The organism is Solibacillus silvestris (genome assembly GCF_051967575.1).
Classification (GTDB): domain Bacteria; phylum Bacillota; class Bacilli; order Bacillales_A; family Planococcaceae; genus Solibacillus; species Solibacillus silvestris_B.
In genome coordinates, this window is sequence record NZ_JBQCJW010000007.1 from 115344 (window position 1) to 172802 (window position 57459).

At 40.1% G+C, this 57459-nt stretch carries 59 protein-coding genes, 1 pseudogene and 1 riboswitch (2 of these 61 running past the window's edge); of the genes and pseudogenes, 45 read left to right on the forward strand and 15 right to left on the reverse strand.

Annotated elements, in window-relative coordinates; genetic code table 11:
* Positions 1-477 carry the 5' portion of a C39 family peptidase gene (locus tag ACTHOQ_RS06680; protein WP_440494997.1) on the reverse strand. It extends 51 nt beyond the left edge of the window, so the window shows 477 of its 528 coding nt (coding positions 1-477); it begins with the start codon at positions 475-477; the stop codon falls past the left edge of the window.
* Positions 478-606: 129 nt separating this feature from the next.
* Between ACTHOQ_RS06680 and ACTHOQ_RS06685 the strand changes: the two genes are divergently transcribed.
* A complete protein-coding gene (locus ACTHOQ_RS06685; protein ID WP_440494998.1) occupies positions 607-1131 on the forward strand; it encodes a sigma-70 family RNA polymerase sigma factor in 525 nt (174 codons plus the stop codon).
* On the forward strand, positions 1100-2884 hold the full coding sequence (locus tag ACTHOQ_RS06690) for a hypothetical protein (RefSeq protein WP_440494999.1): 1785 nt from the start codon (positions 1100-1102) through the stop codon (positions 2882-2884). The genes ACTHOQ_RS06685 and ACTHOQ_RS06690 overlap by 32 nt, the downstream gene beginning before the upstream one ends.
* Positions 2885-3133: 249 nt before the next feature.
* Here the strand turns inward: ACTHOQ_RS06690 and ACTHOQ_RS06695 are convergent, their stop codons facing one another.
* Entirely contained in the window at positions 3134-4327 is a 1194-nt protein-coding gene (locus ACTHOQ_RS06695; protein ID WP_440495001.1) for an MFS transporter, read from the reverse strand.
* 178 nt (positions 4328-4505) lie between these two features.
* On the opposite strand from ACTHOQ_RS06695, the gene ACTHOQ_RS06700 reads away from it, so the two are divergent.
* Entirely contained in the window at positions 4506-5786 is a 1281-nt protein-coding gene (locus ACTHOQ_RS06700) for a hypothetical protein (protein WP_440495002.1), read from the forward strand.
* A 133-nt stretch (positions 5787-5919) separates the two neighbouring features.
* Here the strand turns inward: ACTHOQ_RS06700 and ACTHOQ_RS06705 are convergent, their stop codons facing one another.
* Entirely contained in the window at positions 5920-6237 is a 318-nt protein-coding gene (locus tag ACTHOQ_RS06705) for a thioredoxin family protein (protein WP_440495003.1), read from the reverse strand.
* Between the two features lie 242 nt (positions 6238-6479).
* On the opposite strand from ACTHOQ_RS06705, the gene ACTHOQ_RS06710 reads away from it, so the two are divergent.
* The 10 genes from ACTHOQ_RS06710 (at position 6480) to ACTHOQ_RS06755 (ending at position 16939) form a co-directional block, all read left to right on the forward strand.
* The gene (locus ACTHOQ_RS06710; RefSeq protein ID WP_440495004.1) at positions 6480-8864 is read left to right on the forward strand and encodes a 3-hydroxyacyl-CoA dehydrogenase/enoyl-CoA hydratase family protein; all 2385 of its coding nucleotides are present in this window, start codon (positions 6480-6482) and stop codon (positions 8862-8864) included.
* A gap of 87 nt (positions 8865-8951) precedes the next feature.
* On the forward strand, positions 8952-10124 hold the full coding sequence (locus ACTHOQ_RS06715; protein WP_440495005.1) for an acetyl-CoA C-acetyltransferase: 1173 nt from the start codon (positions 8952-8954) through the stop codon (positions 10122-10124).
* Between the two features lie 49 nt (positions 10125-10173).
* The gene (locus tag ACTHOQ_RS06720; protein WP_440495007.1) at positions 10174-11958 is read left to right on the forward strand and encodes an acyl-CoA dehydrogenase FadE; all 1785 of its coding nucleotides are present in this window, start codon (positions 10174-10176) and stop codon (positions 11956-11958) included.
* A 328-nt stretch (positions 11959-12286) separates the two neighbouring features.
* Positions 12287-12643 (forward strand): arsenate reductase family protein, encoded by a 357-nt coding sequence (locus ACTHOQ_RS06725; protein WP_440495009.1) that lies wholly within the window; start codon positions 12287-12289, stop codon positions 12641-12643.
* An 80-nt stretch (positions 12644-12723) separates the two neighbouring features.
* Positions 12724-13104: a glycine cleavage system protein GcvH gene (gene gcvH, locus ACTHOQ_RS06730; RefSeq protein WP_440495011.1), complete on the forward strand. Its 381-nt coding sequence runs from the start codon at positions 12724-12726 to the stop codon at positions 13102-13104.
* Between the two features lie 241 nt (positions 13105-13345).
* The gene (locus tag ACTHOQ_RS06735; RefSeq protein WP_440495012.1) at positions 13346-13672 is read left to right on the forward strand and encodes a toprim domain-containing protein; all 327 of its coding nucleotides are present in this window, start codon (positions 13346-13348) and stop codon (positions 13670-13672) included.
* Between the two features lie 7 nt (positions 13673-13679).
* Positions 13680-13982, forward strand: coding sequence for a thioredoxin family protein (locus ACTHOQ_RS06740; RefSeq protein ID WP_440495014.1), 303 nt, complete (start codon positions 13680-13682; stop codon positions 13980-13982).
* A gap of 60 nt (positions 13983-14042) precedes the next feature.
* Positions 14043-14145, forward strand: a riboswitch (SAM riboswitch).
* Positions 14146-14282: 137 nt separating this feature from the next.
* Positions 14283-15311: a methionine ABC transporter ATP-binding protein gene (locus tag ACTHOQ_RS06745; RefSeq protein WP_440495015.1), complete on the forward strand. Its 1029-nt coding sequence runs from the start codon at positions 14283-14285 to the stop codon at positions 15309-15311.
* Positions 15304-15972, forward strand: a complete 669-nt coding sequence (locus ACTHOQ_RS06750) for a methionine ABC transporter permease (protein WP_440495016.1) — start codon at positions 15304-15306, stop codon at positions 15970-15972. Before ACTHOQ_RS06745 ends, ACTHOQ_RS06750 begins: the two co-directional genes overlap by 8 nt.
* Positions 15973-16132: 160 nt before the next feature.
* Entirely contained in the window at positions 16133-16939 is an 807-nt protein-coding gene (locus ACTHOQ_RS06755; protein ID WP_440495017.1) for a MetQ/NlpA family ABC transporter substrate-binding protein, read from the forward strand.
* A gap of 50 nt (positions 16940-16989) precedes the next feature.
* Here ACTHOQ_RS06755 and gltC read toward each other — a convergent pair whose 3' ends face one another.
* On the reverse strand, positions 16990-17892 hold the full coding sequence (gene gltC, locus ACTHOQ_RS06760) for a glutamate biosynthesis transcriptional regulator GltC (RefSeq protein WP_440495018.1): 903 nt from the start codon (positions 17890-17892) through the stop codon (positions 16990-16992).
* Between the two features lie 426 nt (positions 17893-18318).
* Between gltC and sufC the strand changes: the two genes are divergently transcribed.
* The 9 genes from sufC to ACTHOQ_RS06805 all read left to right on the forward strand — a co-directional run bounded on the left by sufC (position 18319) and on the right by ACTHOQ_RS06805 (position 28792).
* Complete coding sequence (gene sufC / locus ACTHOQ_RS06765) at positions 18319-19098, forward strand: Fe-S cluster assembly ATPase SufC (RefSeq protein ID WP_350479496.1); 780 nt, start codon at positions 18319-18321, stop codon at positions 19096-19098.
* Between the two features lie 18 nt (positions 19099-19116).
* Positions 19117-20424, forward strand: a complete 1308-nt coding sequence (gene sufD, locus ACTHOQ_RS06770) for a Fe-S cluster assembly protein SufD (protein WP_440495019.1) — start codon at positions 19117-19119, stop codon at positions 20422-20424.
* Complete coding sequence (locus ACTHOQ_RS06775; RefSeq protein WP_440495020.1) at positions 20424-21653, forward strand: cysteine desulfurase; 1230 nt, start codon at positions 20424-20426, stop codon at positions 21651-21653. The genes sufD and ACTHOQ_RS06775 overlap by 1 nt, the downstream gene beginning before the upstream one ends.
* Positions 21643-22083: a Fe-S cluster assembly sulfur transfer protein SufU gene (sufU, locus tag ACTHOQ_RS06780; RefSeq protein ID WP_340716086.1), complete on the forward strand. Its 441-nt coding sequence runs from the start codon at positions 21643-21645 to the stop codon at positions 22081-22083. Before ACTHOQ_RS06775 ends, sufU begins: the two co-directional genes overlap by 11 nt.
* A 248-nt stretch (positions 22084-22331) precedes the next feature.
* Positions 22332-23729 (forward strand): Fe-S cluster assembly protein SufB, encoded by a 1398-nt coding sequence (gene sufB / locus ACTHOQ_RS06785; RefSeq protein WP_079524187.1) that lies wholly within the window; start codon positions 22332-22334, stop codon positions 23727-23729.
* Between the two features lie 130 nt (positions 23730-23859).
* A complete protein-coding gene (locus ACTHOQ_RS06790) occupies positions 23860-25122 on the forward strand; it encodes a helix-turn-helix domain-containing protein (protein WP_440495023.1) in 1263 nt (420 codons plus the stop codon).
* 228 nt (positions 25123-25350) lie between these two features.
* The gene (locus tag ACTHOQ_RS06795) at positions 25351-26025 is read left to right on the forward strand and encodes an ABC transporter ATP-binding protein (protein ID WP_440495024.1); all 675 of its coding nucleotides are present in this window, start codon (positions 25351-25353) and stop codon (positions 26023-26025) included.
* Between the two features lie 113 nt (positions 26026-26138).
* On the forward strand, positions 26139-28505 hold the full coding sequence (locus ACTHOQ_RS06800) for an FtsX-like permease family protein (RefSeq protein WP_440495026.1): 2367 nt from the start codon (positions 26139-26141) through the stop codon (positions 28503-28505).
* Positions 28506-28648: 143 nt separating this feature from the next.
* Positions 28649-28792 carry a hypothetical protein gene (locus tag ACTHOQ_RS06805; RefSeq protein WP_440495027.1) on the forward strand — a complete coding sequence of 48 codons (144 nt, stop codon included), beginning with the start codon at positions 28649-28651 and terminating at the stop codon, positions 28790-28792.
* A gap of 45 nt (positions 28793-28837) precedes the next feature.
* Here the strand turns inward: ACTHOQ_RS06805 and ACTHOQ_RS06810 are convergent, their stop codons facing one another.
* On the reverse strand, positions 28838-29152 hold the full coding sequence (locus ACTHOQ_RS06810) for a thioredoxin family protein (protein ID WP_440495028.1): 315 nt from the start codon (positions 29150-29152) through the stop codon (positions 28838-28840).
* A gap of 109 nt (positions 29153-29261) precedes the next feature.
* Here ACTHOQ_RS06810 and ACTHOQ_RS06815 point away from each other — a divergent pair, with 109 nt between their 5' ends.
* The 6 genes from ACTHOQ_RS06815 (at position 29262) to ACTHOQ_RS06840 (ending at position 35023) form a co-directional block, all read left to right on the forward strand.
* Positions 29262-30113, forward strand: a complete 852-nt coding sequence (locus ACTHOQ_RS06815; RefSeq protein WP_440495029.1) for a DUF72 domain-containing protein — start codon at positions 29262-29264, stop codon at positions 30111-30113.
* Between the two features lie 20 nt (positions 30114-30133).
* The gene (locus tag ACTHOQ_RS06820; RefSeq protein WP_440495031.1) at positions 30134-31498 is read left to right on the forward strand and encodes a bifunctional metallophosphatase/5'-nucleotidase; all 1365 of its coding nucleotides are present in this window, start codon (positions 30134-30136) and stop codon (positions 31496-31498) included.
* A 76-nt stretch (positions 31499-31574) separates the two neighbouring features.
* Positions 31575-32678 (forward strand): HD-GYP domain-containing protein, encoded by a 1104-nt coding sequence (locus ACTHOQ_RS06825; RefSeq protein WP_440495033.1) that lies wholly within the window; start codon positions 31575-31577, stop codon positions 32676-32678.
* Positions 32679-32719: 41 nt separating this feature from the next.
* Positions 32720-33493: a sporulation protein YunB gene (yunB, locus tag ACTHOQ_RS06830; RefSeq protein ID WP_440495034.1), complete on the forward strand. Its 774-nt coding sequence runs from the start codon at positions 32720-32722 to the stop codon at positions 33491-33493.
* A 116-nt stretch (positions 33494-33609) separates the two neighbouring features.
* Complete coding sequence (gene lipA, locus ACTHOQ_RS06835) at positions 33610-34521, forward strand: lipoyl synthase (RefSeq protein WP_440495035.1); 912 nt, start codon at positions 33610-33612, stop codon at positions 34519-34521.
* A 154-nt stretch (positions 34522-34675) separates the two neighbouring features.
* Positions 34676-35023 carry a YutD family protein gene (locus ACTHOQ_RS06840; protein ID WP_440495036.1) on the forward strand — a complete coding sequence of 116 codons (348 nt, stop codon included), beginning with the start codon at positions 34676-34678 and terminating at the stop codon, positions 35021-35023.
* Between the two features lie 42 nt (positions 35024-35065).
* Here the strand turns inward: ACTHOQ_RS06840 and ACTHOQ_RS06845 are convergent, their stop codons facing one another.
* On the reverse strand, positions 35066-35332 hold the full coding sequence (locus ACTHOQ_RS06845; RefSeq protein WP_440495038.1) for a DUF3055 domain-containing protein: 267 nt from the start codon (positions 35330-35332) through the stop codon (positions 35066-35068).
* Between the two features lie 91 nt (positions 35333-35423).
* Between ACTHOQ_RS06845 and ACTHOQ_RS06850 the strand changes: the two genes are divergently transcribed.
* The gene (locus ACTHOQ_RS06850) at positions 35424-35876 is read left to right on the forward strand and encodes a DUF86 domain-containing protein (RefSeq protein WP_440495039.1); all 453 of its coding nucleotides are present in this window, start codon (positions 35424-35426) and stop codon (positions 35874-35876) included.
* The gene (locus ACTHOQ_RS06855; RefSeq protein ID WP_440495040.1) at positions 35876-36640 is read left to right on the forward strand and encodes a TIGR01457 family HAD-type hydrolase; all 765 of its coding nucleotides are present in this window, start codon (positions 35876-35878) and stop codon (positions 36638-36640) included. The genes ACTHOQ_RS06850 and ACTHOQ_RS06855 overlap by 1 nt, the downstream gene beginning before the upstream one ends.
* A 24-nt stretch (positions 36641-36664) precedes the next feature.
* Here the strand turns inward: ACTHOQ_RS06855 and ACTHOQ_RS06860 are convergent, their stop codons facing one another.
* Entirely contained in the window at positions 36665-36904 is a 240-nt protein-coding gene (locus tag ACTHOQ_RS06860) for a YuzB family protein (protein ID WP_440495042.1), read from the reverse strand.
* Between the two features lie 550 nt (positions 36905-37454).
* Here ACTHOQ_RS06860 and ACTHOQ_RS06865 point away from each other — a divergent pair.
* Entirely contained in the window at positions 37455-38522 is a 1068-nt protein-coding gene (locus tag ACTHOQ_RS06865; protein ID WP_440495044.1) for an NAD(P)/FAD-dependent oxidoreductase, read from the forward strand.
* 54 nt (positions 38523-38576) lie between these two features.
* On the opposite strand, the gene ACTHOQ_RS06870 is transcribed toward ACTHOQ_RS06865, so the two are convergent.
* Positions 38577-38909: a YuzD family protein gene (locus ACTHOQ_RS06870; protein ID WP_440495045.1), complete on the reverse strand. Its 333-nt coding sequence runs from the start codon at positions 38907-38909 to the stop codon at positions 38577-38579.
* Here ACTHOQ_RS06870 and ACTHOQ_RS06875 point away from each other — a divergent pair.
* A pseudogene (locus ACTHOQ_RS06875) lies at positions 38908-39230 on the forward strand (NifU family protein). The gene ACTHOQ_RS06870 and the pseudogene ACTHOQ_RS06875 overlap by 2 nt on opposite strands.
* 120 nt (positions 39231-39350) lie before the next feature.
* On the opposite strand, the gene ACTHOQ_RS06880 reads toward ACTHOQ_RS06875, so the two are convergent.
* Positions 39351-40043 (reverse strand): DUF2225 domain-containing protein, encoded by a 693-nt coding sequence (locus ACTHOQ_RS06880; RefSeq protein WP_440495047.1) that lies wholly within the window; start codon positions 40041-40043, stop codon positions 39351-39353.
* 210 nt (positions 40044-40253) lie between these two features.
* On the opposite strand from ACTHOQ_RS06880, the gene ACTHOQ_RS06885 reads away from it, so the two are divergent.
* From ACTHOQ_RS06885 to ACTHOQ_RS06905, 5 genes are all read left to right on the forward strand, one after another.
* Positions 40254-40628 (forward strand): HesB/IscA family protein, encoded by a 375-nt coding sequence (locus tag ACTHOQ_RS06885; RefSeq protein ID WP_440495048.1) that lies wholly within the window; start codon positions 40254-40256, stop codon positions 40626-40628.
* Between the two features lie 242 nt (positions 40629-40870).
* Positions 40871-42076 (forward strand): EAL-associated domain-containing protein, encoded by a 1206-nt coding sequence (locus tag ACTHOQ_RS06890; RefSeq protein WP_440495049.1) that lies wholly within the window; start codon positions 40871-40873, stop codon positions 42074-42076.
* 154 nt (positions 42077-42230) lie between these two features.
* Positions 42231-43442, forward strand: a complete 1212-nt coding sequence (locus tag ACTHOQ_RS06895) for an NAD(P)/FAD-dependent oxidoreductase (protein ID WP_440495050.1) — start codon at positions 42231-42233, stop codon at positions 43440-43442.
* An 83-nt stretch (positions 43443-43525) separates the two neighbouring features.
* Entirely contained in the window at positions 43526-44023 is a 498-nt protein-coding gene (locus ACTHOQ_RS06900) for an NUDIX domain-containing protein (protein WP_440495051.1), read from the forward strand.
* Between the two features lie 140 nt (positions 44024-44163).
* Positions 44164-44490: a YuiB family protein gene (locus tag ACTHOQ_RS06905; RefSeq protein ID WP_440495052.1), complete on the forward strand. Its 327-nt coding sequence runs from the start codon at positions 44164-44166 to the stop codon at positions 44488-44490.
* Between the two features lie 301 nt (positions 44491-44791).
* Here ACTHOQ_RS06905 and ACTHOQ_RS06910 read toward each other — a convergent pair whose 3' ends face one another.
* Positions 44792-45283: a divergent PAP2 family protein gene (locus tag ACTHOQ_RS06910; protein ID WP_440495053.1), complete on the reverse strand. Its 492-nt coding sequence runs from the start codon at positions 45281-45283 to the stop codon at positions 44792-44794.
* A 144-nt stretch (positions 45284-45427) separates the two neighbouring features.
* Here ACTHOQ_RS06910 and ACTHOQ_RS06915 point away from each other — a divergent pair, with 144 nt between their 5' ends.
* The 3 genes from ACTHOQ_RS06915 to ACTHOQ_RS06925 all read left to right on the forward strand — a co-directional run bounded on the left by ACTHOQ_RS06915 (position 45428) and on the right by ACTHOQ_RS06925 (position 47880).
* On the forward strand, positions 45428-46927 hold the full coding sequence (locus tag ACTHOQ_RS06915) for a leucyl aminopeptidase (RefSeq protein ID WP_440495055.1): 1500 nt from the start codon (positions 45428-45430) through the stop codon (positions 46925-46927).
* 123 nt (positions 46928-47050) lie between these two features.
* Complete coding sequence (ymaG, locus tag ACTHOQ_RS06920) at positions 47051-47221, forward strand: inner spore coat protein YmaG (protein WP_440495056.1); 171 nt, start codon at positions 47051-47053, stop codon at positions 47219-47221.
* A gap of 98 nt (positions 47222-47319) precedes the next feature.
* Positions 47320-47880 (forward strand): YufK family protein, encoded by a 561-nt coding sequence (locus ACTHOQ_RS06925; protein ID WP_440495057.1) that lies wholly within the window; start codon positions 47320-47322, stop codon positions 47878-47880.
* 70 nt (positions 47881-47950) lie between these two features.
* Here ACTHOQ_RS06925 and ACTHOQ_RS06930 read toward each other — a convergent pair whose 3' ends face one another.
* A complete protein-coding gene (locus tag ACTHOQ_RS06930; RefSeq protein WP_440495058.1) occupies positions 47951-49801 on the reverse strand; it encodes a transglycosylase domain-containing protein in 1851 nt (616 codons plus the stop codon).
* 126 nt (positions 49802-49927) lie between these two features.
* A complete protein-coding gene (locus ACTHOQ_RS06935; RefSeq protein WP_440495059.1) occupies positions 49928-51145 on the reverse strand; it encodes an MFS transporter in 1218 nt (405 codons plus the stop codon).
* A 195-nt stretch (positions 51146-51340) separates the two neighbouring features.
* Between ACTHOQ_RS06935 and ACTHOQ_RS06940 the strand changes: the two genes are divergently transcribed.
* Together ACTHOQ_RS06940 and ACTHOQ_RS06945 are read left to right on the forward strand one after the other, a co-directional pair.
* Positions 51341-51928 (forward strand): peptidylprolyl isomerase, encoded by a 588-nt coding sequence (locus tag ACTHOQ_RS06940; RefSeq protein ID WP_440495060.1) that lies wholly within the window; start codon positions 51341-51343, stop codon positions 51926-51928.
* A gap of 22 nt (positions 51929-51950) precedes the next feature.
* Entirely contained in the window at positions 51951-52196 is a 246-nt protein-coding gene (locus ACTHOQ_RS06945; RefSeq protein ID WP_440495062.1) for a hypothetical protein, read from the forward strand.
* Positions 52197-52260: 64 nt separating this feature from the next.
* On the opposite strand, the gene ACTHOQ_RS06950 is transcribed toward ACTHOQ_RS06945, so the two are convergent.
* Positions 52261-53436 (reverse strand): MalY/PatB family protein, encoded by a 1176-nt coding sequence (locus ACTHOQ_RS06950; RefSeq protein ID WP_440495063.1) that lies wholly within the window; start codon positions 53434-53436, stop codon positions 52261-52263.
* 80 nt (positions 53437-53516) lie between these two features.
* Between ACTHOQ_RS06950 and ACTHOQ_RS06955 the strand changes: the two genes are divergently transcribed.
* On the forward strand, positions 53517-53777 hold the full coding sequence (locus tag ACTHOQ_RS06955; RefSeq protein WP_440495081.1) for a DUF1871 family protein: 261 nt from the start codon (positions 53517-53519) through the stop codon (positions 53775-53777).
* A gap of 38 nt (positions 53778-53815) precedes the next feature.
* Here ACTHOQ_RS06955 and ACTHOQ_RS06960 read toward each other — a convergent pair whose 3' ends face one another.
* Both ACTHOQ_RS06960 and ACTHOQ_RS06965 read right to left on the reverse strand, forming a co-directional pair.
* Complete coding sequence (locus tag ACTHOQ_RS06960; RefSeq protein WP_440495064.1) at positions 53816-54022, reverse strand: helix-turn-helix domain-containing protein; 207 nt, start codon at positions 54020-54022, stop codon at positions 53816-53818.
* Positions 54023-54164: 142 nt separating this feature from the next.
* Positions 54165-55493, reverse strand: a complete 1329-nt coding sequence (locus ACTHOQ_RS06965; protein ID WP_440495066.1) for a sodium-dependent transporter — start codon at positions 55491-55493, stop codon at positions 54165-54167.
* 245 nt (positions 55494-55738) lie between these two features.
* Here ACTHOQ_RS06965 and yugI point away from each other — a divergent pair, with 245 nt between their 5' ends.
* Entirely contained in the window at positions 55739-56113 is a 375-nt protein-coding gene (gene yugI, locus ACTHOQ_RS06970) for a S1 domain-containing post-transcriptional regulator GSP13 (protein ID WP_440495068.1), read from the forward strand.
* A 230-nt stretch (positions 56114-56343) separates the two neighbouring features.
* Positions 56344-57459: the 5' portion of a Glu/Leu/Phe/Val family dehydrogenase gene (locus ACTHOQ_RS06975; protein WP_440495069.1), read on the forward strand. 129 nt of this gene lie beyond the right edge of the window; 1116 of the gene's 1245 nt are visible here — the first part of the coding sequence; its start codon is at positions 56344-56346; the stop codon falls past the right edge of the window.

Genomic DNA, 57459 nt, shown 5'->3' on the forward strand with positions numbered 1-57459 from the left:
ATCGTATTTAAATGTTCGTACTTGACTGTCACGGTTACGGCCGCCATTATCATGTATAGTTAAATAAAGTTCATTGTTTTTAATCTCGTACCCGATCAACGGTACCCAATGATACTTATAAAGAGGTGTATAATTTTTTAGGAACTGCCCGGTGAAATACACATCAAACTTCATCGCAACCGGATTTCCCGCCCGCAGTTGCTCGATTGCCTGTGTTAGTGTGCATTCCTCGATACACCAGTTTTCCCCAAGCAATCGGCGCAAGTTTTTTATCATTCTCCATTTGAACAGCCCGATTTTCGTGCCGCCCAAAAATTTATACAGATCATTTACATCCTTTGTGCGTATCGTTTCATCCTCGCATAAATAATTCAAAATTACATGTGCAGTCGTCGGGCCGCATGCTGAGTTTTGATATTCAGGCCGGATGTCCGAACCATACTGTGACCTGCCATTTACATTTAATAATACTCGCATACTCATTACCTCCAGTGTGTTATAAAGTTATCATATACCCAATTGAAGCAAAAATAATCCTTTCCTGTTTGAAACTAAAATTAAAACAGCTCCGTCTAACGGTTAACGAATTGAAAAGGAGGTTCGAAAATGCAGCTTGAGCAATTTATTCGGACACATGGTGAAGAATTGCTGCGGCTTTCCTATACATATGTGAAAAATAAAGAAGCGGCAGAGGATGTCGTGCAGGACGTGCTGTTGAAGGCGTTTGAACAGCGTGGGCAATATCGCGGCGAAGCGAGTTACCGCACGTATTTATATCGTATGACAATCAACCGCAGCTATGATTATTTACGCAGCTGGAGCTATAAAAATACGGTATTAACGAATAAAATACAGCAAATTTTCCAAGGCGGCAAGTCAACGGAGCAGCAAGTACTTACTATATCGGAAAATCGTGCTCTAGGAAAAGCTGTTCTCGATTTACCTGTGAAATACCGGGAAGCCATCATTTTATATTATTACAAAGAGCTGAAAATTGCTGAAATTGCCGAACTGCTGTCTTGCTCGGACAATACGGTGAAAACGAGGCTAAGACGGGGTCGTGAAAAGCTGAAATCGACGTTAGAGGGAGGTGCGTGGGATGACGAATTCTCAAGTAAAGAAAGCTATTGATGAAACGATAGGGGAAGATGCGATGATGAATGAGGCTTATGTGCAAAAAATTTTACACGGAAAAAAACGCAGGAAAAAGCCGATTCCTTTTTTGCAGCCGGTCATTGTCGTGCTGCTAATGTTTACGATTGGTGGAATACTGTATTTCATACCGGAGCAAAGTGAACAAGCTGTTGAAATCGAATCGGAGTATTTAGCCGCGAATCATGAACAGCTAATTGCTGATTTTTATGGTGCAATCAACCAGCATGACAAAAAAGCTTTAGCGAAAGTATCTTTAGTCAATAGTGAGCAGGCATTCATACGCTATTCCATATTTGATTTCAAAAAGCCAATCGAAGTGATAAAAACAATAGAGACAGAAGAAGCAATCACATTATTTATAAGGTTGCAGACAAATGACTCCAACTTCTTAGAGGAGCTCATCATTAACAAAGAGACTGTAAAAATTGAGCTCGATATGACACAACCTATGGGATTCTATGAGGTAGAGGCTGAGCTGCCAAAGGAATTTACATTAGAATATAAAGTAGCACCATACGCTCCAGTATTGGAAAACATAGAGCTAGATCTAGAGGAAGCAACCGTTCAAACAGTAAATGGCCATACACTGTATCAAATCCCAACGGATGAGGGAATTTGGCGAGTGTTTGAAACGCCCGGCGGGGAACGTTTTGACTTGAATATTGCAAGTGATGGACCGACACAATTTATTACCGGCAATAATCAGCAATTTTTCTTTGTCGATAGTGAAACGATTGAAACGACATATATTTACCGGAATGATAAAAGGAACTATCAAATCGTGACAGGGGAACTTGAAAGCCCGCATGTAATGACGTTTGCTTCTGATTTTCATGACGAACCTGTATTATTTTCAAGTGGCAGTGAGCCGAAAGTGATTACAACTAAGCAAGGTCAGCTTATATATGCAAATATTTTTGAACATGCAAACCTGATAAATCCATCTGATTTTTATCATGCAGAAAGTATAGGTAAACACCTGCTTGTAGAGTATACGGAAGATTTGAAACAAATTTCGACTTATTATCAATTTACGGCACATGGTGTGTTAATGGATTATAGTAAAATCGGTATGCTTGAGGCAAAACCAGAGCATTTCACCGACATGTCATTAGCGCATCGATATAATGATCAACTGATTTATACTTTTAATAAAGATAAAATTTATTACGGAGGCAGATCGCTCGCAGGTGAGTTAGTTGAAGAGCAATATACGAATATTCAAATCAAAACAAAGGATAATCAATATTTCATAACAGGAGATGACGGCTTTAGCTGGACATTAACCCGAATCGCCCCGCGTATCCTTGTAGATGAAAAAGGTATTGAATACATAATACCGTTCGCTTTTGAAGATATGCCTCAAATCAGTGATGTTTTACTGGACGATGAGATCCAATCAATGGGAATTTATAAAATTGGCGGTATTGGGACATATGCATATATATTAGAGGAAGATTTAGACAAGATAAATGAATTATTCAGCCAAGCAACAGTGAATGATGAGTACATTAGTTTAGGGACATCGGATTTTATGATCGATATCGAATATAAAAATGGAAAGAGGGAAAGGCTGGAGCTATGGTTAAAAGAAAGAGACCAAGAAAGCTTCGTGATGAAAAATGATGTGGTCAGTAATACAATTACACTATTCAAAATCCCCGCAGCATTGGCGGACCGTTTGCGGAAATTAGCCGATAAAATTGAGGAAATAGACAATTCCAAATAAAAAAAGAAAACTGCCTCAAACATTTGGGGCAGTTTTCGTCTGTGAAAAATTAGCTGCTTAAACGAATAAAAGCAATTACATATTTTGCATCACTAAAGCTTTCCGCCTGAATACACAGCACTCGCACATGGAATCCAGCTAGAATCCTTTGGAGCGGTGTTGATCGCTTCGTGACCGGGGCGGCGTATCCCATTCGCCAGCTGGCAGCCATTAAGGAACACCAAGCACCATATCCGATAAGGGTTACAGTTAGTTACCTTCCTGTAATGCGGTCTTTTGATGCTTAGCGCCTTTCCACATAAATGTAAAAATAATCGTCAACAATAAAATAATAAGACCTGCGATAAATGGATACAAAATATCTATATCATAAAGCGCGCCTGCCAGAAGAGGCCCTAAAATATTGCCGATGCTCATATACGCATTGTTCATGCCCATTGCAAAGCCTTGTTCATTGCCTGCCATTTTAGAAATCAATGTCGTTAATACCGGACGTAAAATTGAAGTTGCAAGGAAAATCAATAAGGAAATCGCAAAGAACATCGCATAGCTCCCCGCGATGATCGAGAGCAGGAAACCTGAAGCTGTAACGATTAAAAATAATTTTAAAACATTCAATTCCCCAATTGTTTTTACGATCCAATCGACAACAAATAATTGCATAATGACACCGACTAAACCAGTTGCCGTCACCATAAAGGCGATTTCCTGCGGTGTTGCGCCAAATTTATCGTCGACATAAAGCCCAAGAACGGTCTCGTATGCCATTAAACCGAAGCTCATAATAAGCGTAATAATCAACGGGATGAAAAATGGTTTTTTCACGGATAAAACAATATCTTTTATCATAGACTGATTTTCACTTTGCGGTATTTCAATTTTCTCTGTAAGGCTTTCTTTTAGTGTGAAATACGAAACGATAAATGCAAGTAAACCGACAATCGCCGAGACAAGAAGCGGTGTTTTCAATCCGTAATCTGCCAAAAAGCCGCCGATGCCAGGTCCGATAACAATACCTAACGACATAGCGGCAGAAATGAAGCTATTTCCTTTTGCCCGTTGATCCATTGTCGTAATATCCGCAACATATGCATAAATGGCCGGAATTAAAAATGCACAGCCTATCCCGCCGATTGCACGCGATAAATAAAGCAGCCAAATCGAATTAGCGAAGTAAAAAATAAACATCGAAATCGCCAATGTAAGCAGCCCAATATTAATAAGCGGACGGCGACCATATTTATCCGTCCATTTCCCTCCGATTGGAGAGACTAAAAATTGTGCGAATGCAAAAATCGCAATAATTAAACCTGCTGCCGTCCCGCCTTGCCCGAGCTCTTTTAAATAGGCGGGTATAATCGGAATAATAATCCCGAAGCTCCCTACAGCAATAAACATATTGAGCATTAGTAATGCCAATTTTTTTCGTTGATCTGAAGTCATATCCGTTTCCTTCCTGCTGAAAAATTTACATGTAATCCATTGTAATATGTATTGTTTATTTATACAAACTAGAGTAATAGGAAAAAAATAAATCGTAATAATTACTATTTGTATTGACAAAATGTTTTTGTGTAAGTTACATTATAAAACGTAATAATTACTATTTAGGAGTGAGCATATGAAAATATCAAATTTGAAAGTACTTTCAATTTCGGCAGCAATAATTTTAAGTTTAGCAGCATGTAATACGGAAGAAGTGAAGCAAGTCGAGCAAAAGGAGAAGTCAGTACAGGCGCATGGAGAACTTCATGAGCAAGAGCAACAGCAAGAGCAACAGCATACAGATGAACCAAGTCATCATGAGGAAAGTGAAACGAGATATTTAGTCAGCTCAACGGATAAAGTGTTCATATTAGATGGGAATTTTGAGCAACTAAAGCAATTTAATATTGGACAAAGCGCTTTTACTATGGCAAGTGAAGGGCGATATGTATTTGCGCGAGATGCAGTAAATAATGATTCCTATACATTAATTGATTCCGGAATTTACGCAGAGGATCATGGTGACCATTTACATACGTACTCAAAAGATCCAGTTATAGCCAACACAGAAATTGAGGCAAATAAGCCGGCACATATGATTAGCCATGCAGGGCGTACTGCAATATTCAATGATGGCAGTGGAAAAGTCGATGTGTTTTTAAATGAGGACCTTTCAGTGGATCAACTCGAATTGGATTTTTATTATGAAGGACTGCCTCATCATGGAGCAGCAGTACCTTTATCAACAGGGGAACTAGCCGTAACGTTTATCGAAAAAGCAGGGAACGCATTACCAAATGGCGTAAAAGTAGTCGATCAGGCAGGACAAGATAAAAGAATCATTACAAATAGCTGCGAAGGATTACATGGAACGGCATATAGCGGAAAGGGCGCAAATGAAAAATTGGCATTTGGTTGTGTCGGAAAAGTAGTATTATATAATGTTGCGAATAATGAATCGACTGATATCATAATGCCAAATTCAAAAGCCCGTGTTTCAACGGTAAAGCATGCTAATGGCAGCGATTATTTCTTTACAAATTATTCAGTTGAAAACGAAGCGCAAAATCAAGTAGGCATTATTAACGGTAAAACTGCCGAACTAAAACTAGTTCAATTACCGAGCGCATATAAATCTGCAACACTCGTAACGCATGATGATATAGCGTATATATTAGCGGAAGATGGCAATATTTATGCGGTTGATATGACAACTGCTTCAATTAGGCTGACAATTTCCGCATTTAATCCATTCAATCTTGATGAAGAAGCGCCAATATTATTCAAAGCGAATAATAGTCTTTTTGTTTCAATGCCGAGTTTCCAAAAAATATACGAAGTGCATGGCAATCACACACATGAAGTTATAAAACTTGATTTTGAACCGACAGCTATTTTAACGATTGAGACGAACTAATTGAAAAGGGGGCTTGTATTAACTGTCTTTTTAACTTTTAATACAAGCCCCCTATATTTGATATTTGCTGAAAAGCCTCGCCTCTGTGTTAAGAGGGAAATCCAAAAATCAATTTCCAGATATACTTTCCATATTAGGCTTGCGCGTTTAAAAATTCTTCAACTTGTGCAGGCGATTTAGCATTGGCACTATGCAAGTGTGCTAATTTCTCTCCATTTTTAAAGATTAATAATGAGGGGATACCCATCACTTGATATTTCTCGGCTAAATCCGGGAAGTTATCGCGGTTAATAGAATACCAGTCATATTGGTTGTACGCCTCGATGATCGGATCGATAAACATATCCATACGTGTGCAGTCAGGACACCAGCCAGCAAAGAATTTAATGATTACCGGCTTATTCGTAGTTGTCAGTTCTGTAAATTGTTCAATTGTTGTAATTTCTTGCATTTTATTCACGCTCCTTATTGCCCATTGTACACGAAATAGGCAGATTACGAAAAGTAATTAAGCTTAGGAAAAGGTTTAGCATACTTTAAAAATATAAGAATAATAATTTTATTCAAATTTATGAGAAAATTATTGCGTAAATTGTCAAAATAATCTACACTAAGAACAGAAAAGCTGTTTGAAGTTTTTTTTTAAACTTAAAATGAATGACTGTTCATTCAAGGGAGAAGGGGGAAGTGCTCGTGACTTACAAAATTCAAAAAGTAGCGGTTTTAGGTTCAGGGGTAATGGGATCAGGGATTGCAGCACATTTAGCAAATATCGGGATTCCTACGTTATTATTAGACATTGCACCAAGCGAGCTTACAAAAGATGAAGAGGCAAAAGGTTTGACGCTTGATTCAAAATTTGTAAAAAATCGCTTTGCCAATACGGCAATGCAAAAATTATTAAAACAAAAGCCGGCACCACTTTCGGCGAAAAAAAATCTAGCATTAATTACACCGGGCAACTTTGACGATGATTTGGAAAAACTGAAAGATGTTGACTGGATTATCGAAGTTATTGTAGAAAAATTGGATATTAAAAAAGGTTTATTTGAAAAGATTGATGCTGTTCGCAAGCCGGGGACAATCGTTTCTTCAAATACATCAGGGGTAAGCATCAACGCAATGGCGGAAGGACGCTCTGAAGATTTCCAAGAACACTTCCTTGGCACGCATTTCTTTAATCCGCCGCGATATTTAAAATTACTGGAAGTCATCCCGGCAAACACTACGAAGCCGGAAGTTGTTAGCTTTATGCAATCGTTCGGTGAGGATGTGCTCGGTAAAGGGGTGGTCGTTGCTAAAGACACACCAAACTTCATCGCCAACCGCATCGGAACTTATGGTTTACTCGTAACGATGCAGGAAATGGTGGCACGCAACTATTCTGTAGGTGAAGTCGACTCTGTGACAGGCCCACTAATCGGGCGTCCGAAATCCGCGACATTCCGTACATTGGATGTTGTCGGTCTCGATACGTTCGCGCATGTGGCGAAAAACGTATACGATAAAACGTCTGGCGCGGAGCAAGCTGTATTTGAAGAATCGCCAATTTTAAACAAAATGATTACTAATGGTTGGTTAGGCGCTAAATCAGGCCAAGGCTTCTTCAAAAAAGAAGGAAAAGAAATCCTTCAATTAAACTTATCGACATTTGAATATGAGCCATCTACAAAGCTAGCAGCACCATCACTGGAAATGGCAAAACAAGCAAAAGGCCCAGGCGGCAAACTAAAAGTATTAATTTATGCAAATGACCGGGCAGGCGAAATTTTATGGAACTCATTTGCTCCTACATTAATTTACTCTGCCCAGCTTACCGGCGAAATTGCGGATGATATTTTGGCAATCGACAATGCGATGAAATGGGGATTCGGATGGGCACAAGGTCCATTTGAAATGTGGGATTCAATCGGGGTTGAAAAATCAGTCGGAAAAATGAAAGCGGAAGGCCGTGAAATTCCGGCATTCGTATCAGGTTTGCTAGATAAAGGCTTCACAACATTCTACAAAGAAATCGACGGCGATCTGGCCTATTACAATGGGGCTGAATATGTAAAAGTGCCTGTAAATGACAAAGCGATTGATTTAAAGCGCTACAAGAAAAAGCATGGCGTTATTAAGGCAAATTCAGGAGCGAGTTTAATCGATTTGGGGGATGGAATTGCCTTGCTTGAATTCCACTCGAAATCAAATGCAATTGGTTTGGATATTATACAAATGATTAACTATGCGATTGATGAAGTCGAAAAAAACTTTAAAGGTCTCGTTATCGGAAACCAAGGCAAAAACTTCTGTGTAGGCGCCAACCTTGCTATGATTTTAATGGAAGCGCAAGACGATAATATTTTCGAGCTTGATTTCGTTATTAAATCATTCCAGCAAGCGATGCGCCGTATTAAATACTCCACAAAGCCAGTTGTTGCGGCACCGTTCCAAATGGCACTGGGAGGCGGGGCGGAAGTATGCTTGCCGGCAGCGCATATCCAAGCCTCGGCAGAAACATATATGGGTCTTGTTGAAGTAGGGGTTGGTTTAATCCCAGGCGGTGGTGGTAACCTAGCACTTTATGAAAAATTCATTAAAGGCTTGCCGCATGGCGTGGAAGTAGATTACCAGCAAATCGCAAATAAAGTTTTCGAAACGATTGCAATGGCGAAAGTTTCTACTTCGGGTGAAGAAGCGCGCGAAAACAACTTCCTGAACTTCGCGGATGGAATTTCCGTAAACCCGGATCACTTGATTTATGATGCGAAGCAAACGGCACTTGCACTCGCGGAAGCAGGATATACACCGCCAGTAAAAGGCTCTGTGAAAGTAGTTGGCGCACCGGGCTATGCAACATTATTATTAGGCGCACAAGGCATGTTTGATTCTGGATACATTACAGAGCATGACTTGAAAATCGCGAAAAAACTTGCATATGTCATTGCAGGCGGTAAAGTGCCATATGGAACTGAAGTATCAGAAGAGTATTTATTGAATCTGGAAAAACAGGCATTCCTGGAACTAGTCGCAGATCAGAAATCACAAATGCGTATGCAGCATATGCTCGTAAAAGGCAAACCATTACGCAATTAATAACTTGAACTGTTCTCAATTCAAATATTTCGCCGGCAAGTAGATTCCGAGTTTGCTTGCTGGCCATCACAAGGGGGAAACATTACTATGCGTGAAGCCGTAATCGTTGCAGGAGCACGAACACCAATCGGACGTGCGAAAAAAGGAACACTTGCGAACACTCGTCCAGATGACTTTGGTGCAGTAGTAGTCAAAGAGACGTTAAAACGTGCGGGCTATGAAGGTCCGATTGATGATTTAATTATGGGATGTGCGATGCCGGAAGCTGAGCAAGGGATGAACGTTGCCCGCTTAGTTGGCGCATTGGCAGGGCTTCCAGATGAAACACCAGCATTAACAGTAAATCGTTTCTGTTCATCGGGCTTGCAAACAATTGCCTATGCAGCAGAGCGTATTATGCTTGGCCATTCAAAAGCGATTATTGCAGGAGGCACGGAATCGATGAGCATGATTCCGATGACAGGCAATACAGTGCGCTTAAACCCTAAATTGGCAGAAGAAGCGCCTCAATATTATATCGGCATGGGCCATACAGCTGAAGCAGTGGCGAATCGCTACAATGTGAGCCGTGAAGATCAGGATGCCTTCGCTGTACGCTCACATGAATTAGCTGAAAAAGCGATTAAAGAAGGCAAATTCAAAGATGAAATCGTTCCGGTTGAAGTAACGGAATATTATGTCGATGAAAACAACCAGTTAAAAGAAAAGAAAAAAGTGTTTGATACGGATGAAGGGGTACGTCCAGGCACATCTATGGAAGGTCTTGCAAAATTGCGCCCAGCATTTAATGTGAAGGGCTCTGTAACTGCGGGGAACGCTTCCCAAACTTCGGACGGAGCAGCGGCAGTTCTTGTAATGGACCGTGAAGAAGCTGAAAAGCAAGGAATGAAGCCGCTTGCGAAGTTTTTAGGCTTTGCAGTAGGAGGCGTCCCACCAGAAGTAATGGGGATTGGCCCGATTGTAGCTGTGCCAAAAGCGTTGGAAATCGCCGGAATTACACAAGATCAAGTGGATTTATGGGAAATTAACGAAGCATTCGCATCACAATCGATTCAAGTTGTGCGTGAATTGGGTATCGACATCGATAAAGTGAATGTCAATGGCGGTGCTATCGCTTTAGGTCATCCGCTTGGTGCAACAGGTGCGATTTTAACAGTGAAATTAATTAACGAGCTGAAACGCCGCGGAGGCAAATACGGTGTCGTTACGATGTGCATCGGCGGCGGTATGGGTGCGGCAGGCGTATTTGAAGTACTTTAATTGTCTGGGGAAATAATAAATCACAAAGGAAACTAGGGAGGAATTTATAATGGCACAAACAACAAACAGCATTATTAAAGGTGGCGGCTTTTTAATCGAGGACGTGGAAATCGATCGTGTAATTACACCGGAGGATTTCACGGATGAGCAAAAAATGATTGCTCAAACGACTCAGGAATATGTAACAAATGAAGTATTGCCGGTAGTTGAAAACTTGGAGCATCATGAGTTTGATCATTCTGTACGTCTATTGAAAACGGCTGGTGAATTAGGCTTGCTGGCGGCTGATGTACCGGAAGAATACGAAGGCTTGGGCTTAGATAAAATTTCTTCGGCATTGATCGCTGAAAAAATGTCACCGGCTGGCGGCTTTTCAATCACGCATGGTGCACATGTAGGAATCGGCTCATTGCCAATCGTGCTATTCGGTAACCATGAGCAAAAAACGAAGTACTTACCGAAGCTGGCTTCAGGTGCATTAATCGCAGCATATGCATTAACAGAGCCAGGTTCAGGTTCGGATGCATTAGGTGCTAAAACGACAGCTAAGTTAAATGAAGCAGGCACACACTACGTATTAAACGGCGAAAAACAATGGATTACAAATGCAGGCTTTGCTGATGTATTCGTTGTATACGCAAAAATCGATGGCGATAAATTTACTGCATTCATCGTTGAGCGTTCATTCCCGGGTGTTTCTGTAGGTCCGGAAGAGAAGAAAATGGGTATTAAATCATCTTCAACTCGTACATTGATTTTAGAAGATGCAGAAGTGCCTGTAGAAAACCTGTTAGGTGAAGTAGGCCGCGGTCATATTATTGCATTCAACATTTTAAATATCGGACGTTATAAATTAGGAGTAGGTACTGTAGGTGCATCAAAACGTGCATTTGAATTGGCAGTTGCCTATACGAACCAACGTCAGCAATTCAAAACGAAATTATCGGATTTCAACCTTACAAAAGAAAAGATCGCATCAATGGCTTCTCACATTTATGCATCTGAATCTTTAAACTATCGTACAGTTGGTTACTTCGAAGATCGTTTAAGCCAGTTATCGGACGAAGAGCAAAAAGACGGCAAATCAATCGCGGCAGCAATCGCTGAGTATGCAATTGAATGCTCGATCGCAAAAGTATTCGGTTCTGAAACACTGGATTTCGTAGCGGATGAAGCAGTTCAGTTACACGGCGGCTACGGCTTCATGGCGGAGTACGAAGTGGAACGCATTTACCGCGATTCTCGTATTAACCGTATTTTCGAAGGTACAAACGAGATTAACCGTATGATCGTACCGGGCACATTCATGAAAAAAGCATTAAAAGGTGAATTACCGCTATTACAAGTAGCACAAGAGCTGCAAAACGAACTATTAATGCTTATGCCTGAAGAAATCGGCAGCGGTGCTTTAGAGCAAGAGAAATATTTAGTGAAAAACGCGAAGAAGATTGCAGTCCTTGCAGCAGGTGCAGCAGCACAACGCTACGGCGCAAAACTGGATGCGGAGCAAGAGCTGTTAGTGAACATCGCGAACATTGCGAACCAATTATACGCAATGGAATCTGCAGTAATCCGTACACAAAAAGCAATCGAGCGTGACGGAGAAGAAAAAGCAGCACAAAAAATTCTTTACACACAAATTTTCTGCCAGGAAGCATTCGCGGAAATCGAAAAAGAAGCAAAAGAAACATTAATCGCTTCAGTTGAAGGCGATGATGCACGTATGATTTTATCGGCCTTACGTAAATTAACGCGCAACAACCCTTACAACCTGATTCCGAAAAAACGTGAAGCAGCAGCGAAACTAATTGATGCTGAGAAATATGTAGTTTAATAATCGAATGAAATCGGGTGCAGGACGTGGCACCCGGTTTTTTCTATTGGATTTTCTAATAAAACGTAAAATGTTCTAATATAATTTCAAATGATCTAATATATCTCGGAAGTTCTAATATAAGCTGTCTTTTTTCTAATATGCCCCTGGGGTTTTCTAGTAAGTAAGTACATTCTTCTAAAATACGTCCATCAAGTTCTAATATACTCATACATCTTCTAATAAAAACCAAGTCCGATAAAACTCCAATAATACAAACGCATTTTTGATTTGTCGTATTATATCCGTTACAATAAAAGAAAAATCCATGGTAAAGAGGAGCACTTTTATGACAGTAAAATTCATCCAATATCCAAAATGCACAACTTGCAAAAAAGCGCAAAAATGGCTAGAAGAAAATGATGTGCAGTATGAAAATATTCATATCGTTGAGCAAACACCATCCAAAGAACAATTAAAAGCCTATTATGAAGCAAGCGGAATGCCTTTAAAGAAGTTTTTTAACACATCCGGCATGAAATACCGCGAATTAGGATTAAAAGATAAATTGGAGACAATGTCCGAGGATGAGCAATTGGAGCTCCTAGCATCGGATGGCATGTTAATTAAGCGTCCGCTCGTAACAGATGGCAAAAAATTAACATTAGGATTTAAGGAGTCTGACTTCTTAGAAACTTGGAAATAAACAGTGAATCGCATTGTGTTTCCGAACGGAATATGGCAAAATGAACTTGAATGTACTACATATTACTTGGAGGTTTTCAGATGAGCACACCAAAAGAATTGCGTTATTCAAAAGAGCACGAGTGGGTAAAAATTGAAGACGGCAAAGCGACAATCGGTATTACAGACTTCGCACAATCTGAATTAGGGGATATCGTTTTCGTGGAGCTACCGGAAGTTGGCGACGAAATTTCAAAAGATCAGCCATTCGGTAGTGTGGAATCTGTTAAAACAGTTTCTGAACTTTATGCGCCGCTATCAGGCAAAGTTGTCGCAATTAACGAAGAGTTATTGGACAATCCGGAATTCGTGAATGAATCACCATATGGCACAGCTTGGATGATCACTGTTGAATTAACGGAAGAAGCGGAAGTTGAAGAATTAATGGATGCGGACGCATACGCTGCATTAATCGAACAATAATAAGAAAAGGCAGGGTTAAAAGAAGCAAACTTTTAACACCGCCTTTTTTTGGTAATGGGAGAGTATAAGTTTTTCAAGGGAATCCACATAAGGATAGACATCTCTTTGCGCAAAATAAGTTTTTCTTATGAATAATAAAGTATCCTGCAAGATGCGACATCAATGCGCGCTATTTTGGCATAGAATGTGTTTAATAATTGATGCTATATATAATCGTGATTGTTGAAGGGAGCATGTATGTATGGGAAAATGCATTGTTGTGGAAGGTCGTGCCGATAAAATGAGGTTAGTTCCGATATTGGCTGAAGAAGTGGACATTATTTGCACGAATGGAACAATCAGCGAGGTCGATCTAATTGATTTATTGGAAGACTATGAGCAACATGAAATAGTGACGATGTTTGATGCAGACAAAAATGGTGAAAAGCTAAGAAAAATAATGAAGCGGGCATACCCTGAAGCAAAACAGCTTATCATACCTCATAAATATGTAGAAGTGGAAAAAACACCGGCTGCAATTTTACGGAATTTATTAATACAATCGAAATTTTTAGTTAAAGAAGGATGACAGCACGATGGAACAATGGACAAGACAACAATGGGAACAAAATATGCAGCAATATGGCCAAACCGCATTTTTTGTATATACACCGATGTGCGGCACTTGCGAAGTAGCGGAAAAAATGCTGACAGTGATTGAGAAAATATTACCAGACCTCCCTCTTGGAATGGCAAATATCAATTATTTAGAGGACTTGGCCCACGATTTGAAAATAGAAAGTGTACCTTGTTTAATCGTTTCAGACGACGGAAAAGTGATAAATAAGGTTTACGCATTTAAATCCGTACCATTTTTGTATGAAATATTAAAAAAGTGATTGACGTCTTCTATTTAGCATGTTAAAGTAACATTCATAATAAAAAACTTAATAACGTTGCTCTTATAAAGAGAGGTGGAGGGAAGTGCCCTATGAAGCCCGGCAACCAGCAATTATGCAAAGGTGCCAATTCACACAAAGTTTAAACTTTGAAAGATGAGAGAACGGTTTACCGTATAAATTTATGTGAAACCTTTCTGCTTATCGTGGTAGAAAGGTTTTTTGCTGTTTTGAAATATAAGAAAGCAAAACCTGTTGAAGTTTGCGGGTAGGTTATTTTAAGTAAAAGGAGTACAACCGATGATTGATATACAAAAAATAACGAAAGTATACAAGACGAAAAGCGGCGATCTCACTGCGGTGGACAATGTAAGCTTATCGATCGATAAAGGCGAAATATATGGCATTATCGGCTATAGCGGAGCCGGCAAAAGCACAATGATCCGCTTATTGAACGGATTGGAAAAACCGACGACCGGGGCAGTTACCGTAAACGGGCAAGACATTTCAAAAGCTTCCGGGGCGAAACTGCGGGAAGCGCGCCAAAAAATAAGCATGATTTTCCAGCACTTCAATTTACTTTGGTCGCGTACGGTGGAGGAAAACATTGCTTTTCCACTTGAAATTGCCGGCGTGCCAAAAAATGTACGGGCAAAGCGTGTGGAAGAGCTTATCGAACTGGTTGGTTTAAAAGGCCGTGGTAAAGCTTATCCTTCCCAATTGTCAGGTGGCCAAAAGCAGCGTGTCGGGATTGCCCGTGCACTTGCAAACAATCCTGAAGTGCTGCTATGTGATGAAGCAACATCAGCACTTGACCCTGAAACGACGGATGCGATTTTGGAGCTGCTTCTTAATATAAATAAAAAAATCGGATTAACAATTGTACTCATTACACACGAAATGCATGTCATCCGCAAAATCTGCAACAGAGTGGCTGTGATGGAAGCAGGGAAAGTAGTGGAGCAGGGCGATGTATTGCAAGTGTTCCAAAACCCGCAAGCACCGATTACAAAAAACTTTGTATCACAAGCATCAGGCGAAACACAGGAAATGCAAGCATCACTTGAACAAATTTTAGCGAACTATCCGGCGGGCAAAATTGCCAAACTGACATTTGCGGGTGCCAAGACGGAACAGCCTGTCATCTCCCAAATGATCAAGCAGTATAACATTGTTGTGAATATTGTCCACGGAAAAATATCAAATACAACAGGCGGCTCGTTTGGGACGCTCTTCATCCATATTGAAGGCGCACAAGCAGAAGTCGCGGATGCACTGAACTTTTTAGCTAAGCAAGAAATTCAAACGGAGGTGATTGAGCGTGTTTAATCAATTATTTCCTAATGTCGATTGGGGCAACATGCTTGACGCGACATACGAAACATTTTATATGACAGCTGTTGCGACAATTATAACATTCATACTCGGAATCATTATCGGGATCGTATTGTTTTTAACAAGCGATAACCAGCTTTGGGCAAATAAAATCGTCCATTTCCTGACAGGCTCGCTCGTGAATATTTTCCGCTCGATTCCATTCATTGTATTAATTATTTTATTGATTCCATTTACGAAGTTTTTGCTTGGGACAATCCGTGGCGCAAATGCTGCATTGCCGGCGCTCATAATCGGGGCAGCTCCATTTTATGCGCGCATGGTATTGATCGCGCTTCGTGAGATTGATAAAGGTGTAATCGAGGCGGCGCGTTCAATGGGAGCGAAAACATCGACAATCATCTGGAAGGTTTTAATCCCGGAAAGCTTGCCTGCATTGGTTTCTGGTATAACGGTAACTGCGGTAGCTTTAGTTGGCTATACAGCGATGGCCGGCATTATCGGTGCGGGCGGTCTAGGGAACCTGGCTTTCCTGGATGGTTTCCAGCGTAACCGGACAGACGTTACGCTTATGGCGACAATATTGATTTTAGTAGTCGTATTCATCATTCAATACATCGGTGATTTCATTACATCGAAAGTAGATAAACGATAGTTAATGGCTTAAAGGCCGTAATTATACAAGTCAGAATTTTACTGAAGCAATGGATAAACGCAAGCTTGAAAGGGCGGGCGTTTTTATATAAAATTTACAGAATATAAAAATTGTTCAGTTTATGATGGCGGAAAACAACTAAGGAATAGGGGTAAAAGAAATGAGAAAATTATTATCTAGCGTTATTTTAGGAGCTTCAGTATTAGCTTTGGCGGCATGCGGCGGCGAGGATGACAAATTGACGGTAGGCGCTTCGAACACGCCACACGCTGTTATTCTGAAAAAAGTGAAACCGATCCTGGAGGAGCAAGGCATTGAGCTGGAAATCGAACCATACACAGATTACGTGTTGCCGAATCAGGATTTGGACAATGGCGATTTAGATGCAAACTACTTCCAGCACATCCCGTATTTTGAAGCGCAAAAAGCAGACTTTGGCTATGACTTTGCAAATGCGGGCGGTATTCATATCGAGCCAATCGGTGTCTACTCTAAAAAATATAATTCTTTGGACGAGCTTCCTGAAGGTGCGACTATTTTACTTTCAAACTCTGTAGCTGACCATGGACGTATGCTTTCATTATTGGAAGCACAAGGATTAATCAAATTAGCTGACGGTATCGATAAAACAACAGCGGAAACGAAAGATATTGTAGAAAATCCGAAAAACTTCGTATTCGATGCAAACACGGCAGCGGAACTTTTAGTGCAAATGTATGAAAATGAAGAAGGCGATGCAGTATTGATCAACTCGAACTTCGCAATTGATAATGGCATTAACCCATTGGAAGATTCAATCGCAATCGAATCAAGTGAATCTCCATATGTAAACATTATTGCAGTTAAATCAGGTGATGAAGATTCAAAGGAAATTAAAGCATTAGTTGAAGCATTGCGCTCGAAGGAAATTCAGGATTTCATTTTAGAGGAATGGGGCGGGTCTGTAGTACCTGTTTCTGGCGAATAAAAATATAGAACCGGGCGAAAGTGCTGCACTTTCGCCCGGTCCTTTTTTAATCATTGAAATCTCGTTAATCGGGAATAAAACTTCGAGACAAAATCTACAAATACTTGTTCGGACGGGGCGAGTTCCCTTGTTGATGATGCGATGATGCCGACTGTGCGCCTTAACGATGGGCTTGCGATCGGCATTTTGACTGTCATGCGCGGTGTTGAGTCATATAGCGAGCTTTCTGGTAAAAGCGTCACCCCGATGCCGGCTGCTACAAGTCCTTTTAATGCATCCATATCTTCCCCCTCGGACGTAATCTTCGGCATAAATCCTACTGACCGGCATGCATCGACTGCCACCTTATTCAAAATATAGCCTTCCGGAAAAAGGACGAAATGGTCATTGCGTAAATCAACTAAATTAATCGATTCCCTTTTCGCCAACTGATGAACCGCGGGCAATAAAGCATGAATGCTTTCACTGAACAGCACGGTCGTATTAATGGCTTCGTCTTTTGGCGGCAAAGGGCCAAGCAATGCTAAGTTCAGCTCGCGGTTTTTAACAGCATCGATTAAATATTTGTACGAACCTTGGCGCAAATGAAAAGAAACGTCCGGATACTCCTTTTTGAATGCAGAAATGACCGTTGGCAATACATAGCTAGCCAAACTAGTCGGGAAGCCCACTTTAATCGTTCCTTTTGCGGGGTCTAAATATTCTTCCACTTGCTTTGCGGCAAAATCAATTGCCTTCAGTGCGGCAATGCTATGCTCCAAAAAAATCTTTCCGATTGGGGTCAGTTTGACATTACGCCCGACACGCTCAAATAGCGCTGTACCAAGTTCTTCTTCCAAGTTGGCTATTTGCCTGCTAATTGCAGATTGCGCAACATGCAAATGCACTGCTGCCTCAGAAATATGTTCCCGTTCCGCTACTTCGACAAAATAGCGTAACTGCCTTAATTCCATAAACTTCACCCCATTCATCTAAAAAGTAGATTGTTTTTTTACTTAACAATATATCGTTTATATTATTTTGAAAACTTTGAAATGTAAATACTTCCTGAAAAACCGGGAAAGAACAATGCTTCAATTGGTCTAAACTTCTATCGGCTATGTCCTTTAATATTTACAGGTGAAAGAGGCGATTCCCTCATCCAAATAAGTGAAATTGATTCTCAATTAAAGGATTGCTATTGAAAATATGAAAAGCTAAATTATTACTATTTAAATAGTAGAAATAAACTGCAGTAAAGCGTTTTCCAGGAATGATAGATTTTTTTTAATTAAAATCATTCTAAACTATTTGCAACCAACATTCATTTCGGGTAAGATTGGTAATGAACTTAATTTGGCGTACAGAAAGTATGCAAATGAATATTTGGAGGTAATTTAATGTCAACATTAGAAATTAAAGATCTTCACGTTGAAATCGACGGAAAAGAGATTTTAAAAGGTGTAAATCTAACTATCAATACAAACGAAGTACATGCGATCATGGGTCCTAACGGTACTGGTAAATCGACATTAGCTTCTGCAATTATGGGTCACCCGAAATATGAAGTAACATCAGGCGAAATCTACCTTGATGGTGAAAATGTATTGGAAATGGAAGTAGATGAGCGTGCACAAGCAGGTTTATTCCTTGCTATGCAATACCCATCAGAAATTCCTGGCGTAACAAACGCTGACTTCTTACGTTCAGCAATTAACGCTCGTCGTGAAGAAGGACAAGAAATCTCATTAATGAAATTCATCCGTGAATTAGATAAAACAATGGAATTCCTGGAAATGCCTGAAGAAATGTCTCAACGTTACTTAAACGAAGGTTTCTCTGGCGGTGAGAAAAAGCGTAACGAAATTCTACAAATGATGATGATCAAACCAACATTCGGTATTTTAGATGAAATCGACTCTGGTTTAGATATCGATGCATTAAAAGTAGTTTCAAAAGGTATTAACGAAATGCGCGGCGAAGGTTTCGGCTGCTTAATGATCACTCATTACCAACGTTTATTAAACTACATCACACCTGACTATGTTCACGTAATGATGCAAGGTAAAGTTGTAAAATCAGGTGGTGCTGAATTAGCACAACGCTTGGAAGCAGAAGGTTATGAGTGGATTAAAGCTGAATTAGGCATTGAAGATACTGAAGAAGTAACAGAAGCATAATTAAGGAGGACGACGAAGATGACGGTTGAAACAAAATTAGCGTTATCAGCAGAAGAAGTACGCTCGTTCTCGCAAAAACATGCTGAACCAGCAACATTTGCTGATTTCCGTGTGAGCGCAATGGAAAAAGCTGCTGCGCTTGACTTACCAAAACCAGACAGAACGAACATTAGCAAGTGGAACTTCATTGATTTCCCGAACCACACAGTAGAAAGCGCTCCATTTAATTCGTTGGAAGAGCTGCCTGTAGAGGTGAAATCAGTAGTTGATATTGAAACACAAGAAAACCTGTATATCCAACGCAACAATACACCGGCGTTCATCAAAGTTTCGGAAGAGCTTATAAACAAAGGTGTCATTTTCACGGATATTCAAACAGCTATTCGTGAACATGCAGATTTGGTGGAAAAATATTTCATGACAACGGCTGTAAAAGTGGACGAGCATAAATTGACGGCTTACCATGCAGCACTTGTCAACGGCGGTATTTTCGTATACGTACCACGCAATGTAGTGATTGAAGCACCACTTCAAGTTGTATTTTTAAATGACGATGCAGAGGCTTCATTATTTAACCACGTGTTAGTAGTAGCAGAAGAATCTTCGGCTGTTACTTATGTTGAAACTTACATTTCTACATTTGATGAAGCACATGGTCAAGTAAACGTTGTAACAGAAGTAATCGCAAAAGATAATGCACAAGTAACATTCGGTGCAGTAGACAACTTGGCACATGGCTATACTGCTTATGTAAATCGCCGTGGACATGCTGAGCGCGATGCGAAAATTGACTGGGCATTAGGTTTAATGACAAACTCAGATACAATTTATGAAAATACAACGAACTTAATTGGCGATAACTCTACTTCTGATTTTAAGATGGTAACTGTAGGTAGCGGAGATCAAAAACTTAACTTCACAACATTAATCCGTCAATGGGGTAAAAATTCCGACGGTCAAATTTTAAAACACGGTGTAATGAAAGATACTGCACAATCAATCTTTAACGGAATTGGTCATATTATGCACGGTGGTACAAAAGCAAATGCAGAACAAGAGTCTCGTGTATTAATGCTTGCTGAAGGTGCACGTGGTGACGCAAACCCGATCCTCTTAATCGATGAAGACGATGTAACAGCAGGACACGCGGCATCTGTTGGACGTGTTGACCCGACGCAACTGTACTACTTAATGAGTCGTGGTATTTCTAAAGCAGAAGCAGAGCGCCTTGTAATTCACGGATTCCTTGCGCCAGTTGTTGCTAAATTGCCAATCGAAGGCGTTAAAAAGCAGCTGACGGAGGTTATCGAAAGGAAAGTTCGATAATGATACCTAAAGACATAAAAAGCTTTTTTCCGATTTTAAATCAGGAAGTCAATGGACATCCATTAGTTTATTTGGATAGTGCGGCAACATCGCAAAAGCCGATCCAAGTAATTGAGGCAATAACAAATTACTATAATTTAGATAACTCCAATGTTCACCGAGGTGTTCATACACTAGGAAACCGTGCAACAGATTCTTATGAAGGCGCGCGCGAAAAAGTCCGCAAGTTCATCAATGCCGCTTCGACGCAGGAAGTCATTTTCATGCGCGGCACAACAACAGCATTGAATACAGTTGCAGCAGGCTATGGCCGCCAAAATGTGCAGGAAGGTGACGAAATTGTCATTACACAAATGGAACACCATTCCAACATTATCCCGTGGCAACAGCTTGCAAAAGAAAAAGGCGCAGTATTGAAATACATTGACCTTGAAGCAGACGGCACAATTTCCGTTGAAAAGGCACGCGAAGCAATTACGCCAAAAACGAAAATTGTTTCAATGATGTATGTTTCGAATGTATTGGGGACGATTAATCCGATTAAGGAAATCGCTAAAATTGCGCATGAAAACGGTGCAATTATGGTAGCAGACTGTGCACAGGCGGCACCACATATGAAGCTTGATGTACAAGATTTGGATGTGGACTTCGCAGCATTCTCAGGGCATAAAATGTGTGCTCCTACCGGAATTGGTGTACTATATGGTAAAAAGGCGCTTCTTGAAAACATGGAACCGGTTGAATTCGGTGGCGAAATGATCGATTTCGTAGGTCTTTACGAGTCGACATGGAAAGAGTTGCCGTGGAAGTTTGAAGGCGGCACACCAATCATTGCAGGTGCAATTGCATTGGGGGCGGCAATCGACTTTTTGGAGGAAATCGGCTTGGACAATATCGCGGCACACGAGCATAAGCTGGCGGGCTATGCGATGGATCAATTGGAAACGATTGATGGTTTGACGATTTTCGGACCACGTGATCCGATGAAACGCTGTGGACTCGTGACATTCAATCTAGATGACGTGCATCCTCATGATGTTGCGACAGTATTGGATATGAGCGGGATTGCTGTTCGTGCGGGACATCATTGCGCCCAACCTTTAATGAAATGGCTTCAAGTAACGGCGACAGCACGAGCAAGCTTCTACATGTACAACGATGAAGCTGATATTGATGCGCTTGTTGCTGGTTTGCGCTCAGCGAAGGAGTATTTTGGCGATGTCTTTTAATAATTTAGATCAACTATATCGTTCCGTAATTATGGACCACTATAAAAACCCTCGTAACAAAGGGTCTCTTGAAGAAAACAGTGTGACAATCGATATGAATAACCCTACTTGCGGTGACCGTATCCATTTAACATTGAAGCTTAACGATGATGTCGTGGAAGATGCAAAGTTCGATGGGGAAGGCTGTTCAATCTCCATGTCTTCAGCATCAATGATGACGCAGATCGTTAAAGGCAAAAAATTGGACGAAGCTTTGGAACTGGCTGATATTTTTTCGAAAATGATGCTGGGCGAAGATTTTGACGATGAAAAATATGATCTTGGGGATGTCGAAGCACTTCAAGGCGTAGCAAAATTCCCGGCACGTATTAAATGCGCTACATTAGCTTGGAAAGCGATGGAAAAAGGCGTAAACAACGAAAAGAAATAAATAGTAGTAAGGCTAAAGTGTGTTTTATGCACATTTTAGCACTTCTCTATTTATATCCAGGTCAAAGCGCTAGCTGTTCGGACGTTTCGATTCCTTCCTGCGTGTGCGAGCACACTTGTCAGGACTCTCCAACGTCTCAGGCTCACACGATGTGAGTCATTGGGGTCATGCCACAGGACGTGGCGTTTTGACCCCTCACAGCTGAACGAGCGCTTGAACACTTTAAGATAATGAACGGAGGAGACAACATGGCTAAAAAAATGCCTGAAATCGGCGATTACAAGTATGGTTTCCATGATAAGGACGTATCAATTTTCCGTTCTGAACGTGGACTTACAGCAGATATCGTTCGTGAAATCTCAAGTATGAAGGAAGAGCCACAGTGGATGCTAGACTACCGCTTAAAAGCTCTTGAAAAATTCTATGAAATGCCAATGCCTCAATGGGGCGGTGACCTGGCGTCATTAAACTTCGATGAAATTACGTATTACGTAAAACCATCTGAAGCAACTGAACGCTCTTGGGATGAAGTACCTGAAGAAATCAAAGCAACATTTGATAAATTAGGTATCCCGGAAGCTGAACAAAAATATCTTGCAGGTGTATCTGCTCAGTATGAATCTGAAGTAGTTTACCACAACATGAAACAAGACCTTACAGATTTAGGTATTGTCTTCAAAGATACTGATTCAGCATTAAAAGAAAACGAGGAAATCTTCAAAAAACACTGGGGTACAGTAATCCCTTATACAGATAACAAATTCGCAGCATTAAACTCTGCAGTTTGGTCTGGCGGTTCATTTATTTATATGCCTAAAGGCGTTAAATTAGACACACCATTACAAGCATACTTCCGTATTAACTCTGAAAACATGGGTCAATTCGAACGTACGCTAATCATCGTGGACGAAGATGCATCTGTACACTACGTAGAAGGTTGTACAGCGCCTGTTTACACAACAAACTCTCTACACTCGGCTGTAGTAGAAATCATCGTTAAAAAGAACGCTTACTGCCGTTACACAACGATTCAAAACTGGGCGAACAACGTATATAACCTTGTTACAAAACGTACAGTTGTTGAAGAAAACGGTACAATGGAATGGATTGACGGAAACATCGGTTCAAAATTAACAATGAAATACCCTGCATGTATCCTTAAAGGTGAAGGCGCACGTGGTATGACCTTATCAATTGCCATTGCAGGTAAAGGTCAACACCAGCACGCTGGTGCGAAAATGATTCACTTAGCACCAAACACATCTTCAACAATCGTTTCAAAATCGATTGCTAAGCAAGGCGGTAAAGTTACGTATCTTGGTCAAGTAAAATTCGGTAAAAATGCTAAAGGTGCACGTTCGAACATCGAGTGTGATACATTAATCATGGATAACGAATCTACTTCTGATACAATTCCGTACAACGAAATATTAAATGATAACGTATCTTTAGAGCACGAAGCAAAAGTTTCAAAAGTATCTGAAGAGCAATTATTCTACTTAATGAGCCGTGGTGTTTCTGAAGAAGAAGCGACAGAAATGATTGTAATGGGCTTCATCGAGCCATTCACGAAAGAATTGCCGATGGAATATGCAGTAGAAATGAACCGTCTGATCAAGTTCGAAATGGAAGGTTCAATCGGATAAATAAAATTCAAGCACTTGCCTCCCAAAAATGGGGGCAAGTGTTTTTATTTTGGATTTACTGTATTATATTGGTAAATGATTTCTGCTTAATGGATAATTATTAAGTTTGGTTTGGAAGGGGATGAAAGGATTGGAAAAGAAGCGAGACTTATCGAACTTAGGCGGAATTCTAAAAATGAATAGAATACAGCAAGGGATAACACAGGAAGAAATGAGTTTAGGGATATGTACACCTTCGTATTTAAGCAGAATAGAAAATTCTAATGTTACAGCAGATTTGGAAATCTACGAATTACTTTTTCAAAAATTAAATATTGATTTAAGTGCAAAGCAACAGGAAAGTGAAAACATTAATGAAAAATTAGAAGCTCTTTATACTGAGCTGCTAATGAATAAAAAACCTGATGAAGCCACATTGGAAGTATTGGAAGCATTTGAAAATCCTTTTCTTGAAAGCGAATTTCATTTGAAGAGAGGATTAGTGTTAGGGAGATATTTAATTTATTTAGGAAAATACGAAGAGGCAAAAATAAAAATTAATGCAATTGGCAAAACTATTAAAGCGACGAACTCCAGAAATTACTTCTTGTTTATCAATATTGCGATATTGCTGTCCTACTTGACAAATGAATATCAACATTCATATGGGGTAGTTCAAACAACAATAGATAATAGCGATTTTTTCAAGTATGACAGTGATTTTGAAGTTGCCTGCTATTATTTTAATGCTGCATTGGTAGCTAGTAAATTATACAAATATCAGAATTCTATTGATTATTGTACGTTAGCCCTAGATTATTTTGAGAATCTTTACAAACCTTCACTTGATTTTAAATGCCATCTCTTATTGGGGATAGCGAGAAATAACTTATATCATTTTACGGCAGCAGAGGAGCATTATTTAATCTGTAATAATATATTGGAGAATATACAAGAAGCAAAAAATTCGAATAATTTCAATATGTTATATACGAATCTCGGCTACTGTAAGGAATGTCAGGAAGATTTCGAGCAGGCGATTGTCTATTATTTGAAAGCCATTGACTATGAAGCTGATGCGGAAGTATACATAAATTTAGTGAGATGCAATTTTAAAGTAGGAAAATTTAATGAAGCAGTAAAGTATTTGAAAGTGATTCAGAAATTTGAAACTTTAACTATAAAAATACAACACCAAGTAAATATATTTTCAATATTGCTGGCAGAGGATTCATCAAGTAGGCTTACGGAGCTGACTAAAATAGATAAGGATGCAATGAAATATTTTGAAAACAAAAAGTTATATGTGTGGGGAGAATTTTACGCTAAAATATTGGCAAATTTTTATAAGGAAATGTATATGTATAAAAAATCCAGCCATTATTTTGAAAAAGCACTTAAGTTTCAAAAGTAGAGATAATTCGCAAGCTCATTAATTTACTATTAATTAAATAAGCTTTTCCATTAAATATGTGAACAATAATATTTTTGAAGCTATGGTAGAATTAATTTATAAAAGTTCAAAGGCGTATTTATATGACAAATAATACACGTACTTTAAAAAAGCATAAATAAATGAGCACAATATATCCTGAAAAGATATTTTGTGCTTTTTTTATAAAGAGAAAGCAGGGGATTAAAAATGATTAAACTGGAGCAGGTTTCTCTTAGCTATGCTAGCTTTAATGAGCATACAGAAGTTTTAAAAGATATTACGTTGCATATTAAGGCTGGTGAATGGGTCAGTTTGATTGGTTCATCTGGTACTGGCAAAACTTCTTTGCTGAAAATAATTGGCGGCATGCAGTCTCCGACAAAAGGAACTGTTCAAATAGGCGAACAGGAAATCTACAGATTAGATGATACAAAAAAACATGAAGTGATACGTAGCCACCTTTCTTTCATGTATCAGCAATTCCGTTTACTTCCTCAATTTAATGTGCTTGAAAATATAATGCTGCCATTAATTCCATACGAAAATAAAAGAAGTTTACAAAAAAGGGCTGAGGAAATTATCGGAAAAGTAGGTTTAGCCCATCGTCTAAATCATTTTCCTCAACAGTTGTCAGGAGGTGAACAGCAGCGTGCAGCATTTGCAAGAGCATTGCTTACAAAGCCAGCGATACTGCTTTGTGACGAGCCAACAGGAAATTTAGATACCAAAAATCGTGATATGCTCCTCCAATTGTTGAAGGAAGTTCACTTGGAAGGACAGACGATTATTTTAGTGACACATGATGAAGTTGTCGCCAGCTATGGGGAAAGAATTTTACAAATAGAGAACGGAATGCTGAAGGAGGAGAAAGTACCTTTATGATACGATACAGTTGGAAATCGATAATAAGGCACAAAAGTCGATCCCTTCTTTTTTTCCTAGCGTTGCTTACAATCTTTGTTGTACTGCCCTATAGTCTTTATACGATATTTCAAATGCAAATACAGGTTGAAAGTGAAATCAAGCAGCATGCACGGGGGAGCTATGATTTATTAGTCCGCCCTGAAGGAACTCGCCCAGAAGTAGAAGAGGAAATGGGCTTTGTTGAAGAAAATTATTTAGGTGTCGGTGAAGGCGGCATTACATTAGCCGATTGGCGGGTAATAAAAGCTTTATCAGATGTGGAAGTGGCGGCTCCTATTGCATCGCTTGGCTATTTTAATGGTGGATTAAAGTCGCTTGAAGTAGCTTTTCCTCCAAGAAGCAGCTGGATGAGGATGAATTATTACACAACAGATGGTATTCATAATTATCAATTAGGAATCGAAGAAGATTACTTTTTGTTGCAGCAAGATGGTTTCTTTTATGGCTTTGAGTGGCTGAAAAATGATCCGTTAAGTTTTACACCGGTATTTGCGCATCCCCCTCAATTCACCTTTCCTGTTACCTATCATTTAACGGTAGGGATTGATCGGGAAGAGGAAGAAAACCTTACAGGCTTCGACTTTAACATGTTAACAGAGGAAGTAAAGAGAGAAATCCTACAGTGGCATGGATTTGATGGCACTGAGCAGATGCGCCATATTCCGATAATTTATTTAGAAGATGCAACGTTACCGGTGCAAGCAGAAATTTCGCAGCAAGAACTGGATTGGCGTACGGAAGACACGGTGGCTTACAAGGAAAAATTAGGCTTGAAACAAGATGAATTTCTATTAGGGAACTTTACAGACTACGCGCAAGTGATGGAATTATATAATGAATTTCAAGCAGTGAAAAATCAATCAACCCACCCGGTTACAACAAAAAAGATCGATTTATCAAATTATGTTCGTCCATTTTTTAACGTACCATTAGCAATAGACGGTGAAGGACAAATAGAAGAAACACAAAATTTTGCGAAAAATCTATTGCATACAGCCAACTTCTATTTTACAAAACCTATATCTTATGAGATAGAACAAAATAAGCTGACCGTCAGAAAAATTGGTGAAGAGCATGGCATACCTCTGTACCGTGAAACAAGCATGCAGGAAAATGCATCGCTCGGGATTGACGGCATCCCATTTGCTTTGTATCCTGTTGGTACATTTACTACGAATGCCTACCAAAACTCATTATCAGCGAGTCCGCTTGGCGTTTATCAGCAGGCGCCTTCAATATTAATAGATGGCACTGTATTGAAAGAAACGATTTTACCAGGGAGTTTTGTAAGTGCGCCTGCACATGGCTTAATGAACATTGAAGATGCGGAATTCATTAAAGGGGAAGCACCAATTGACGCAATCCGCATTCGAGTGGCGGACATCGATGAATATAATGCAGCAGCTGAAGCTAAGATTTTGAACGTTGTAGAGCAAATTTATCAGCTTGGAAATTTTGAGATTGATATAGTAGCAGGCTCGTCACCAAGACAAATGGCTATTACGGTTGAGGGAATCGGTGAAGTGACACAGCCTTGGACAAGTCTTGGAGCGGCAGCAAAAATTTCTGAAAGCTGGAATTTCACCACGGTAATAATTGCAGCATTATTTTTGATTGTGACATCCAGCTATTTAATCAATCGCTTATTATTCAGAAGCTGGCTGCAAGTTGAAGAGAGGAAACTGCTGCTGGAGCTTGGGTGGCATAAAAAGCATGTTCGTGCCTTTTATACTGGCGAATTCATAATTTTGACCGTATTTTCTTTCATAATGGCCGTTATAATACTGTTCGCGTTTGGCGTTGTACAGAAGAAAGTTTTCTATATTTTAGGCATTGCATTAGCTGTGACGCTGCTATTGATTGGATTGAACAGTTTTGCTGAAAATCGTCCAAAGATTACTGTGAGCAAAAGGCGGGAAATGCCTTTGCTGTTGCGCAATCTTTTCTATTTCAAGCGTTTCCTTTCACTGACATTCTTGCAACTCATCACTGTAACGGTGCTTACACTTTTAGTAGGGGCAACAATACTTAGGACCGTGAACATGACCGGGGATACGAATTTAGGAAGCTATATAAATGATAATCTGCTTATATCTCTTCTATTCATTATGATGGCATCGCTTTTTTTATCTGTTATTACAATTGGCGAAAGTACAATATCTTTCCTGACATTGCGTCAGGAGGAAATTAGAACATTGAAAGCGATTGGCTGGAAAAAGGGAGATGTATTATCTCTTTATCTGAAGGAGTCTTTATTATGGTCAATTGGCGCAATTATTCTAGGCGGCATTTTCAGCTTCTTGTTATTTGGCGCATTTTTTGAGATGACCCAGTTGCTTACGGTAATGGCACTGTGCTTTATCATTTTTTTATGCGTGATGGTCATCATGATTTCCTATACGATAATGAGAAAAAATTTATTCTCCATCCACTCTTAAAAAGAGAAATTGTGTTGAATTCGTGAAGATATTGGAGATTTTGCAACAATGTTTTTATAATTTGCCCGCTAACCGTTTACAATAATTGTATTAGATGGAATAATGGAAGTATAGATTATGTATATATAAAGGAGCGAGTGATAATGGAAAACTTATTCTGGCCAATTACTTTAGGGGTACCAGCTGCTGTATTAGTAGTAGCGGTAATCATCATCTTCTGGGCTTTAGGGCAAAAGAAGAGCGGCAAACTATGGAAAAATGAAGAGCACGAAGGTGTAATTAAATAATTAAAAGTGCTTCAAACGACCCATGTGTTCGTTTGAAGCACTTTTCTATTTTAAACCCGAAATGAAGTTTTCGATTTCTTCTTGTGTTTTACGATCTTTGCTGACAAAACGACCAAGTTCAGTGCCGTTTTCGTAAGCTAAAAAGCTAGGGATGCCGATAATTCCCAAATCGATGCAAAGATCCAAAAATTTATCGCGATCAACTTTGACGAACGTATAGTTTGAAAACTTCTCAACCACTTGCGGCATAAATGGATCGATGAATCGGCAATCGCCGCACCAATCCGCCGTAAATTCAAAAATGACGGCTGAACCGCTTTTAAATTGCTCAAACTCCTCAACTGATTGTAAAATATGCATAAAGTCATCCTCCTTTTTACTATTATTATGATCGGAATTGTAGAAATTTGCAATGATTGAACATTGAGATTGCGGGGGTATTGTACAATAGAAGATGAGGTGAAGAAGGATGATTTCAATCGGATTAACTGGTTGGGGTGATCACCCGGATGTATATAGTGAAGCCACAGCTGCGAAGGATAAATTATTTGATTATAGCGGGCATTTCCCGGTCGTCGAGTTGGATACATCTTTTTATGCAATTCCATCGCCGGAAAATGTGGAAAAATGGTGCAAGGCTACGCCCGATGCCTTCCAATTTGTCGTGAAGGCATACCAGGGGATGACAGGGCATTTGCGCGATGAGCTGCCGTTTGAAACAAGAAATGATATGTTCAATGCATTTAGGAAATGTGCCGATACTTTCAAAAAGCATGGAAAGCTTGCGATTGTACTCGTGCAATTTCCGCCTTGGTTTGATTGCCAAGGAAAAAATGTGCAATATATTCGTTATATGAAACAACAATTAGCTGATTATCCTGTTGCTATAGAGTTCCGCAATCAAACTTGGTATAGTCCGCAAATGAAGGAGAAAACACTGCAATTTTTGAAAGACCACGAACTTATCCATACTGTATGTGATGAACCGCAGGCAGGGAGCGGTTCTATCCCGCTTGTACCTGTTGCGACACATGATAAAGCGCTCGTTCGGATACATGGTCGCAATGTTCATGGATGGCGCAATACAGGCCACGGGGAAAACTGGCGGAAAGTCCGTTTTTTATATGATTACAACGTGGAAGAATTGCGAAAGCTTGCAGAGGACATAACATGTTTGGAGCGTCAATCGAAACAGGTTTTCGTATTGTTTAACAACAACTCCGGGGGGCATGCAGCGAAAAACGCGAAACGGATGCAGCAAATATTGCATCTTGAATTTGATGGGCTTGCTCCAAAGCAATTAGGTTTTTTTGAACAGTAAAGTAGAGCGGGGTGGCGAAAATGCGAGAAATAATCCATATTTTCCATACGAATGATTTGCATAGTCATTTTACGTATTGGAAGCGAAGCCAATCTTTTATACAAATGCAGCGCAAAATACTGTCTGAAAGGGGAGAAACGAGCTTTTTAGTCGATTTGGGAGATCATTTGGACCGCTCTAATTTGTATACGGAAGCGACATTGGGCAAAGGTAATATCGAAATGCTGAATGAAGCGGAGTACGATGTTGTGACGATTGGAAACAACGAGGGAATTACGCTGCCATACGACGTGCTTTATCATTTATATGATGAAGCACAGTTTGAAGTCATCGTCGGAAATTTATATTCGCAATATGGGGAAAACCCTGGCTGGATGAAGCCATATACGATTTTAACGACGAAGCATGGAACGAAGATTGCGGTCATTGCTGCAACTGCCGAGTTTGAGCTTTTCTACAAGGAACTCGGCTGGGAAGTGACAAATCCTCGTGCCGAGCTAATCAAATTGGCCTTCGAACTGAAAAAACAAGCCGATATCCTCATCTGCCTGTCGCATTTAGGCATTACCGAAGACGAGTTATTAGCGCAGGAATGCCCAATCATCGATGTCATTTTCGGTTCGCATACACATCATGTATTCGAGCATGGGCATGTTGAAAATAATGTTCTTTTAACAGGCGGGGGGAAATTTGGCCAATATACAGGGCAGTTAACGATGGAATATGATCATTCTACACGGTCATTAATCGAAAAATCCGATCGTTTGCATGAAAATGCGTTATTGCCGGAAGTCGAAAATGAAGAAAAATGGTTGTCCCATCTGCAAATAGAAGCAAAATCCATTTTGGAAAAGCCTATTTTTACATTAACGAAAACATTCAATAAAGAATGGTTTCACCGATCGCAATTATCCGATTTATTTGCAGAATGTATGCATGATTATACAAATGCGGACTGTGTCATGTTCAATGCGGGAATTTTTGTTGAGCCATTGCGCAGAGGATTAATTTCTACATATGATATTCACAAAATTTTGCCACATCCGATAAATATATGTGTCGTTCATATAACAGGCAATGAGCTGAAAGAAATTTTCATCCAATCCGAAAATGAAGAATGGCCGCGCCTCGAGTTAAAAGGTCTAGGCTTTAGAGGCATCATATTCGGAAAAATATTGAATTATGGAGTCAAAATAACAAAGCAACGTGAATTGTATATAAATGGTGAGCTTATGGAGCCAGAGAAAGTGTATCGTTTGGCTACTTTGGATTTATTTACGTTCGGCTATTTTTTCCCTAGTTTTAAATATGCGAAAAAACAATACTTTTTGCCAGAATTTATCCGAGATGTGTTTAAAAGCTATTGTATGAAGAAATTTCAATGATTTTTAAAATATGCTACTCACCGCCGATCGCTAATTATATAATGAACGTAATATTAGAATGGAGAAAATACTGTAAATGCGATTAATATCGATTAATGTTTTGAAAGAAGGCATGGTAGTTGGGAGAACCATCTGGAATGAGGCGGGTCATCCGCTGCTCCATAAAGATGTAATCGTAACAGGCCGAATTGTTGAAAGGCTACGGGAACTTAATATTCAATATTTGTACATTGATGATAAAATTTCAGCAGGAATAGAATTAGAAGAAACTGTTGCGCCGGGCAAGCGGATTGAAGCAGTGAAAAATATGACAAAAGCATTCGAAAACGTGAAAAAAGCAAAGCCGATCCAAACTTCCTATATATTAGACCAACAGTCCAAAGTGATTGGCTTGATTGTTGAAGATATTATGAGTTCAATCGTAAATAGCGAAGAAGTATTGATGGTGCTGACAGATGCATATTTATATGACGAGTACATTTATCAGCACTCATTTCAAGTTGCGTTGTATTCGGTGGCAATTGCAAAAGAAATGGGCTATTCCTATGAGGACATCCGGTTAATCGGGATGGGCGCAATTTTGCATGATGTTGGGAAACTGCTTATTCCGTCTGAAATTTTATTGAAGCCCAGTAACCTGACAGATGAAGAATACGAGGAGATGAAGCAGCATACACGCTATGGCTTCGACTTGCTGCGCAACTTGCATACGGTGTCTTTACTTGTTGCGCATTGTGCATTTCAGCATCATGAGCGTATTGATGGCAGTGGCTATCCACGGGGGCTTGTTGATTTTGAAATTCATCCATTTGCAAAAATTATTGCGGTGGCTGACGTGTTTGACGCACTTACATCAAATCGTATTTATCGGGAAAAAATGCTGCCGTCAGAAGCGATTGCGATTATTGCGGAAGGTTATGGGAAGCAATTTGATACAAGGGTAGTGGATGCGTTTAAACGCAGTATTGTCCATTATGCGAACGGTACGATTGTATTATTAACGGATGATCGGCGCGGTATTATATCAAAGCAAAACCATGTTGATGTAACACGTCCATGGGTGCGCATTTTCGAGGAAAACGGAAAAATGCTGGAAGCTACATATGAAATGTGTTTAAGTGATTATCCGGCAGTCGAAATAAAAAAAATAGAGACAGATTTTGACGGATATACTGAATAGAAAAATCCCTCCTTTCATATTTTATGAGAAGGAGGATTTTTTTGCGTTTTCGTAAAAGAAAAAAGTGGAAGTCCAAAGGAACGAAAAGAAGCAAATTTCAAAATGTGATGACGATTATTGTCGTAAGCGTCGTAGGAATGGTTTGTATTAGTATATATGTATTAAACGCAAGATTAATGCCGATATATTTAGAATATGCAGAAGTGCAAACACATAAAGTTGCCTCATATGTAGTAAGCAAAGCGATCAATTCCAGAACTTCCAGTGTATTGGATGTAAATGATATCATTGTGGATTTGCCGACACAGTCAGCCGATATGATTACAACAAAATTCAACACGGAAATCATCAACCAGGTGCGGGCGGAAACCCAAACATTAGTAAAGGAGTATTTGGAGCAGGCGGAAAATGGGGATTTGTCCCATTTGCCGAATTTAGAAAATGTCGAATATGATGTAGGAAAAATGGAAGCAGGCGACGGAATTGTATTTTTTGTTCCGTTAGGCCAGGCGTTGAATATCCCGATTATCGGAAATTTAGGGCCGAAAATACCGATCCGCTTCCATATTATCGGCAATGTACATAGCAATGTAGAATCGACAGTGAGCGAATTCGGAATTAACAACGCCATCGTAGAAGTAAACTTACTAATTGATGTTAATGTGCAGATTATTGTCCCATTTGCGAGCAAATCCGCATCCGTCGAACAAAAGATTCCGATAGCTATTGGATTAGTAAGAGGAACTGTTCCGCATATTTACAGTGCTGGAGAAGGTGCGCAGCCATCAATCGAAGTGCCTGTCCCGTTTGATTAAAAGCAAAATTTGAATAAATTCAAATAATATGAATAGTGAGTTGTTTGGGCTGGCTGAATATGTTACATTGACAACAGCAACACCCTAGACGTAGTTGAGTGAAAAGGAGAATTACAATGACAACTTGTAAACCAACTAATCCAAAAGAGGAACATTTACGTAAGCCAGATTGGTTAAAAATTAAGCTGAATACAAATGATGAGTATAAAGCACTGAAAAAATTGATGCGGGACAATAATTTGCATACTGTATGTGAAGAAGCCCGTTGCCCGAATATTCACGAATGCTGGGGTGAGCGCCGTACAGCGACAATGATGATTTTAGGCTCTGTATGTACACGCGCATGTCGCTTCTGTGCCGTTAAAACAGGTTTGCCGAACGAATTAGACTTAGCAGAACCGGAACGCGTAGCAGATTCGGTAGCATTAATGAACTTAAAGCATGTTGTCATTACGATGGTTGCCCGCGATGACTTAAAGGATGGCGGTGCTGAAGTACTTGCTGAAACGGTGCGTGCGATTCGCCGTAAAAGTCCGCTAACTTCAGTTGAAGTACTGCCTTCCGATTTAAGCGGCCGTGAAGAAAGTCTGCGTTTGCTTATGGAAGCAAAGCCTGATATTTTAAATCACAATATCGAAACAGTGCGCAGTCTGACACCACGTGTTCGGGCAAAAGCCACATACGACCGTTCACTGGAGTTTTTACGCAGAGCAAAAGAAATGCAGCCAAATATCCCGACAAAGTCATCATTAATGATCGGCCTAGGGGAAACTTTGGAAGAAATTTATGAAGTGATGGATGACTTGCGTGCAAATAATGTGGATATTATGACAATCGGCCAATATTTGCAGCCGACAAAAAAACATTTGCCTGTTAAAAAATATTATTCGCCAATCGAGTTTGGCAAGCTGCGTAAAATCGCTATGGAAAAAGGCTTCAGTCATTGTGAAGCAGGTCCATTAGTACGCAGTAGTTACCATGCGGATGAACAAGTGAATGCAGCAAAACAATCAAGTGTTACATTGTAGGAAATAGACATTTAACTTATTTATGCGGGTATAATCTTACTCGCCGAAAGACGGACTATTGCTGATTTCACCATATTTACCTACAAAATTTGTTGTGAATATTGCTTTCATCTTCAATATTCATTAACATGGAAATAGATAGGTGGTGTCTAGTTTGATTATTGCAGAAGGGTATACTTATGAAGTAATCGAAAATGTGCGGGACGGCTTTCAGGAAGAGGCTTTTGTGGCGCGCTATTCAGATATTTTAGCAAAATACGATTATATTGTAGGGGACTGGGGTTACGGTCAGTTACGCTTAAAAGGGTTTTTTGACGATAAAAATCAAAAATCGACATTCGATACAAAAATAAGTACAATTCAGGATTATCTATACGAATATTGCAATTTTGGCTGTGCGTATTTTGTCGTCCAAAAAACAGGCCGTGCACCGGAATTGAAAAAAGAACAATTGATTGCACAGCAAACTGAGGCCGAAGAAGCAGTTGAAACAGCTGAATAGACGTTAAAACGAGGAGACGCAAAAAAGCGCTTCCTCGTTTTTTTAGCTTAATAGCTCACGTAAATATTCCCGTAAATCCTCTGTCTCCGCCTCTGTGCGATTGTATACATGCTCTAAATAGCCAGGCTCTTCCACATCATCTGCTCCGATGATCGCAAAACGCCCAAATTGGACATCGAGGACAAGCACTTTCCCAAAAAATCTGCTGCTTTGCAAAATTGCTAAATCATAGCGCTGAGTCTTGCCGGCAAAACTTACAAAGCGCGTTTTTGTATCTTCTACATCATCATATAAGAAAAATCGTTCCATTTTGTTTTGTGCCCCTTCCATCTCTAAAGAATATGGTACTATATAAGGGAAAACACTATCAACTTTTATTGATTGAATGGAGGCTTTATCTATGTACTTCGTAGATAGAAATAAAATTACAAAAAACTTGGCACACTTGGATGAATTATTGGCGATCTTTGAATCGACAGACAACTGGTTGGGGGATGAGGTTCATAAGCTTGCTTTACAGCGTATCGGCCATAATGTTATGGAAGCGATGATGGATGTCGGAAATCTTGTCATTGACGGCTTCATTATGCGTGACCCGGGCAGCTATGAAGACATTATCGATATTTTTGTTGATGAAAAAGTGATTACACAGGAGATGGATGCGCCGTTGAAAGCTGTAGTCGGCTTGCGTAAAATGATTGTGCGTGAATTTATCGCTGTCGATAGTGAGGAAATCCTAACAGTGCTAACTGCAAATTTGAATATATTAAAACAATTTTCCGGAAAAGTCCATGACTACTTAACAAATGAATTAGGTCCGGTTTCAGCATTTTTGCCAGAGGATCATGCATAATGCTCTCGTATAAAGCGTATTGCTTTGATTTGGATGGCACGATTTACCGCGGTAAAACAGGAATCGATTCAGCTGTGCAATTTGTCCATCTGCTGCAAAAACAAGGGATCGAGCCTTACTATTTAACGAATAATTCGTCGAAAACCCGTGAGACATTGCAGCAAGTATTACGGGAAATCGGTGTGAATGCACCGCTTGATCATATTTATTCAAGCTCGCTTGCAACGGCAGCCTATGTTGCAAAAATGAGTACAAATAAAAAAGTAAATGTAGTTGGTGAACTAGGCATTCGAACTGCTTTATTAGAGCAAGGCTTGGAAATTGCCGACGAGCAAAGCGATGTTCTTGTAATGGGGATTGACCGCCAAATCACTTATGAAAAGCTCGTAAAAGCATGTGGTTATGTCCAAAAAGGCGCACAGCTTATTGGAACAAATGAAGATATTAAATTTCCAAATGAGACAAGTTTTGCTCCCGGAAATGGTTCATTCGTTCATTTAGTCGCGAATGTTGCTGGCGTCACACCAATCTTTGTTGGTAAGCCATCCCCGGTTATGCTGCAAATTATTGCTGATGAGCATCACTATGAGAAGAACGAAATGGTCATGGTCGGGGACAACTATGATACCGATATTTTATGCGGCATAAATTTTGGCTGTGATACGATTCATGTCAATACGGGAGTCACGCCTACTGAAATCGTAAAACAGCAGGCAAAGCTGCCGACTTATTGCGTGGAAAATTTGCTTGACCTATTAAAATAACGAAAAGAAATCCGAGGTGGTTTGTTACCACATCGGATTTTCTTCGATATATTCATAAATGCGCTTTGTCAGCTCTTCTGGAGTATCTGCCTCGACTAAATCCCCGTTTACAACAGCATAAAAGCTTTGTGCACATTTCGTGCAATAGCTTAAGCAGCCATATTCCAATACATCTATATCAGGGTCCTGTTCCAGTTGTTCATATGTTTGCTGCGCACCATTCGCTAAATTGCTGATGCAAAATTCGACTAATGGATTTAACATGTTGTCACCTCACTATTAGCCATGCTACTTTGTTTTTTTATTGACGTCAATTTCCGTGTTTCTTCGTTGTGAAAGAAATTATAAATTTCGGCGTTGGGAATTGCTTTGAATAACGGGGATGTTAGCAAAGACTAAAATAAGGCTGCATTGCTCCGGCCGCCATGAAACACAGAAGCGCTATGCGAATCCTGTAAAAAATAACGTAGTAAGCTAAATTAGAGGTTGCTTTAAAATGCATGGAGAAATAAATCCTAATATGCTTTAGCACTTTTGTTCCTTTATAAAGAAATAGCTTCTACGGCATTATTATGTGAAAACTTTCACAAAATGTCGTTTCACATATTGTGAAAGTTATCACAAACAGTTATAATGTTTATGGAAACTTTGTGAACATCCTAATCTTCGTTAAATGAAGGACATGCTGAATGAAGCTGAAGCTTCTGGCACATGTTACAGATTTTAATAAAGGTTTTTTGAGCAAACTTGGAAAAGTCTGCACACAATAACGTCGAGGCGTAATTGATTACTAAAAGATATGAGGGAAAATGCTATGCAAAAACTAGTCTTATTAGGTGGCGGATATGGGAATATGCGAATCTTGCTTCGTTTATTGCCGAATTTACCGGCAGATGTGGAAATTACATTGGTAGATCGTACACCTTTCCATAGTTTAAAAACAGAATTTTACGCACTTGCTGCGGGTACATCAACGGATAAAGAGATTCGTGTTGCGTTTCCGGAGCATGAGCGATTAAAGCGTGTATATGGGGAAATTGTCCGCATTGATCGTGAAGATAAAAAAGTGTATTTAGAAGATGGCGGGGAGCTCGCTTATGATCAGCTTGTTATCGGTTTAGGCTGTGTCGATAAATATCATGGTGTACCAGGCGCAGATGAATTCACATACAGTATTCAAACAATCGCAAAATCTCGTACAACATTCGAGAAAGTATGCGGCTTGGCCCCTGGTTCAACGGTTGCCATCGTCGGTGCAGGACTTTCAGGGATTGAGCTAGCAAGTGAGCTGCGTGAAAGTCGTACGGATTTAAATATTAAATTATTTGACCGCTCACATCGTATTTTACGGGATTTTCCGGAAAAACTAAGCGAATATATTAAATCCTGGTTTATAAAGCATAATGTAGAAGTTATCGCGGAATCGAACATTACACGTGTAGAAGAAGGTCGTCTTTTCAACCATGATGATGTAATCGAAGCTGATGTCATCGTATGGACAGCGGGTGTGCAGCCTGTAAAAATCGTTCGTGAGCTGGATGTTGAAAAGGATAAATTCAATCGTCCAATCATTACAGACCATTACCATGTAGTAGGGGATGAGAATGTTTATGTAGTAGGGGATTGTGCTTCTTCGCATTTACCTCCAACAGCGCAATTAGCGGAGGAACAAGGCGAGCGCATCGTAAAAGTTCTTAAAATGCGCTGGAAGGGCGAAACATTGCCTGAAAAGCTCTCAGAAATCAAAATGAAAGGCTTCATGGGTTCCCTTGGTAAAAAGCAAGGCTTCGTTCATTTAGCCGATACGACCGTAACTGGACGCATTGCGCGCCTTATGAAGTCAGGTCTACTTTGGTACTACAAAAAGCAGAACGAAAATTAAAACTAAACCTGAAACAATGCCTCTTAAGCAAAAACTGCTTGAGAGGCATTTGTTTTATTCTTCAGTTGGCACAAATCCTGCCGATTCGAGGGCTGCAAATACAGGCTTAATTTGTACGTAACCTTCTCCGACGACTTTATCATTAATTAAAACGAGCGGATAAAAAAATTCGTCGTCCTGAATGCGGGTTGCATAGTCTTGATCACGTTCATTATCAATTACGCCTTCAATGTCGATATAGCGAATTGTAAATGGCTGTTCTGGATATTTGCGTGTGATGGCAGCTTGAAGCCATTCGTATGTATCTTTGGAAGAAGGCGCATTAACACAGCTCGCACACATGATGTCTGCTCCGAATACTTCTATAATTGGTTGAGATAGTGACATGGGAATTCCAACCTTTCGTTATTCAATAATGGATTTTTTTGCTCCTTCACATTATAATGATTTTAATGAAGGGAGTCGAGCAAAATGACAGAAACAGAACAATACGAACAAGTCCAGGAAGTTTTAGATAAATTACGTCCGTTTTTATTGCGTGACGGCGGAGACTGTGAATTAGTGGATATTGAAGAAGGTATCGTAAAATTGCGTTTACTAGGCGCATGCGGCAGCTGCCCAAGTTCTACAATCACATTAAAAGCCGGTATCGAACGTGCACTGTTGGAAGAAGTGCCAGGTATCGTCGAAGTTGAACAAGTTTTCTAATTTAAAAAGGGGCATGCGGCGTTATTTGCTGTGACCGTCTAAGCGATATTAAATTGGGAATGCTTTATGCAATGCCGGAGCTGCCTGGAAATCACTGAACTTTCCAGGCGGCTCCATTTTTTATTGCGTCATTTTTTCGCGCTCTTTACGTACTAATTCCCATTGTTCCTTTGCCATATCTACAAGTTTTGCTTCGCCGCCTACACGCTGATTTTCAATAACGCGCGAGAAGAAGCGTGTTGCATTCTCATAATCATGTATACGACGCGATAATTCAGCAATCATATACATAATGCGGACATTGGACATTTGTGTGCCTGCATAATCTTCGGTTGAGAAGCTCTCCATATAGTGATCGCGCGCCATTTTCAAAAAGCGCTGTTCTTGCCCGGTGTTTTTTAAGGACCGGTATAGCCATGCAAGCCGCAAAGCCAAGCCGGATGTAATGACGAATTTCTCCTTTTTGATCGTCGCACATACTAATGCCAGTTTGTATGCTTGGATTGCATCGAAAACAGTGCGCTCATTTTTAAAGCTGTGAGGGACCCAATTAGTGCAAATTTGCGCATCGATTTGTTCCTTGACGCCTGGAGCAAAATACTTATTGAAATCTTCGGTAAATGAAAACCCGCAATGCTGGCAAACAAATACATTATAATATAATGCATTTACATGGTTATCTGCATATACGGGCTGGAAGTCAGATTCCGTCTGCTCGATCTTTATTGATTTCGTGCGAACTTTTAATGTGGGAAAACTTTTCTTGCAATGCATGCAATCGATGCTTTTTTCATAGTATGGGGAAATTTCCATAGTGCTCATACCTCTCGCTTTGTTATTTGTCTTTATTATAGCAAGGAAAATAAAGCAACTGTAATAAAATAAGTCATTATTTATGAAATTTTTAGGTATTTTTTCCTTTGTAATAATATTTTTACGTAGTAAAATTTTCGGATGAAGCAGTTTTGTTGTCAGATGGGAAACACAATTGATATGATATGTAGAAGAAGGTAGGTGACTGAAATGGCAAGTGAAAAACAAGTGATCATTTTAACGGAAGCGGCCTCATTTCAAGTCAAAGAAATGATGGTCCATAACGAAGAGGGAAATGCGAGCTTGCGCGTAGCCGTAAAAGGCGGCGGCTGCAGCGGACTTTCTTATGGTATGGCGTTTGAGCAAACAATTAATGAAGATGATTATGTTGATAACCAGCACGGAATCCAAATTATCGTTTCAAAAGAAGATGCCGGCATTTTACAAAATACAAAAATTGATTTTAAACAATCATTAATGGGCGGCGGTTTCACAATCGACAACCCGAACGCACTTGCGTCATGCGGCTGCGGCACAAGCTTTAAAGCGGCAGCACGCCCGGCAGTAGAGCAACCATGTGAATGATAGGAAAAATGTGCAAAAGCCTTTAGCGATAAATCCCATTGCTGAAGGCTTTTTTTCTGCATGAGCAAGGAAAGTTTTTTCTGTTATATCTGTAAAAAGCCCAAGCCATGCCTATTAACATGCGAAATCTTTGAAACTTTATATTTCCTATAAAACAACTAAGTTTTAGTGTATACTTTTGTATTATCAAAATGATTGTTTTAATATAGGAATAACACCATCCTGCTAGAGGAGGCTTTTAAATGAGTGTTTTAGAATTATTGGATAAGCTGGATCAAATCGAAATTTTATATGAACCGATTTACAGCGCAGACGGGCATCGAGTTGTCGCCTATGAAGTGATTGGCCAAGTGGAAAGTGAAAAAAGCATAATAAATATACAGCAGTTTACATACGAAAAGGATGTTCCCGCAGACATAAGGGCAGAGATCGAGCAATTATTCGTCAGGAAGTCATTGCAAACAATTGCCCATTTAATCGACGATATCGGTTTATATATTCCATGCAATCCCGAGCTGCTTATGCTTGATTTAGGCGAAAGTTATTTTTCAATGTTAAAAGAAATTGTTAAAGAATCGAATTTAACGAATATTACGCTCGTTATGGCTGAACATAAATTCGAAGGGGAAATGCAGCAGCTCCATCACCTTATTCGCTATATAAAGACATACGGCATAAAAATCGCACTTGCGGATGTCGGTCCGCAAACACAGCTTGAAAATGTATTGCTGCTGGAGCCGGCCATTTTAAAAATCAATGTCGGCCAGCTGAATTACAATTTGTGGGGGGCGCAAAATCATGCATTTTCGACAATCCGATCGCTCGCTGTGAAGATGGGCACACAATTATTAATCGAAAATATTGAAACGGTTTACCAATTGCAGCATGGCTGGAAAAATGGGGCCCGCTATTACAAAGGACCTTATTTGCAGCTGCCGCATAAGGAGTTTCATGAGCGTGATTCACTGAAAGAACGTTTCCGCAACGAATGTGAGCAGTTTATCGCTACAGAAAAGAAGCTTCTTCTCCACAAATATGAGGAAATGAAGCGCCTTGAACGAACAATTAACACGATTGTCGAACAGGTAAATCCATCAAGCAGCCAACAGGAAAAACTAATGCAGCTGGCGAAAGCTTTGGAAAATTGCGCGTTCCGTATTTATATTTCTGATAATAACGGCTTTCAAACATCACCGAATATTCGCTGGAAAGATCATCAGTGGGAAGTGCATAAAGAAGCAATAGGGAAAAATTGGAGCTGGCGGCCATACTTCCTATTGAACATTATTAAAATGACAAAAGACAACAAAGGCGAACTATCATCCGTTTACAGCGACATCGAAACAGGCGAGTTAACACGCACCTATTCAATGGCGATAGCGAATGAAGAATTTCTGTTTATAGACATCACATATGACTATTTATATGAGCATAATATCGTTAACTGACTAGGATATTAATATAGATTTGTTTGAAATCGAGCGGAAAAAAGGCTACTATTATGTTAGTATTTTGGCAGAAATCAGCTCTTTCTAGCGCATAGCAAATAGAGATTTTCTATTACCTGCGCTAGTACATTAAAATTAAGGGGGTTTTGATTTAATGAAAAGACCGACAATTTTAGTATTAGGTGCAGGCTATGGCGGATTAACGACCGTTGTAAATTTGCAGAAGTTTGTTAATGTGAATGAAGCGGAAATTATTTTAGTGAACAAAAATGATTATCATTATGAAACGACTTGGCTGCATGAAGTGGGTGCAGGGACGATATCTCCGGATAAAGCGCGTTACCCTATTTCAACGGTAATCAATCAAAACGTAACTTTCGTAAAGGCGAATGTAGAAAGCATCGATGTCAATCTGAAAAAGGTAGAGACTTCTTCGGGCGAGTTTACGTACGATTATTTAGTAATTGGCCTAGGCTTTGAAGGGGAAACATTTGGGATTCCCGGATTGAAGGACCATGCATTGTCGTTGACGAATATTAATACAGCGCGCCAAGTACGCGAGCATATCGAATATCAATTTGCTTCATGGACATTGGATGATATAAAAGACGATAGCAAGCTGACGATCATCGTCGGGGGAGCGGGATTTACCGGCATCGAGTTTTTAGGCGAGCTCGGCAACCGCATTCCAGAGCTATGCAGGGAGTTTGACATTCCTCAAGAGAAAGTTCGTCTACTATGTGTAGAAGCAGCTCCGACTGTTTTGCCAGGTTTTGATTCCGAACTGGTCGATTATGCAAAGGCGCAATTGACGAAAAAAGGCGTTGAATTTTCAATTGGCACACCGATTGTGGAAGCGACAGAAGAAGGCGTGAAAATAAAAAAAGGCGATGAGGATGTTGAATTTATTAAGGCAGGCACGGTAGTATGGGCAGCCGGCGTACGCGGAAATGCTTTAGTCGAATCGTCCGGCATTGAATCACACCGGGCACGTATTGCGGTGCGTGGCGATATGCGATCGCCGGACTTTGAAGATGTTTTCGTCGCCGGGGACTGCGCATTTTTATTGAATGAAGAAACAGGACGGCCATATCCGCCAACAGCGCAAATTGCGATGCAGCAAGGTGTGATAATCGCGAAAAATATTAAGCATTTAATGTATGGCGAACCGACAGAACAATTTGTATACGATGATAAAGGCGCAGTTTGCTCATTAGGGGACAATGATGCAATCGGTACAGCATTTGGCCGTAAATTTACGGGCAAACGAGCATCGGCCTTAAAGAAAGTAGTCGATGATCGCGCTTTATATTTAGTTGGCGGTGTCGGTTTAACAGTAAAAAAAGGGAAATTCAAATTTTTATAAATATAAATTTCAAACTTGCAAACGAGTGCGTAAAGCTTCATTTGCAAGTTTTTTTATAAGGACAACAAAGGAGAGCTTGCGCAATGAAAAAAGATAGAGGCAAAGTTTGGCTTGGTGTTGCAGGAATTGTAGAAAATTATAAGGGTGAATGGCTGCTCGTAAAGAAAACCTATGGCGGGCTAAAAGGTGTTTGGTCATTACCGGCAGGCTTTGTGCAGCAGGCTGAGACAGTCACAACTGCCACTATGCGCGAAGTTTTAGAGGAGACAGGGATTGTTTGTCGCGTGAAAGGGCTGGCAGGGTTCCGCTCGGGCGTTATTTTAAATGATATTAGTGATAATATGGCGATTTTTTATTGCGAGCCAATCGACGATAAACAACAGTTCGTGCTGCAGGAAGAGGAAATTGTTGAAGCATGCTGGATGGACCCGGCGGAAATTATTCAGCATGAGCTATCATCGGTCATGCTGAAAGAAATGGCTCAGCAGCATGTGGTACGCCACATACATCCAATAATTGAAGGGATTAATCCCGGCGATGTGTTCGGCTATAGCGAATATCATTTATTTTTCAAGAAATAACAACTGGAAAAATGAAAAACAATTTACTTTATGGAGAAGTTTTGACAATTTAGAACTTCTGTTTATTATTGCGGATGTTGAATTGAAAGGACCCACTTTATCATGTAAAATTATGAGAGATTATTGGGGGTATACGTAACATGAATGATGTTTCATTAGTACAGCTAATCATTTCTATTGTTTTGTTTTTTGTCATGTTTTTCGGTATCGGCTTTTTACTGAATATGTTATTGCGCATGACATGGCTAATGGCAATTATTTATCCGGTTGTCGTTGTTTTTATTATTGATGAGGTAAGCTTTTTAGATTATATCTTTAAGCCTGGCGCAGCATTCCCGGCATTGCTTGATAAAGTGCAGGCATTGCAGCTCGTTGATATATTAATCTTGGCGGGCGGCTTCGGCGGTGCCCTTGTAGCGGGGGTCGTCATGATTGCCCTTCGGAAAGCCGGCTATCGCATGTTTTAGTGAATTAGGATCAACCTTAAAAAATCGGGTATTTCGCTATAAGGCAGAATACTCGATTTTTAAGTTTGATTAGATTGATTTTCAGGCGGTTTGGGTTCAGGGGAATATTCTATACAACCAGTACAAAAGAGCGTTTAATGTTTAATAAGCAACAAGCATTTATTGCTGGGAAATGTTTTTTGAGGGTGATAAGATTTTCTGTACAGACGGCTTCCTGCTTTCTAGCACTGAAACAACGCAGCTAAGCGATTTTTTAAACAGGGAAGCTCTTTAAAGCATAAACGGTTCAGCTTTTTTGTCATTAAAAACCGCGAATACTATACCATAAAAGAGCAAGCACGATCCCTGCTAGCCCGCCGATAAGTACCTCGCTTTTTTTATGGCCTAGCAATGTTTTTAAATCCTCTATTTTTTCCTGCTCATTCATTTCAGGCCAACGTTTAATTTCATCGAAAAACAACCGGAGATCGTGGCGGATTTCGTTTAAGACAGCGGCATGCTGCCCGGCTTGGAAGCGCACATGGCTCGCATCATACATCACAATTCCTGCCAGCATTGCAGCAACGGCAAAAGTCGCTGAATCAAAACCGGCTTCTATGCCAACAGCCGCGGCAACGCTCGTCACTGCCGCTGAATGTGAGCTCGGCATTCCTCCTGTAGATGTTAATAGGCTCCAATCCACTTTCCTTGTTACAATAAAATTAATCGGGACCTTTAATATTTGGGCAAAAACGATCGCAGAAATCCCAAGCCAAAGTGGCGTATTTTGTAAAAGTTCGATAGTTACACCCACTTTCTCATAATTGCAATAATTATATCATTTTTCCTATATGCACTTGAGTGTAAACTTACAGAAAAAATAAATAATTTTTTGTTTCGATACACGAACTAACCAATTTTGTATATAATAAAACTATTAATTAGGAGGTTTTTTATTATGAATATTGAAGCAACAGCAAAAACATTTGAAACTCAAACTTCTGAAACATTAATTATCGGTGTACAAAAGCATCGGGAGCAAATGAAAAACTGGTCAGCATTTGGCGAATATTTTGGAGAAACGGTAGACGCATGGCTCCGTGCTGGCGAAATAGCAACAGACTCCAAAAAAATTACGAAGCTCCCTTATGCAGGGAATCATAGTATGTTGAAGAGAATTTACTTTGTCGGTTTAGGCGAGCGAAAAAACATAACAGCGAATGAATTGCGCGAAGTATTTGCGACTGTCGGAAAAGAGTTGAAAGCCGCGAAAGTGGGCGATGCAGCAATTTGGGTTGAATCCTTTACGACAGACCAATTGGAAGAAACAGAAGTAGCCTATTTAGCCGGGGAAGGTTTGAATTTAGGATATTATTCAGTGCTCAACTACAAAACTTCTTCAAACGAACCTAACAGTTATTTTGACCACATTCAATTTTTGACAGAGGCGAATATGGAAGATGTAGCGGCAAACTTTGAAGCCGGCAAAATTTATGCCGATGCAGTCAATGAAGCGCGAACATTGATTAACTTGCCTCCGAATTTACTAACGGCGACAGATCTAGCCGATTATGCAACGGAGCTGGCGAATATTTATGATTTGGAAATCGAAGTGCTGAATAAAGCCCAGCTAGAAGAACTTGGCATGGGCGGCATTTTAGCGGTAAATAAAGGTTCATCGGAAGAACCGCGTTTAATTACGATTAAATATCAAGGGAAACCAAATTGGGAAGATGTTATCGGTTTTGTCGGCAAAGGCGTCACATACGACACAGGCGGCTATTCCTTGAAGCCTCGTGAAGGCATGGTAGGCATGAAGGGCGATATGGGCGGTGCTGCTGCAGTGCTTGGTGCGATGCGCATTATCGGAGAAACTCGCCCTAAGCAAAATGTTGTGGCGGTCATCGGGTCTACAGACAATATGGTATCAGGCGAAGCATTTAAGCCGGATGATGTCATTACTATGTACAATGGCAAAACGGTTGAAGTATTGAACACGGATGCGGAAGGTCGTTTAGTATTAGCGGATGCGACGACATATGCAAAACAGCAAGGAGCCAATTATTTAATCGATGTTGCGACATTGACTGGCGGTGTTGTTGTTGCACTTGGTAAAGATAAAACAGGCGCTTTAACGAACGACGAGGAATTCTTTGAAGAGTTTATGGGGGCAGCTATTGAAACAGGCGAGTTTGTATGGCGCTTACCATTAACTGAAAGCGATAAAAAGCGTATTCGTAAATCAGACGTGGCCGATTTAAATAACTCTCCGGGCCGTGATGGACATATGATCTTCGGTGGCGGCTTTGTTGGCGAATTTGCGGAAGACACGCCATGGGTTCATCTTGATATTGCAGGAACGTCTGATGCGGATGCCCCGCATGCATTAGGACCAAAAGGCGGTACTGGTGTCATGGTTCGCACATTGGCAGCATTCGTGGAGCTGCGTGATAACTAAATTAAATATAAAAGATGCGTTGCAAGTGCAAAAACTTGCAACGCATCTTTTTATTTATAGGCAGCTGACTAACGACAGTAAAATTAATGAATACACTAATTATAAAGGGAGGAGGACATGGGCATGGTTAATCGCAATCGATATTATAATCCAGGGTTTGGTTATCCATTTGGCGCTCCGTTTTTAGGCGGGTTTTTAGGCGGCTTTTTAGGTGGTTCACTTAACAACCGTTACCCACCTAATTATTACTATCCGCCTTATTATTATCCACCATATCGGCGACGTTTTTGGTAAAAGCAAGACTTTTATAGGAAAGTAGATGCTTGCCCGCAGCATCATTGTTAGCTATGATGAGGGAAGGAAATATTACGAGTTTTGAGGGAACGAAATTTATGAAAAATCCATATTTATACGGCTATTTACCGTTATTTACAATCGTTTTGTTTAGCTTTTCATTTGGTATTTTCGCCGTATCGGAATCTTTGCAACTGTTTCACACAATCGGTGTTTACGATGGAATGCACGAATTTCTGTCCGATTTGGAATTGCGCTTCGTTTTGCTGATTGTATTTGCGCTATTGTTTTTTATGCTATTTTCGGCATTGAAGCTTATTGGTGAGACGATCCATGAGCTCGGAATGTTGTTCTTCTCAAAAGATAAAGAAGGGCAGACGATCCATGCTGCGCGCGGTGGCTACGTCATCTTCTTTTTCGGGGCATTTGCTTCTGTTATAGGGATTCAGTCTTTACCTATTTTAGTCGCGATTTTTTTAATAACGGTTTTTTGCTATTTTATTTATAATGTCTACAAGATGAGTCAGTATATGTCGATGACGGGCGTTATTGGGTTGATTTTCTTTGAAGTACTCACTTGGTTTCTATTATTGGCTTTAGTCATCTACGCGATTGTCAAGCTCTATAATGGGATTCTTGCAAGCTTACCATTTGCATAAAAGTATAAAAGCTTGTTGGCCTTTTAGCGGGGGAGGTGCGCTAAATATCGGCCGACAAGCTTTTTATTCGCTAATCTGTAATTGCATTAAATATCGAAAAATGAATTTTGGCGCGTTCCATTGCTTCCATGGAACGAGGTGTATCATAGCCTGTCCAAACTGCCGCGGTATAATCATTCGTTAAACCAGCTATCCAATAGTCTTTGAACTGGTTTGTCGTTCCGGTTTTTGCCCCGATATAGCCCGAAGAACTGTAAAGACCTCGCCCTGTCCCGGAATTGACCGTTTCGTTAAGCAAGTCCCGCATCGCATTGACAGTCGTTGCAGACCATATTTCCTCACGCTCGCGCGACCAGCTATAAATCGTTTCGCCGTTTAAATTCGTTACTTTGCGTATGCTGCGTGCAGGAGCATAAAATCCGTCGATGAAGCTGGAATAAGCATCAGCCATTTCAAGCGATGTCACCCCATATGTCAAGCCTCCCAAGGCAGCCGAAAATGTGCGGTCTTTATCTACTATTGATTGGAAACGGAAGCGATTTATATAGGAAAAGGCGGTGTCGATTCCTACCGCATTATACAGACGCAGTGCACTCGTATTTATGCTGTATTTAAATGCTGTTTCAATAGTGACGTTGTTGTACCAAATCCGTCCATAGTTATCTGGGCAAAAATTGCCGATACAATAGGGTCCGCCGTTTACGATCGAATGTTTTGTGGCAGTCGTCGTTTCGAAATAAGGAGCAAATACGCTGATCGGCTTAAATGCGGAGCCAGGTTGTCTAGGTGATTGGAAAGCACGGTGCAAGTCATGCTTTTTATAATTTTTGCCGCCGAAAATACTTACGATTTCCCGTGTTTCATTGTCAATGACAGTCGCGCTTGCCTGCAGTTCGGAATTCGGTAAAATGCGATTAATGGCAGCTTCATCTTGATGCTGTTTTTCGGGCTGCAGCGCAGTATATACATGAATCCCTTGCCGTAAAATGGCATCGATCTCTTTTTGCAGCTCCAATTGCAAAAATTCCTTTTCCATTTTGTCCGCTGTATTATCGATTTTTTCCCGGTAGCCTGTTTGCTCGGCGATCAGCCATTTAAGCTCTTGCAAGGCGAAAGTGCTGTAGCTCGGGTACTGCTGGATTTTTTGTTTTACCTCCAATTCAATTGACTCGTTTTTATATAGGTCAGCCTCCGCAGCTGTAATTGCTCCATGTTCTGTAAGCTGATCGATTAATCGTTCTTGCCTATTTTTCGTATTTTCAAAATGGTCAATAGGATCATACAACGACGGATTGTTTGGGATAGCTGCTATAAAGGCAGTCTCGGCAACCGACAGCTCTGTAACAGGACGGTTGAAATAATAGGTTGCCGCAGCCCCAATACCATACACTTGATTGCCAAAATACATTTCGTTTAAATACATTTCAAAAATTTCGTCTTTAGAATAGGTCTTCTCTATTTCATATGCATAAAAAAGTTCCATTAATTTACGCTCATATGTCTTGTCTGTTGATAAATAGCGCATCCGCACAAGTTGCTGGGTAATGGTAGAGCCGCCTTGCTGGATGGACTGTTCAGACGTATTGGCGATAAATGCCCGGGCAATGGCGCTTACATCAAAACCAATATGATTGTAAAAGCCTTCATCTTCACTATAAATGAATAGCTGTTTGACGATTTCTGGTATTTCAGCCAAGGCGAGCGGCTGTGACCACTCTGTATATTCTTCGCTGAAAATTTCATTGTTTGCATCATATAAAGTTACGGGCAATGTAGATACAACTTCCGGAAGCTCAATAGATCGTTCGATTAGTTGTTCATATTGCTGCGCTTTTGCAATTTCTTTCCAAGCTTCACTGCCGATTAATAGGAGTAAAGGAATGCTACATAAAATGACTATGTAGCCAAAAATCTGTTTCATGAATAAATCGGCCTCCATGTACATATGTCCGTATCTGTCGTTCTAAATAGAAACTTAAAATGAAAAAATATCAGTACGTGATCAGTTGTCGTTTTCTAAAAAGAATAACATATAAATAATGAACATTTAAGCATGTTTTTTCAGGAGGTCGTCCATATACTGAACAGGCAGCTTTTTCAAAAAGTACATAATGATAAATGCGATCAAAAATAATAGCCCAGTCGTATAAAATACTGAATGAATCCCGCCAAAGCTTGCAACAACCCCGCCTAATACAGGGCCTAAAATATTGCCAAGAAAGCGGAAACTTTGATTGTAGCCCATAATTTCCCCCTGTACTTCTATCGGTGCTTCACGACGAATAAGCGCAGAAGTAATCGGAATTAATCCTCCAGAGACGATGCCGAACAGGAAACGCAATCCGATAAGCTGCCATAAATCAGTGACGAACGCTTGCGGAATGATGAAAATGACAGCAACGATCAATAAATACGATAATATTTTTTCATATCCGTAATGGTCGCTCAACTTTCCCCAATAGCGCGCAAAGCAAATATTTCCGAGGCCTGCTGCACTGAAAGTTACACCTGCCAACATCGCCACCTCCTGGGAAGGGGTGAGTTCGGAAACATAAAGCGACAGTAAAGGCTGAATGCTGAAGTTTCCGATTTGAATCAATGTCGTCACAAGCATGACATTTAATATGAGTCGATGATGGAAAATCGCCCAAATGACATTTTTCCGCGAGTAAATCGCGCTTTTCGTTTTCCGGATAATGGCTGGTTCATGAATCCCGATAATAATAATAACTGCAGCAATGCCAATCGCAACTGCTGTAATAATAAACGTATATTTAAAACCAAATGTATCCGCCATTAACCCTCCTAAAACAGGACCGAATAATGTCCCCCCGACACTGCCCATTTGCAATGTCCCAAGCGTTTTTCCAGCAACTTCTTTCGGCGTATGTTTACTAATGAAGGCTATGGAGGTGGGGATAAATCCGGTCACAACACCCATCGCAAGTCTTAATACGAAAAACTGCTCCACATTTTGCACATACCCCATTAAAAAAATGCTCGTTGCCACACCGAAGCAGTTAATAATCATAATAGGCTTGTATCCGTATTTGTCGGCGATTCTTCCCCAAATAGGCGACATTAACAATGCTGTAATGAATGTCGCAGCAAATATTAGCCCTGCCCATGTTTGAACATAGTCATCCGAAAAATCCCCTAACGTATCGATATATAAAGACAAAAACGGCATGATCATCGTAGCGGCCGCTGCAACAATAAAATTCGCTACTAAAATGATGATGAAATTATGTCTCATATTTTTCAAATTAATCACATTCTTTCAGTATATTTAAATAATTAAAATCCAGTATAACTTATTTCGTAACCCGAAGGAAGTCGTTCGCAACTTATTAGCTTAAAATGTCATAGTTATGGTAAACTGATACTTGGTAGAAAAGGGGAAGTCGGGTCTTATACCTATACCCATACATTCCATAATTTATTTAAAGGAGAGACTAAAATGTTTCCACAATTATCTAAAGAATTAAATCCAGGAGAAGTAATGGTAGAGATGAACACAACGATGGGTTCAATCAAAATTAAATTATTCCCAGAGCACGCACCAAAAACAGTTGAAAACTTTTTAGGTCACGCGAAATCAGGTTATTATAACGGCATTATTTTCCACCGTGTTATTCCAAATTTCATGGTTCAAGGCGGCGACCCTACAGGCACGGGCATGGGCGGAGAGTCTATTTGGGGCGGCACATTCGAGGATGAGTGTGTTCCGGAGCTTTTAAATATCCGCGGCGCTTTATCAATGGCAAACGCTGGTCCTGGCACAAACGGCTCCCAGTTTTTCATCGTACAAGCACCTAAAGTGGAAGTATCGATGCTAAAGCAAATGGAAGTACGCGGCTGGTCGAAGGAAGAAGTGGAATTTTACAAGAAAAACGGCGGTACTCCATGGTTGGATGGCAAGCACACAGTATTCGGCCAAGTGGTTGAAGGTATGGATGTTGTTGACAATATTGTTAACGTTGACCGGAATATGCATGATAAACCGAAAGAAGATGTTAAAATTGAGTCAATCACTGTTATTGACTAATTATTAAAGGAAGTGTGAGCAAGTGGCCCAATTTTTGCTGAATTTCTCTGGTGGCTTTTTTTATATCCCGGAAGATAAATCACTATACCTGCCCGCTGCAATCGAATTCGGAATTTTAATAATTATTGTTTTTGCTACATTCCGTTTCGTCCGACGCATTGCTGCTCGTCAAGCTGCAAGCGCACAGCTTTTGGAAGAGCGCGCATTGCAAGAACGTGATGAGCGTATGGCGAAAGAAAAAGCAATGGAAGAATACCAAAAGCAGTAATTGAAATGAAAAACATAAAGGGGCCGTTTAGAAAATTCATTTTCTAAACGGCCCCTTTAATGTGTTAGTGGAATGATTTTAATGTTCGCTTAATTCTTTCAACACCGTCTTTTAGCGTATCTAACGGGCATGCCACATTAATGCGCAAAAAACCTCGCCCTGCTTCTCCGTATTTCGTCCCCGGATCGAGGGCGACTTGTCCGACTGATAAAAGCCGATCCATCATCTCTTTTTCTTCAATGCCGGTTGCCCGATAGTCTATCCACATTAAATATGTCGCATCGGGAATGTTTACACTAATTCCTTCAATGGCATTAAGCTCTTGTGCAGCATATTCCATATTATTTTTCAAATAAAGAAGAAGCTCGTCCAGCCAAGCTGCGCCTTCTGTATAGACAGCCTTCATTGCAGTGCAGGCAAAAATGTTCAGACCTAAATTTCCGTGGGCCTGGGCATTTTCCTCGAGAGCCGTATAGAGTGCTTTATTCGGCGCGACAATCATTGCCGCATGAATGCCCGCTATATTAAAGGTTTTCGTCGGGGCAATACATGCAATGATTTTTGCTTTGTCGGCATTGGATACTGTTAAAGTAGGCGTATACGCTTTATGAATTAAAATATCTGCATGAATTTCGTCAGATAGCAAGTATACGTCGTATTGGATACATAATGCTACCAGCCTTTCAAGCTCTTCGCGGCTCCAGACAATACCTGCAGGATTATGGGGATTACATAAAATGAACATTTTAATGCCCGCGCGGAAAATTTCTTCCAGTGTATCGAAATTAAGCGTGTATCCGCCATTTTGCTCAGTTAAATTACATGTGATCACTTCACGGTTTTGAGCTGCCGGCACATTGAAAAATGGGGGATACGCTGGAGTGGACATCCCGATTTTGTCGCCGATGCTCGTGAATGTTTCGATAATGGCAGCAATGGCTGGCACAACACCTGGCTGAAAAAGAATCGTTTGTGGATCGATATGCCAATGATGGCGTGTATGATACCAGTGGACAATCGCATCCTTTACATCGCTATTTGCAAATGTGTATCCGAAAATAGGATGTTTCAGTCGCTCCGCCAAAGCTTCTGAAACAGCTGCTGGAGGCGGAAAATCCATATCTGCCACCCACATCGGCAAAATATTTGTCGCATCTTCCAAATTGTACACTTCATTCATCATATCCCACTTTAAAGATGCGGAACGGCGGCGCTCATGAATTTCGTTAAAAAAAGACATAATAACCCTCTTTTCTTTATGATTTCTTCCAACCTATGTTATCATACATACTATTATAAGAGGATAATTAGGTGAATGGAATGGAAAATATTGAAATGAATCAAAAGTGTGTTCATATATTACAACAGTGGGATCCTTTTGGCTTTGGCGCTGAAAGCTATGATACTGAGACGGCTGATGTTGTAGCTGCACTGCAAGGGATTGACGATCCGACAAAGCTGGCAAAGGTTATCCAAAAAGTATATGAACACTCATTTGAACAATGGATTCCTTTTGAAAAGTGTGTCGCAATCGCATATAAATTAATTGCTGTAAAATTTGAAGCGAAATGCATTATTTAAAAAAATGCGGGCGACCAAAGCTAGAGGTCGCCCGCATTTTAATTTAAGCCATCCATTAAATTTGAAACAGGCACTTCCAAAATTGTAGATAATTTTAGAATCGTCTGTGCGGAAGGGATTTGTTCCCCTTTTTCATAGGCAGTCAGTTTTTCAATGCCTACTCGCGTTTTCTTGGAAAGCTCTTCAATCGACAAATTTTTTTCCAATCTTAAAGTTTTTAACTGTTCATGAAGCTGTAATTTCATTCAATACACATCCTTCTAATAAAATTATTGTGTATTCATCATTATAATATGACAAGCAATTTCCGAAATCCCCTTTTTTGCCAAAAAACAAAAAAATAAAAACTTGTCCAAAATAGAAAACGAACAAGTTTTTACAGATGATTCAGCTAAAGAAAACTTTATTGATGAAAATAGCCGCTATGGAGATTGGGGCTAAATAGCGTACGATAAACAACCAAATATTATATACGATTGGAGAGGTCTGCATTTCTTCGCGCGAAATTTTCTTTGAATATTGATACCCCGCAAAAATTGATGTTAAAAAGGCACCGATCGGCATTAAAACCGCGCTTGTCACATAGTCCACAAAATCGAAAATAGAGCGCCCGAAAATTGTAATATCAGATAACATTCCAAATGATAATGCACTTGGAATACCGATAATAAAAATGATGGCTGCAAGTACCCAAGACGCTTTTTTGCGCTGTGCGGTTTTTTCGCGAATGCCTATCGAAACAACAACTTCCAGCAATGCGATGGACGATGTAACTGTTGCGAAAAGAAGCAGAATGAAAAATACAAGCAATAAAAAGCTGCCGAACGGCAATTGCTCAAATACAGCAGGAATCATGATGAATACTAAGCCAGGACCTTCCGTCGGAGAAAAACCTAGTGCGAACACCGCCGGGAATATGACAAGACCGGCCAATAAAGAAATCGCAATGTTCATGCTCGCGACATTGATGGCGGATGTGACGATTTTCTCCTTTTTGGATAAATAAGAAGCATACGTAATCATTGCGGCAACCCCGATGCTTAGGGAGAAGAATGCTTGCCCCAACGCTAAAATCAAAGTTTCCCCATTAAAGTATGACCAGTCGGGGATGAACATGAATTTCACGCCTTCAACTGCGCCTTCCAACGTAATCGAACGAATAAACAATAGGATGAAAAAGATGAACAGCAATGGCATCATCCATTTACTAGCCGTTTCAATGCCATTTTTAATGCCGGCCTGCACAATTACTAATGTCAAAAGCATAAAAGCAGCCTGAGCGATTAATACTTCCCAAGGGTTCGAAATAATGTCGGAAAATAAATTGCTGAAATTCACGCCTTGGCCCGTAAGCGAAAACGAAACGGCGCGAATGATATAGCTTAAAATCCATCCGCCGACAACGCTATAAAACGATAAAATGAGCCCGCATGCCACAAGCCCGATCCAGCCGATCATATACCAAGGCTTCCCCGGGGCTTGCTCTTTAAATGAGGTGATCGGATCTTTTTGGCCGCGTCGCCCAATCATAAATTCCGCAATTAAAATAGGCAAGCCGATTAACACTGTACATAAAACGAATAATAAAATAAAAACACTACCGCCGTTCGTTCCCGCCATATAGGGGAACTTCCAAATCGCGCCAAGACCGATTGCGCTACCTGCAGCGGCAAGTATGAATCCGATCTTTGATGTAAATTGATCTCTTGATGACAAAAGAAAACCTCCTCATATATATGCAACTATACATTTTACAACATAATCCGCAAGTTTAGCAAAAAAGTTTTGTGGAATTATTAAATGATATGAAAGAAATGCCGGGAATTTTTAGATTTTGCTGAGATTTATTATATGAGGGTTGGAAAACGCTAGATTAATACGATTCTTTGTTACAGCAAACATCATATGTTATAATTTAACATGACATTTACGTATATACGAAAAGAAGGTAGGAACAAAGTATGGCAAAAAAAATTGAAGTGGGTGACGTGCTAACAGGTAAAGTAACAGGAATTCAACCATACGGAGCTTTTGTTGCTTTAGATGAATATACACAGGGCCTTGTCCATATTTCCGAAATCACATATGGTTTTGTGAAGGATGTAAGTGATTTTTTATCTGTCGGGGACGAAATACAAGTGAAGGTTCTGGATGTGGATACAGATCAAAAAAAAATAAGCTTATCTATTCGTGAACTTCAAGAAGTGCCTTTTCATCGAAAAAGAGATATGCAGCCTCGCCGTTCCTTGCAAGATCGTGTTGATGAAGTGGATGCAGACGGCTTCCAAATTTTAAAGGAAAAATTAAAAGACTGGATCGAACAATCCGGACAATGAATAGAACATGCCCAGCTTATTAAAAATAGTTGGGCATGTTCTTTTATATGTAAGAAAATAGATCGTTTAGTAGGAAAAATGATCGAAAAAGTGCGATTTTTCATAAATTTTGAATGAAATAATAAAAGTGTTCGAAATGTGACGAAATATTTAACAAACTCTGAATAAAGTATGTTACAATGTTGGCGGAAAGACACAAATACATTAAATTTTAAAGAGGCGAATATACAATGGCTGAAAATTTAAACTTATTTACATCAACTCAGGAAGTAATTCATGAGGCATTAAATAAACTAGGCTATGATGAAGCAATGTATGAACTACTGAAGGAACCAATCCGTATGTTGACAGTGCGCATCCCAGTGAAAATGGATGATGGCACGACAAAAGTGTTTACGGGATACCGTGCACAGCATAATGACGCAGTAGGGCCAACAAAAGGTGGGGTACGCTTCCATCCAATGGTATCTGAAGAGGAAGTGAAAGCGCTTTCAATGTGGATGACGTTGAAGTGTGGCATCGTCGATCTTCCGTACGGCGGAGGTAAAGGCGGCGTTATTTGCGACCCGCGTGAAATGTCAATGGGCGAAATTGAACGGCTAAGTCGCGGATATGTGCGCGCAATAAGTCAAGTAGTGGGTCCTACAAAGGATATTCCGGCTCCGGACGTATTCACAAATGCGCAAATTATGGCTTGGATGATGGATGAGTACAGCCGTATGGATGAGTTTAACTCGCCAGGTTTCATCACAGGTAAGCCGATTGTTCTAGGTGGTTCGCAAGGCCGGGACCGCGCAACTGCTGAAGGTGTAACAATTGTCATTGAAGAAGCTGCAAAAAAACGCAATATCGATATTAAAGGTGCGCGTGTCGTTATTCAAGGCTTCGGGAATGCGGGCAGTTTCCTTGCGAAGTTTATGAGTGATTTAGGCGCAAAAGTGATCGGGATTTCAGATGCACACGGAGCGCTGCATGATCCGAATGGTTTGGATATCGATTACTTATTGGATCGTCGTGACTCATTTGGTACAGTAACAACTTTATTTGAAAACACAATTACAAATAAAGAGCTATTAGAATTAGATTGTGATATTTTAGTGCCGGCTGCCATTGAAAACCAAATTACAGCTGACAATGCACATAATATTAAGGCAAACATTGTCGTGGAGGCAGCAAATGGTCCGACAACTGCAGAAGCGACAAAAATTTTGACAGACCGCGGCATTCTTCTAGTACCAGACGTATTGGCATCTGCTGGTGGTGTAACCGTGTCATACTTCGAATGGGTACAAAATAATATGGGGTACTATTGGACTGAAGAGGAAGTGCGCGAAAAATTATATGCA

Excerpts from the sequence above, each read along its gene's own strand:
- lipA (WP_440495035.1), top strand. The coding sequence starts at position 33,610 with ATGACAACTTGTAAACCAACTAATCCAAAAGAGGAACATTTACGTAAG.
- ACTHOQ_RS06815 (WP_440495029.1), top strand. The coding sequence starts at position 29,262 with ATGATTTCAATCGGATTAACTGGTTGGGGTGATCACCCGGATGTATAT.
- ACTHOQ_RS06860 (WP_440495042.1), bottom strand. The coding sequence starts at position 36,904 with ATGTTAAATCCATTAGTCGAATTTTGCATCAGCAATTTAGCGAATGGT.
- ACTHOQ_RS06695 (WP_440495001.1), bottom strand. The coding sequence starts at position 4,327 with ATGACTTCAGATCAACGAAAAAAATTGGCATTACTAATGCTCAATATG.
- ACTHOQ_RS06805 (WP_440495027.1), top strand. The coding sequence starts at position 28,649 with ATGGAAAACTTATTCTGGCCAATTACTTTAGGGGTACCAGCTGCTGTA.
- sufD (WP_440495019.1), top strand. The coding sequence starts at position 19,117 with ATGACGGTTGAAACAAAATTAGCGTTATCAGCAGAAGAAGTACGCTCG.
- ACTHOQ_RS06940 (WP_440495060.1), top strand. The coding sequence starts at position 51,341 with ATGTTTCCACAATTATCTAAAGAATTAAATCCAGGAGAAGTAATGGTA.
- ACTHOQ_RS06880 (WP_440495047.1), bottom strand. The coding sequence starts at position 40,043 with ATGGAAATTTCCCCATACTATGAAAAAAGCATCGATTGCATGCATTGC.
- ACTHOQ_RS06700 (WP_440495002.1), top strand. The coding sequence starts at position 4,506 with ATGAAAATATCAAATTTGAAAGTACTTTCAATTTCGGCAGCAATAATT.
- ACTHOQ_RS06775 (WP_440495020.1), top strand. The coding sequence starts at position 20,424 with ATGATACCTAAAGACATAAAAAGCTTTTTTCCGATTTTAAATCAGGAA.
- ACTHOQ_RS06890 (WP_440495049.1), top strand. The coding sequence starts at position 40,871 with ATGAGTGTTTTAGAATTATTGGATAAGCTGGATCAAATCGAAATTTTA.
- ACTHOQ_RS06825 (WP_440495033.1), top strand. The coding sequence starts at position 31,575 with ATGCGATTAATATCGATTAATGTTTTGAAAGAAGGCATGGTAGTTGGG.
- ACTHOQ_RS06895 (WP_440495050.1), top strand. The coding sequence starts at position 42,231 with ATGAAAAGACCGACAATTTTAGTATTAGGTGCAGGCTATGGCGGATTA.
- ACTHOQ_RS06930 (WP_440495058.1), bottom strand. The coding sequence starts at position 49,801 with ATGAAACAGATTTTTGGCTACATAGTCATTTTATGTAGCATTCCTTTA.
- ACTHOQ_RS06870 (WP_440495045.1), bottom strand. The coding sequence starts at position 38,909 with ATGTCACTATCTCAACCAATTATAGAAGTATTCGGAGCAGACATCATG.
- ACTHOQ_RS06950 (WP_440495063.1), bottom strand. The coding sequence starts at position 53,436 with ATGTCTTTTTTTAACGAAATTCATGAGCGCCGCCGTTCCGCATCTTTA.
- ACTHOQ_RS06885 (WP_440495048.1), top strand. The coding sequence starts at position 40,254 with ATGGCAAGTGAAAAACAAGTGATCATTTTAACGGAAGCGGCCTCATTT.
- ACTHOQ_RS06715 (WP_440495005.1), top strand. The coding sequence starts at position 8,952 with ATGCGTGAAGCCGTAATCGTTGCAGGAGCACGAACACCAATCGGACGT.
- sufB (WP_079524187.1), top strand. The coding sequence starts at position 22,332 with ATGGCTAAAAAAATGCCTGAAATCGGCGATTACAAGTATGGTTTCCAT.
- gcvH (WP_440495011.1), top strand. The coding sequence starts at position 12,724 with ATGAGCACACCAAAAGAATTGCGTTATTCAAAAGAGCACGAGTGGGTA.
- ACTHOQ_RS06810 (WP_440495028.1), bottom strand. The coding sequence starts at position 29,152 with ATGCATATTTTACAATCAGTTGAGGAGTTTGAGCAATTTAAAAGCGGT.
- ACTHOQ_RS06845 (WP_440495038.1), bottom strand. The coding sequence starts at position 35,332 with ATGGAACGATTTTTCTTATATGATGATGTAGAAGATACAAAAACGCGC.
- ACTHOQ_RS06795 (WP_440495024.1), top strand. The coding sequence starts at position 25,351 with ATGATTAAACTGGAGCAGGTTTCTCTTAGCTATGCTAGCTTTAATGAG.
- gltC (WP_440495018.1), bottom strand. The coding sequence starts at position 17,892 with ATGGAATTAAGGCAGTTACGCTATTTTGTCGAAGTAGCGGAACGGGAA.
- ACTHOQ_RS06915 (WP_440495055.1), top strand. The coding sequence starts at position 45,428 with ATGAATATTGAAGCAACAGCAAAAACATTTGAAACTCAAACTTCTGAA.
- ACTHOQ_RS06685 (WP_440494998.1), top strand. The coding sequence starts at position 607 with ATGCAGCTTGAGCAATTTATTCGGACACATGGTGAAGAATTGCTGCGG.
- ACTHOQ_RS06725 (WP_440495009.1), top strand. The coding sequence starts at position 12,287 with ATGACAGTAAAATTCATCCAATATCCAAAATGCACAACTTGCAAAAAA.
- ymaG (WP_440495056.1), top strand. The coding sequence starts at position 47,051 with ATGGTTAATCGCAATCGATATTATAATCCAGGGTTTGGTTATCCATTT.
- ACTHOQ_RS06755 (WP_440495017.1), top strand. The coding sequence starts at position 16,133 with ATGAGAAAATTATTATCTAGCGTTATTTTAGGAGCTTCAGTATTAGCT.
- sufC (WP_350479496.1), top strand. The coding sequence starts at position 18,319 with ATGTCAACATTAGAAATTAAAGATCTTCACGTTGAAATCGACGGAAAA.
- ACTHOQ_RS06720 (WP_440495007.1), top strand. The coding sequence starts at position 10,174 with ATGGCACAAACAACAAACAGCATTATTAAAGGTGGCGGCTTTTTAATC.
- yugI (WP_440495068.1), top strand. The coding sequence starts at position 55,739 with ATGGCAAAAAAAATTGAAGTGGGTGACGTGCTAACAGGTAAAGTAACA.
- ACTHOQ_RS06955 (WP_440495081.1), top strand. The coding sequence starts at position 53,517 with ATGGAAAATATTGAAATGAATCAAAAGTGTGTTCATATATTACAACAG.
- ACTHOQ_RS06800 (WP_440495026.1), top strand. The coding sequence starts at position 26,139 with ATGCAAATACAGGTTGAAAGTGAAATCAAGCAGCATGCACGGGGGAGC.
- ACTHOQ_RS06820 (WP_440495031.1), top strand. The coding sequence starts at position 30,134 with ATGCGAGAAATAATCCATATTTTCCATACGAATGATTTGCATAGTCAT.
- ACTHOQ_RS06900 (WP_440495051.1), top strand. The coding sequence starts at position 43,526 with ATGAAAAAAGATAGAGGCAAAGTTTGGCTTGGTGTTGCAGGAATTGTA.
- ACTHOQ_RS06740 (WP_440495014.1), top strand. The coding sequence starts at position 13,680 with ATGGAACAATGGACAAGACAACAATGGGAACAAAATATGCAGCAATAT.
- ACTHOQ_RS06960 (WP_440495064.1), bottom strand. The coding sequence starts at position 54,022 with ATGAAATTACAGCTTCATGAACAGTTAAAAACTTTAAGATTGGAAAAA.
- ACTHOQ_RS06735 (WP_440495012.1), top strand. The coding sequence starts at position 13,346 with ATGGGAAAATGCATTGTTGTGGAAGGTCGTGCCGATAAAATGAGGTTA.
- ACTHOQ_RS06745 (WP_440495015.1), top strand. The coding sequence starts at position 14,283 with ATGATTGATATACAAAAAATAACGAAAGTATACAAGACGAAAAGCGGC.
- ACTHOQ_RS06690 (WP_440494999.1), top strand. The coding sequence starts at position 1,100 with ATGACGAATTCTCAAGTAAAGAAAGCTATTGATGAAACGATAGGGGAA.
- ACTHOQ_RS06850 (WP_440495039.1), top strand. The coding sequence starts at position 35,424 with ATGTACTTCGTAGATAGAAATAAAATTACAAAAAACTTGGCACACTTG.
- ACTHOQ_RS06865 (WP_440495044.1), top strand. The coding sequence starts at position 37,455 with ATGCAAAAACTAGTCTTATTAGGTGGCGGATATGGGAATATGCGAATC.
- sufU (WP_340716086.1), top strand. The coding sequence starts at position 21,643 with ATGTCTTTTAATAATTTAGATCAACTATATCGTTCCGTAATTATGGAC.
- ACTHOQ_RS06925 (WP_440495057.1), top strand. The coding sequence starts at position 47,320 with ATGAAAAATCCATATTTATACGGCTATTTACCGTTATTTACAATCGTT.
- ACTHOQ_RS06855 (WP_440495040.1), top strand. The coding sequence starts at position 35,876 with ATGCTCTCGTATAAAGCGTATTGCTTTGATTTGGATGGCACGATTTAC.
- ACTHOQ_RS06905 (WP_440495052.1), top strand. The coding sequence starts at position 44,164 with ATGAATGATGTTTCATTAGTACAGCTAATCATTTCTATTGTTTTGTTT.
- ACTHOQ_RS06705 (WP_440495003.1), bottom strand. The coding sequence starts at position 6,237 with ATGCAAGAAATTACAACAATTGAACAATTTACAGAACTGACAACTACG.